The 56158-nt window shown below is 70.4% G+C and carries 57 protein-coding genes (2 of these 57 only partly in view); 35 read left to right on the forward strand and 22 right to left on the reverse strand.

Translation table 11 applies throughout. The features are described 5' to 3' along the window. The 6 genes in view from COA17_RS10005 to COA17_RS10030 are tightly spaced (at most 57 nt apart) and all read left to right on the forward strand, a layout consistent with a single transcriptional unit that may run on beyond the window. Window positions 1–588 carry the 3' portion of a winged helix-turn-helix transcriptional regulator gene (locus tag COA17_RS10005; RefSeq protein ID WP_096612076.1) on the forward strand. 96 nt of this gene lie to the left of the window's left edge, so only the last 588 of its 684 coding nucleotides appear in the window; its start codon lies off the left edge, out of view; its stop codon occupies window positions 586–588. Between the two features lie 57 nt (window positions 589–645). After that, on the forward strand, window positions 646–1650 hold the full coding sequence (cobS, locus tag COA17_RS10010; protein WP_096612077.1) for a cobaltochelatase subunit CobS: 1005 nt from the start codon (window positions 646–648) through the stop codon (window positions 1648–1650). Continuing rightward, window positions 1651–3474, forward strand: a complete 1824-nt coding sequence (gene cobT, locus COA17_RS10015; protein ID WP_096612078.1) for a cobaltochelatase subunit CobT — start codon at window positions 1651–1653, stop codon at window positions 3472–3474. It begins immediately after the preceding gene. Window positions 3475–3481: 7 nt separating this feature from the next. After that, window positions 3482–3754 (forward strand): ribbon-helix-helix domain-containing protein, encoded by a 273-nt coding sequence (locus COA17_RS10020; protein ID WP_096612079.1) that lies wholly within the window; start codon window positions 3482–3484, stop codon window positions 3752–3754. 57 nt (window positions 3755–3811) lie between these two features. Beyond that, entirely contained in the window at window positions 3812–6265 is a 2454-nt protein-coding gene (locus tag COA17_RS10025) for a TonB-dependent receptor (RefSeq protein ID WP_096612080.1), read from the forward strand. Between the two features lie 19 nt (window positions 6266–6284). After that, window positions 6285–6968, forward strand: coding sequence for a Fe2+-dependent dioxygenase (locus COA17_RS10030; protein WP_066487682.1), 684 nt, complete (start codon window positions 6285–6287; stop codon window positions 6966–6968). Window positions 6969–7129: 161 nt separating this feature from the next. Here the strand turns inward: COA17_RS10030 and murA are convergent, their stop codons facing one another. Genes murA through COA17_RS10050 form a run of 4 tightly spaced genes read right to left on the reverse strand, consistent with a single transcriptional unit; the run spans window position 7130 to window position 10902 of the window. Then, window positions 7130–8413, reverse strand: a complete 1284-nt coding sequence (gene murA / locus COA17_RS10035; protein ID WP_066487679.1) for a UDP-N-acetylglucosamine 1-carboxyvinyltransferase — start codon at window positions 8411–8413, stop codon at window positions 7130–7132. Window positions 8414–8460: 47 nt separating this feature from the next. After that, window positions 8461–9825 (reverse strand): phosphoglucomutase/phosphomannomutase PgmG, encoded by a 1365-nt coding sequence (pgmG, locus tag COA17_RS10040; RefSeq protein ID WP_096612081.1) that lies wholly within the window; start codon window positions 9823–9825, stop codon window positions 8461–8463. Further along, window positions 9825–10088: a J domain-containing protein gene (locus COA17_RS10045; protein ID WP_066490182.1), complete on the reverse strand. Its 264-nt coding sequence runs from the start codon at window positions 10086–10088 to the stop codon at window positions 9825–9827. Before COA17_RS10045 ends, pgmG begins: the two co-directional genes overlap by 1 nt. Window positions 10089–10101: 13 nt before the next feature. Continuing rightward, complete coding sequence (locus tag COA17_RS10050; RefSeq protein WP_066490181.1) at window positions 10102–10902, reverse strand: division plane positioning ATPase MipZ; 801 nt, start codon at window positions 10900–10902, stop codon at window positions 10102–10104. Between the two features lie 83 nt (window positions 10903–10985). Here COA17_RS10050 and panC point away from each other — a divergent pair, with 83 nt between their 5' ends. From panC to COA17_RS10095, 9 genes are all read left to right on the forward strand, one after another. Then, window positions 10986–11828: a pantoate--beta-alanine ligase gene (gene panC / locus COA17_RS10055; RefSeq protein WP_096612082.1), complete on the forward strand. Its 843-nt coding sequence runs from the start codon at window positions 10986–10988 to the stop codon at window positions 11826–11828. A 104-nt stretch (window positions 11829–11932) separates the two neighbouring features. Beyond that, window positions 11933–12217, forward strand: a complete 285-nt coding sequence (locus COA17_RS10060) for a hypothetical protein (protein ID WP_066490185.1) — start codon at window positions 11933–11935, stop codon at window positions 12215–12217. 107 nt (window positions 12218–12324) lie between these two features. Beyond that, window positions 12325–13104 (forward strand): GntR family transcriptional regulator, encoded by a 780-nt coding sequence (locus COA17_RS10065; RefSeq protein WP_066490183.1) that lies wholly within the window; start codon window positions 12325–12327, stop codon window positions 13102–13104. 93 nt (window positions 13105–13197) lie between these two features. Then, on the forward strand, window positions 13198–14232 hold the full coding sequence (locus COA17_RS10070) for an SIS domain-containing protein (RefSeq protein WP_096612084.1): 1035 nt from the start codon (window positions 13198–13200) through the stop codon (window positions 14230–14232). Next, the gene (gene nagA, locus COA17_RS10075; RefSeq protein WP_096612086.1) at window positions 14229–15386 is read left to right on the forward strand and encodes an N-acetylglucosamine-6-phosphate deacetylase; all 1158 of its coding nucleotides are present in this window, start codon (window positions 14229–14231) and stop codon (window positions 15384–15386) included. Before COA17_RS10070 ends, nagA begins: the two co-directional genes overlap by 4 nt. A 31-nt stretch (window positions 15387–15417) precedes the next feature. Continuing rightward, the gene (ptsP, locus tag COA17_RS10080) at window positions 15418–17928 is read left to right on the forward strand and encodes a phosphoenolpyruvate--protein phosphotransferase (protein WP_096612088.1); all 2511 of its coding nucleotides are present in this window, start codon (window positions 15418–15420) and stop codon (window positions 17926–17928) included. Further along, window positions 17925–19589, forward strand: a complete 1665-nt coding sequence (gene nagE / locus COA17_RS10085) for an N-acetylglucosamine-specific PTS transporter subunit IIBC (protein ID WP_176484855.1) — start codon at window positions 17925–17927, stop codon at window positions 19587–19589. The genes ptsP and nagE overlap by 4 nt, the downstream gene beginning before the upstream one ends. Window positions 19590–19638: 49 nt before the next feature. Next, the gene (locus COA17_RS10090) at window positions 19639–21681 is read left to right on the forward strand and encodes a M3 family metallopeptidase (protein ID WP_096612090.1); all 2043 of its coding nucleotides are present in this window, start codon (window positions 19639–19641) and stop codon (window positions 21679–21681) included. Then, the gene (locus COA17_RS10095; protein WP_066486217.1) at window positions 21678–22166 is read left to right on the forward strand and encodes an asparaginase domain-containing protein; all 489 of its coding nucleotides are present in this window, start codon (window positions 21678–21680) and stop codon (window positions 22164–22166) included. The genes COA17_RS10090 and COA17_RS10095 overlap by 4 nt, the downstream gene beginning before the upstream one ends. An 83-nt stretch (window positions 22167–22249) precedes the next feature. Here the strand turns inward: COA17_RS10095 and COA17_RS10100 are convergent, their stop codons facing one another. Next, a complete protein-coding gene (locus tag COA17_RS10100; RefSeq protein ID WP_096612092.1) occupies window positions 22250–23881 on the reverse strand; it encodes an alkaline phosphatase D family protein in 1632 nt (543 codons plus the stop codon). Between the two features lie 142 nt (window positions 23882–24023). On the opposite strand from COA17_RS10100, the gene COA17_RS10105 reads away from it, so the two are divergent. After that, entirely contained in the window at window positions 24024–24779 is a 756-nt protein-coding gene (locus COA17_RS10105; protein ID WP_096612094.1) for a polysaccharide deacetylase family protein, read from the forward strand. On the opposite strand, the gene COA17_RS10110 is transcribed toward COA17_RS10105, so the two are convergent. The 8 genes from COA17_RS10110 to pyrE all read right to left on the reverse strand — a co-directional run bounded on the left by COA17_RS10110 (window position 24722) and on the right by pyrE (window position 31323). Further along, window positions 24722–25915 (reverse strand): glycosyltransferase, encoded by a 1194-nt coding sequence (locus COA17_RS10110; RefSeq protein WP_096612096.1) that lies wholly within the window; start codon window positions 25913–25915, stop codon window positions 24722–24724. The genes COA17_RS10105 and COA17_RS10110 overlap by 58 nt on opposite strands. Before the next feature lie 11 nt (window positions 25916–25926). Next, on the reverse strand, window positions 25927–26448 hold the full coding sequence (locus tag COA17_RS10115; protein ID WP_066490299.1) for a DUF2141 domain-containing protein: 522 nt from the start codon (window positions 26446–26448) through the stop codon (window positions 25927–25929). Continuing rightward, window positions 26430–27395 carry a hypothetical protein gene (locus COA17_RS10120; RefSeq protein ID WP_245857626.1) on the reverse strand — a complete coding sequence of 322 codons (966 nt, stop codon included), beginning with the start codon at window positions 27393–27395 and terminating at the stop codon, window positions 26430–26432. The genes COA17_RS10115 and COA17_RS10120 overlap by 19 nt, the downstream gene beginning before the upstream one ends. 121 nt (window positions 27396–27516) lie before the next feature. Further along, window positions 27517–28584 carry an AI-2E family transporter gene (locus tag COA17_RS10125; protein ID WP_425442704.1) on the reverse strand — a complete coding sequence of 356 codons (1068 nt, stop codon included), beginning with the start codon at window positions 28582–28584 and terminating at the stop codon, window positions 27517–27519. 41 nt (window positions 28585–28625) lie between these two features. Next, window positions 28626–29582 (reverse strand): signal peptidase I, encoded by a 957-nt coding sequence (gene lepB / locus COA17_RS10130; RefSeq protein ID WP_096612098.1) that lies wholly within the window; start codon window positions 29580–29582, stop codon window positions 28626–28628. A gap of 3 nt (window positions 29583–29585) precedes the next feature. Beyond that, window positions 29586–30005 (reverse strand): holo-ACP synthase, encoded by a 420-nt coding sequence (gene acpS, locus COA17_RS10135; protein WP_066487407.1) that lies wholly within the window; start codon window positions 30003–30005, stop codon window positions 29586–29588. Then, on the reverse strand, window positions 30005–30742 hold the full coding sequence (locus tag COA17_RS10140; protein ID WP_096612100.1) for a pyridoxine 5'-phosphate synthase: 738 nt from the start codon (window positions 30740–30742) through the stop codon (window positions 30005–30007). The genes acpS and COA17_RS10140 overlap by 1 nt, the downstream gene beginning before the upstream one ends. After that, the gene (pyrE, locus tag COA17_RS10145) at window positions 30742–31323 is read right to left on the reverse strand and encodes an orotate phosphoribosyltransferase (protein WP_096612280.1); all 582 of its coding nucleotides are present in this window, start codon (window positions 31321–31323) and stop codon (window positions 30742–30744) included. The genes COA17_RS10140 and pyrE overlap by 1 nt, the downstream gene beginning before the upstream one ends. A gap of 188 nt (window positions 31324–31511) precedes the next feature. On the opposite strand from pyrE, the gene coxB reads away from it, so the two are divergent. The 13 genes from coxB to COA17_RS10205 all read left to right on the forward strand — a co-directional run bounded on the left by coxB (window position 31512) and on the right by COA17_RS10205 (window position 43970). After that, a complete protein-coding gene (coxB, locus tag COA17_RS10150; protein ID WP_096612102.1) occupies window positions 31512–32729 on the forward strand; it encodes a cytochrome c oxidase subunit II in 1218 nt (405 codons plus the stop codon). Window positions 32730–32733: 4 nt separating this feature from the next. Beyond that, complete coding sequence (ctaD, locus tag COA17_RS10155) at window positions 32734–34401, forward strand: cytochrome c oxidase subunit I (protein WP_066487421.1); 1668 nt, start codon at window positions 32734–32736, stop codon at window positions 34399–34401. Between the two features lie 360 nt (window positions 34402–34761). After that, window positions 34762–35298, forward strand: a complete 537-nt coding sequence (locus COA17_RS10160) for a L,D-transpeptidase family protein (RefSeq protein WP_082740716.1) — start codon at window positions 34762–34764, stop codon at window positions 35296–35298. 38 nt (window positions 35299–35336) lie between these two features. Then, window positions 35337–36098, forward strand: a complete 762-nt coding sequence (locus COA17_RS10165) for a GNAT family N-acetyltransferase (protein WP_096612104.1) — start codon at window positions 35337–35339, stop codon at window positions 36096–36098. Further along, complete coding sequence (locus tag COA17_RS10170) at window positions 36098–37066, forward strand: alpha/beta fold hydrolase (RefSeq protein ID WP_066487415.1); 969 nt, start codon at window positions 36098–36100, stop codon at window positions 37064–37066. Before COA17_RS10165 ends, COA17_RS10170 begins: the two co-directional genes overlap by 1 nt. Window positions 37067–37208: 142 nt before the next feature. After that, window positions 37209–38948 carry a DUF1800 domain-containing protein gene (locus COA17_RS10175; protein WP_096612108.1) on the forward strand — a complete coding sequence of 580 codons (1740 nt, stop codon included), beginning with the start codon at window positions 37209–37211 and terminating at the stop codon, window positions 38946–38948. A gap of 13 nt (window positions 38949–38961) precedes the next feature. After that, window positions 38962–40341 carry a DUF1501 domain-containing protein gene (locus tag COA17_RS10180; protein ID WP_096612110.1) on the forward strand — a complete coding sequence of 460 codons (1380 nt, stop codon included), beginning with the start codon at window positions 38962–38964 and terminating at the stop codon, window positions 40339–40341. 47 nt (window positions 40342–40388) lie between these two features. Next, window positions 40389–41288 carry a heme o synthase gene (locus COA17_RS10185; protein ID WP_066487409.1) on the forward strand — a complete coding sequence of 300 codons (900 nt, stop codon included), beginning with the start codon at window positions 40389–40391 and terminating at the stop codon, window positions 41286–41288. Beyond that, window positions 41285–41422, forward strand: a complete 138-nt coding sequence (locus COA17_RS19380; RefSeq protein ID WP_169803565.1) for a hypothetical protein — start codon at window positions 41285–41287, stop codon at window positions 41420–41422. The genes COA17_RS10185 and COA17_RS19380 overlap by 4 nt, the downstream gene beginning before the upstream one ends. Beyond that, a complete protein-coding gene (locus COA17_RS10190; protein WP_066487398.1) occupies window positions 41422–41982 on the forward strand; it encodes a cytochrome c oxidase assembly protein in 561 nt (186 codons plus the stop codon). The genes COA17_RS19380 and COA17_RS10190 overlap by 1 nt, the downstream gene beginning before the upstream one ends. Before the next feature lie 38 nt (window positions 41983–42020). After that, the gene (locus COA17_RS10195; RefSeq protein WP_096612112.1) at window positions 42021–42932 is read left to right on the forward strand and encodes a cytochrome c oxidase subunit 3; all 912 of its coding nucleotides are present in this window, start codon (window positions 42021–42023) and stop codon (window positions 42930–42932) included. A gap of 4 nt (window positions 42933–42936) precedes the next feature. Further along, a complete protein-coding gene (locus COA17_RS10200; RefSeq protein ID WP_096612114.1) occupies window positions 42937–43374 on the forward strand; it encodes a DUF983 domain-containing protein in 438 nt (145 codons plus the stop codon). Further along, window positions 43371–43970 (forward strand): SURF1 family cytochrome oxidase biogenesis protein, encoded by a 600-nt coding sequence (locus COA17_RS10205; RefSeq protein WP_066487042.1) that lies wholly within the window; start codon window positions 43371–43373, stop codon window positions 43968–43970. Before COA17_RS10200 ends, COA17_RS10205 begins: the two co-directional genes overlap by 4 nt. A gap of 161 nt (window positions 43971–44131) precedes the next feature. Here the strand turns inward: COA17_RS10205 and COA17_RS10210 are convergent, their stop codons facing one another. Continuing rightward, window positions 44132–44887 carry a molybdopterin-dependent oxidoreductase gene (locus tag COA17_RS10210; protein ID WP_096612116.1) on the reverse strand — a complete coding sequence of 252 codons (756 nt, stop codon included), beginning with the start codon at window positions 44885–44887 and terminating at the stop codon, window positions 44132–44134. Next, window positions 44884–45576 (reverse strand): cytochrome b/b6 domain-containing protein, encoded by a 693-nt coding sequence (locus COA17_RS10215; RefSeq protein WP_066487029.1) that lies wholly within the window; start codon window positions 45574–45576, stop codon window positions 44884–44886. Before COA17_RS10215 ends, COA17_RS10210 begins: the two co-directional genes overlap by 4 nt. Before the next feature lie 26 nt (window positions 45577–45602). Here COA17_RS10215 and COA17_RS10220 point away from each other — a divergent pair, with 26 nt between their 5' ends. After that, on the forward strand, window positions 45603–46220 hold the full coding sequence (locus tag COA17_RS10220; RefSeq protein ID WP_096612118.1) for a flavin reductase family protein: 618 nt from the start codon (window positions 45603–45605) through the stop codon (window positions 46218–46220). Between the two features lie 6 nt (window positions 46221–46226). Here COA17_RS10220 and COA17_RS10225 read toward each other — a convergent pair whose 3' ends face one another. Then, window positions 46227–46985: a sulfite exporter TauE/SafE family protein gene (locus COA17_RS10225; protein WP_245857632.1), complete on the reverse strand. Its 759-nt coding sequence runs from the start codon at window positions 46983–46985 to the stop codon at window positions 46227–46229. A gap of 292 nt (window positions 46986–47277) precedes the next feature. Between COA17_RS10225 and COA17_RS10230 the strand changes: the two genes are divergently transcribed. Continuing rightward, the gene (locus COA17_RS10230; RefSeq protein ID WP_096612122.1) at window positions 47278–48531 is read left to right on the forward strand and encodes a PAS-domain containing protein; all 1254 of its coding nucleotides are present in this window, start codon (window positions 47278–47280) and stop codon (window positions 48529–48531) included. A 30-nt stretch (window positions 48532–48561) separates the two neighbouring features. On the opposite strand, the gene rlmN is transcribed toward COA17_RS10230, so the two are convergent. The 3 genes from rlmN to COA17_RS10245 all read right to left on the reverse strand — a co-directional run bounded on the left by rlmN (window position 48562) and on the right by COA17_RS10245 (window position 50932). Continuing rightward, window positions 48562–49746 carry a dual-specificity RNA methyltransferase RlmN gene (gene rlmN, locus COA17_RS10235; protein WP_483881752.1) on the reverse strand — a complete coding sequence of 395 codons (1185 nt, stop codon included), beginning with the start codon at window positions 49744–49746 and terminating at the stop codon, window positions 48562–48564. A gap of 66 nt (window positions 49747–49812) precedes the next feature. After that, window positions 49813–50292, reverse strand: a complete 480-nt coding sequence (locus COA17_RS10240; protein WP_096612126.1) for a hypothetical protein — start codon at window positions 50290–50292, stop codon at window positions 49813–49815. A 7-nt stretch (window positions 50293–50299) separates the two neighbouring features. After that, entirely contained in the window at window positions 50300–50932 is a 633-nt protein-coding gene (locus COA17_RS10245) for a histidine phosphatase family protein (protein ID WP_096612128.1), read from the reverse strand. 132 nt (window positions 50933–51064) lie between these two features. On the opposite strand from COA17_RS10245, the gene COA17_RS10250 reads away from it, so the two are divergent. From COA17_RS10250 to COA17_RS10265, 4 genes are all read left to right on the forward strand, one after another. Next, window positions 51065–51679: an outer membrane protein gene (locus COA17_RS10250; RefSeq protein ID WP_066484225.1), complete on the forward strand. Its 615-nt coding sequence runs from the start codon at window positions 51065–51067 to the stop codon at window positions 51677–51679. A 165-nt stretch (window positions 51680–51844) separates the two neighbouring features. After that, a complete protein-coding gene (gene dnaN, locus COA17_RS10255) occupies window positions 51845–52948 on the forward strand; it encodes a DNA polymerase III subunit beta (RefSeq protein WP_096612130.1) in 1104 nt (367 codons plus the stop codon). A 102-nt stretch (window positions 52949–53050) separates the two neighbouring features. After that, window positions 53051–53761, forward strand: a complete 711-nt coding sequence (gene gntA / locus COA17_RS10260) for a guanitoxin biosynthesis heme-dependent pre-guanitoxin N-hydroxylase GntA (protein ID WP_066484222.1) — start codon at window positions 53051–53053, stop codon at window positions 53759–53761. Continuing rightward, a complete protein-coding gene (locus COA17_RS10265; protein ID WP_066484220.1) occupies window positions 53758–54360 on the forward strand; it encodes a DUF1989 domain-containing protein in 603 nt (200 codons plus the stop codon). Before gntA ends, COA17_RS10265 begins: the two co-directional genes overlap by 4 nt. A 10-nt stretch (window positions 54361–54370) precedes the next feature. Here the strand turns inward: COA17_RS10265 and COA17_RS10270 are convergent, their stop codons facing one another. The 3 genes from COA17_RS10270 to COA17_RS10280 all read right to left on the reverse strand — a co-directional run. Then, entirely contained in the window at window positions 54371–54550 is a 180-nt protein-coding gene (locus COA17_RS10270; RefSeq protein ID WP_066484218.1) for a hypothetical protein, read from the reverse strand. 143 nt (window positions 54551–54693) lie between these two features. Beyond that, a complete protein-coding gene (locus COA17_RS10275; protein ID WP_096612132.1) occupies window positions 54694–55452 on the reverse strand; it encodes an SDR family NAD(P)-dependent oxidoreductase in 759 nt (252 codons plus the stop codon). Continuing rightward, a protein-coding gene (locus COA17_RS10280; protein ID WP_425442696.1) for an enoyl-CoA hydratase/isomerase family protein crosses the window boundary here: on the reverse strand, window positions 55449–56158 show its 3' portion. Its footprint extends 94 nt past the window's final position; the window shows 710 of its 804 coding nt (coding positions 95–804); its start codon lies beyond the right edge, outside the window — the gene reads right to left on this strand; its stop codon occupies window positions 55449–55451. The genes COA17_RS10275 and COA17_RS10280 overlap by 4 nt, the downstream gene beginning before the upstream one ends.

The raw sequence follows: 56158 nt of genomic DNA on the forward strand, positions 1-56158 counted from the left end.
ATGCTGGTGGTGCGCGAGTTGATGTTCGGCCCGCGGCGCTTCTCCGAATTGCGCGCGGGCCTGCCGGGGATCAGCGCCAACGTGCTCACGCAGCGGCTCGACGGGCTGGCGCGCGCGGGCGTGCTGGTGCGGCACGACGCGCCGTCGCGATGCTACGAGCTGACGCCGTGGGGCTATGAGGCGGAGGAGACGATCCAGGCGCTGGGGCGCTGGGCGGCGCGCTCGCCGGATCACGATCCGGCGCTGCCCCTGTCCGCCGCGTCGATGATGCTGTCGCTGCGCACCATGCTGGACCGCGGCCGGGCGGTGGGGCTGTCGCTGACGATCGGGTTCCGCTTTCCGCGCGATTCGTTCGTCGCGCGGCTGGCGGACGGGGCGTTGCCGGTGGTGCGCGCGCCCGCCGCGGGCGATGCCGTGTTCGCGACGACGCCCGAGGTGATGGCCGCGGTGATCTACGCCAAGCGCCCGATCGCCGAGGCGGAGGCGGCGGGCGATCTCGCGTTCGCCGGCAACCGCGCGGCCGCCGCCGCGTTCATCGATCTCTTCCACCTGCCCGCGAAGGCCGTATCGCCGATTGCGGCGGGTTGACGCGAACGCGATCCCTTCTCACTGGTACACACCCCTCCAGCGGACGGCTTATTCCTGATGACCGATATCCCGAACACGCAGCCCGACAGTCGCGACACGACGATCCTCGACGCGCCGGACAGGATGGTGAGCGTGCGCGAGCTGTTCGGGATCGACAGCGACATGGAATGCCCCGCGTTCAGCGAGGCGGACGAACGGGTGCCCGATCTCGACCCGGCCTATGTCTTCGATCCCGATACCACGCTGGCGATCGTCGCGGGCTTCGCGCACAACCGCCGCGTGATGGTGCAGGGCTATCACGGCACCGGCAAGTCGAGCCATATCGAACAGGTCGCCGCGCGGCTGAAATGGCCGTGCATCCGCATCAACCTGGACGCGCATATCAGCCGCATCGACCTGGTCGGGCGCGACGCGATCGTGCTGAAGGACGGGCAGCAGGTCACCGAATTCCGCGAAGGCCTGCTCCCCTGGGCGCTGCAGACGCCGACCGCCTTGGTGTTCGACGAATATGACGCCGGGCGCCCCGACGTGATGTTCGTGATCCAGCGCGTGCTGGAGACGGAGGGCAAGCTGACGCTGCTCGACCAGAACCGCGTGATTCGCCCCAACCCCTATTTCCGGCTGTTCGCGACCGCCAATACGATCGGGCTGGGCGATACCAGCGGGCTGTACCACGGCACGCAGCAGATCAACCAGGGGCAGATGGACCGCTGGAACGTGGTGGTCACGCTCAACTACCTACCCGCGATCACGGAGGCGCAGATCGTGCTCGCCAAGTCGGGCGAATATGACCAGCCCGATGGCAAGAAGGTGGTGGAGAACATGGTCCGCGTTGCCGACCTGACGCGCAAGGGGTTCATCAACGGCGACATCTCCACCGTGATGAGCCCGCGCACGGTCATCACCTGGGCGCAGAACAGCCTGATCTTCGGCGACGTCGGCTTCGCGTTCCGCCTGTCCTTCCTCAACAAGTGCGACGAGGCGGAACGCGCGCTGGTCGCCGAATATTACCAGCGCGTGTTCGGCAAGGACCTGCCCGAAAGCGTGGTGGGCAAGGCCTGAGTGGCACAGGACACCCCCCTCGACCGGTTCAAGGCCGTATTGGGCGGCACCGCGCGTGCGCTGTCGGACGAGGCGGAGGTGGAGCTGGCGTTCACCGCCGATGCGCCCGCGCAGTCGGGCAAGCATCTGAAGGTGCCGATGCCCGCGCGCACGCTGCCCGCCGATCAGGTGGCGGAGGCGCGCGGCTTCGCCGACAGCTTCGCGCTGCGGCTGCGGCTCCACGACGCCGGGCTGCACGCGCGCGGCGCGCCGGTCGATACGGTGGCGCGCGCGGTGTTCGACGCGGTGGAAACCGCGCGAATCGAGGCGCTGGGCAGCCTCGGCTATCAGGGGATCACCGACAATCTGGCGACCGCGCTTGACGTGAAGCTGCGCGCCGACCCGATAACCCGCGCGCGCAACCGTTCCGAAGTGCCGCTGTCGACCGCGCTGCAACTGCTGGTGCGCGAGGCGCTGACCGGCGCGCCCTCCCCGGTCGCGGCGGAGCCGGGGCTGGCGCTGGTGCGCGAATGGATCGGCGAGAAGACCGACCTGAGCGCGCTGGCGCTCGCGCTCGACGACCAGCGGTCCTTCCAGCAACTGGCCACCAAATTGCTGCAGGACCTCGAGCTGGTCGAGGGCGACCAGGTGCCCGAGGAAAGCGACGAGGGCGGCGAGGAGGACGAGGGCCAGGAGGGCCAGGACACCGACGAAGCGGACGAGGGCGACGCCGAACAGTCCGAGGGCGACGCGCAGATGGAACAGCGCGGCCAGCAGCGCGAGGACCAGTCCGAAGAGGGCGAGAGCGAGCAGCTGGAGGGCGACGACCTCGACGATGCCGAGGGCGAGCCGGGGGACGAGGGCGAGGAGGGGATGCAGCCGGTGCGCCCCAACCGTCCGCCCGCCGACATGTCGCAGGCGTTCGACTATCGCATCTGGACCAGCGATTTCGACGAGGTGGTCGCCGCCACCGAACTGTGCGACGCCGACGAGCTGGCGCGGCTGCGCGGCTATCTCGACCAGCAGCTGGTGCATCTGCAATCGGCGGTGTCGAAACTCGCCAACCGGCTCCAGCGGCGGTTGATGGCGCAGCAGTCGCGCTCCTGGGACTTCGACCAGGACGAAGGGTTGCTGGACGCCGCGCGGCTGGCGCGCGTGGTCGTCAACCCGATGCAGTCGCTCAGCTACAAGATCGAGCGCGATACCGAATTCCGCGACACGGTGGTGACGCTGCTGATCGACAATTCCGGATCGATGCGCGGGCGGCCGATCTCGATCGCGGCGATCAGCGCCGACATCCTCGCGCGGACGCTGGAGCGGTGCGGGGTGAAGACCGAGATCCTCGGCTTCACCACCCGCGCGTGGAAGGGCGGGCAGAGCCGCGAGACATGGCTGGCCGCCGGCCGCCCGCCACAGCCGGGCCGGCTCAACGACGTGCGCCACATCGTTTACAAGATGGCGGACGAGCCGTGGCGGCGCGCGCGCAACGCGCTGGGGCTGATGATGCGCGAAGGGCTGCTGAAGGAGAATATCGATGGCGAGGCGCTGATGTGGGCGCATGCGCGGTTGATGGCGCGGCCCGAGGACCGGCGCATCCTGATGGTCATTTCCGACGGCGCGCCGGTCGACGATTCGACGCTCAGCGTCAATTCCGGCTCCTATCTGGAACGCCATTTGCGGCAGGTGATTGGCTGGATCGAGAAGAAGTCGCCGGTGCAGCTGGTCGCGATCGGCATCGGGCATGACGTGACGCGCTATTACAGCCGCGCGGTGACGATCATGGATGCCGAACAGCTGGGCGGCACGATCATCGAGCAGCTGGCGTCGCTGTTCGACGCCGAGTGACGCGCGGATGAGCGATGGCCGCAGGCCGGTCGCCGCGCCCGCCGGGGGCTTCGCCGGGCCGGTAAAACGGTCGATCACGATCGCCGGGCACGCCACGTCGATCAGCCTGGAACCGGCGTTCTGGCGCGCGCTGGAGGCGGCGGCGGCGGCGCGCGGGCTGCCGCTGTCGGCGCTGGTCGCCGCGATCGATGCGCTGCGCATTCGTGCCGACGATCCGCCCAATCTGGCCAGTGCGCTGCGATCATGGCTGTTCGCCGAATATGCGATCGGCTCGCAATAACGTTGACAGTGCGAACGAGTAGCAATAGCTGACCCCGATCAATTCAGGGGGAAAGTCATGTCGTCGTCCGTTCCGTTCCTGGCGCTGTCATGCGTCGGCCTGATCGCATCGGCGCCCGCGCTCGCCGCGCCGGCCGATTCGGCGCCGCGCAGCGATGCGGGGGCGCCATCGGATCAGGACGCGCGCACACGCATCCAGCGTGACGATATCGTCGTCACGGGCATTAACGACCGCAAGCCCGCCGAACTGGAGAGCCCCAAGGCGACCGCCCCGCTGCTCGACACGCCGCAGACGGTGACGGTCATTTCCGACCAGGTGCTGCGCAAGCAGAACCTGCTGACGCTGCGCGATGCGTTGCAGACGATCCCGGGCATCACCTTCGGCGCGGGCGAGGGCGGTGGCGGCTATGGCGATTCGATCAACCTGCGCGGCTTTTCAGCGAACAACGACATCACCATCGACGGCATCCGCGACAGCGCGCAATACAGCCGCACCGATCCGTTCAACCTGCAACAGATCGAGGTCTATAACGGCGCCAATTCGGTCTTCAACGGATCGGGCAGCGTCGGCGGCACGATCAACCTGGTGTCGAAGGAGCCGCGGACCGAGGCGCTGACGATCGCGCAGGCGGCGGTCGGCACCGACAATTACTACCGCGCCGCGATCGACGCCAACGAACCGCTGTCGGACAATGTCGCCGCGCGGCTGAACGCGGTCTATCACCACAATGACGTGCCGGGGCGCGACGTGGAGAAGTTCGAGCGCTGGGGCGTCGCACCGGCGGTGACGATCGGCGCGGGCGGTCCGACCAGCCTGACGCTCGCCTATGTCCATCAGGAGGACCGCAACACGCCGATCTACGGCGTGCCCTATGTCAACAATGCGCTGTCGGGCGGGGTCCTGCCGGGCATCGATCGCAGCGACTATTACGGCTACCGCAACCTCGACCGGCAGGACGTCACCGTCGACCGGCTGACCGCGACGTTCCGCCACGAGGTCGACGATCACATCGCGGTGCGCAACCTGACCCGCTGGCAGCGCGTCGGCCAGTATAGCGTCACCAGCGCGCCGCAGGGCACCTTCTGCCTTTCCGCCACCAATCGCCAGCCGGTGGCGACCAGCGCCACCAATGCGCAAGGACTGCCGTGCACCGCCACGGTCAACGGCGCGACGATCACCATCCCGGCTGGGCAGTGGCTGCCGTCCGGTCCGCGCGGGCTGGTGCGCGATCAGGAGAACCAGCTACTGGTCAACCAGACCGACATCCGGCTGGAATACGGCACCGCCGGCGGCATCCGCAACGTGGCGAACATCGGCGTGTCGGCGCTGGTGGAGGAATATCGCATCACCTCCGGCTCGCTGCTGCGCAACGCCGACGGATCGGCCACCGCGCCGCTGCCGTTCCTGTCGATCAGCAACCCCGACACCGTCTATCGCGGGTCGATCAACTATGTGGAAACCGCGCGCCAGCGCGCGACCAGCGAGAATATCGCGGTCTATGCCTTCGACACGCTGGAGCTGGGGCGTGCGTTCGAGCTGAACGGCGGGGTCCGCTGGGAACAGCAGCGCACCGATTTCCGCAGCCTGCCGCTCGCCACGCTGGCGCCGGGCGTCAGCCAGCCGCTGCCCGCGCAGCTCGCGCCCGCGATCAACCGCGAGCGGCTGTTTTCGTGGCGGGTCGGCGCGGTCTATCACCCGGTGCAGGACGTCAGCCTGTACGCCGGCTACGGCAATGCGCTGACCCCGTCGTCGGCGTCGGTGCGCGCCAGCTGCGTCAGCGTGTCGAACGCGATCGTCACCAACACCTGCGGCGTGGCGCCCGAAAAGGCGCGCAATTACGAGGTCGGGGCCAAGGCCGGGCTGTTCGGGCGCCGGCTGGAGCTGACCGCGGCGCTGTTCCGCAACGAACGCACCAACTATCGCGTACCGTCGAACGACCCGGCGCTGCCGACGGTGCAGGTGCTGGGCGGGCGCAGCCGCGTCGACGGGATCGCGCTGGGCGCGTCGGGCAACCTGACGCGCGCCTGGACGATCTTCGCCAATTACACCTATCTCGACAGCGAGGTGCGCCAGTCGGTATCCGATTACTGCCTGCGCACGCCGGGCGCGAACGGCTGCGGCAATTCGGCGGCCAACCCCGATCCGCAGCGCGGCCGCCCGCTGGTGCAGACCCCGCCGCATTCGGGCAGCCTGTTCACCACCTACCGCCTGCCGTTCGGGTTGGAGCTGGGCTATGGCCTGACCTATCAGGGGGCGTTCACCACCTATGTCCCGGTGCTGGCGAACAACGTCACGCTGGAGACGGACGATTACCTGATCCACCGTGCCTATCTGGGCTATACGTTCGGCAAGGGGCTGACGCTGCAGCTCAACGTCCAGAACCTGACCGATGAGAAATATCTCACCAACGTGCGCAACAACATCAATGCCACGACCGGCGTGGTCACCGGCGGCTGGGCGATGCCGGGCGACCGGCGGCAGGCGGTGCTGAGCCTGTTCTACAGCTTCTGATCGTGGCACGGTCGCGCGCATGCTGATCGCGATCCCCGACGTCCTGGATGCCGCCGCGGTCGCGCGGGTTCGCGCGATCGTCGATGCGGGCGAGTGGGTGGACGGCAACGCCACCTCCGGCCCGCAGGCGGCGCTCGCCAAGCGCAACGCCCAACTGGCCGAGGGCGGCGCGGCGGCGCGCGAGGCGGGGGCGATCATCCTCGACGCGCTGGGCCGCACCCCGCTGTTCGTCGCCGCCGCGCTGCCGGCGAAGGTGTGGCCGCCGATGTTCAACCGCTATGCCGGCGGGCAGGCGTTCGGCGTCCATATCGACAATGCGGTGCGCGTGCGCCGCGACAGCGACTTCCGCCTGCGCAGCGACCTGTCGGCGACCTTGTTCCTGGAGGATCCCGCCGCCTATGACGGCGGCGAGCTGGTGATCGAGGACCGGTTCGGCGAACAGCACGTCAGGCTGCCCGCCGGGCATATGGTACTCTATCCCGCGTCCAGCCTGCACCGCGTCGAGCCGGTGACGCGCGGCGCGCGGGTCGCCAGTTTCTTCTGGATCCAGTCGATGGTGCGCGACGACGGCGCGCGGCGCATCCTGTTCGATCTCGACCAAGGGGTGCAGGCTGTGGCGGCGGCGCAGGGGCAGGACGCGCGCGCCACGGTGGCGCTGACCGGCGTTTACCACAATCTTCTGCGCCGCTGGGTCGAGGCGTAGCGGCGGGGGGCGCGTCACGTACCCTCGCCATATGTGGTCGAGACGTTCGGCACTCATTCGTCATCCCGGCGAAGGCCGGGATCTCACGGTGACAGCGGGCGGCCAGAGCCGCTAGATGCCCCAGCCTTCGCCGGGGCGACGTTTCCGCGCCGCGCCCCGCCTCAGCCGCCGCCGTCGCGCTCGATATCGGCGCCGACCGCCGACAGCTTCTCCTCCAGCCGCTCGTACCCGCGATCGAGGTGATAGACGCGCGCGACGCTCGTCTCGCCCTCGGCGACCAGCCCGGCGATGATGAGGCTCATCGACGCGCGCAGGTCGGTCGCCATCACCGGCGCGCCGACCAGCCGGTCGACGCCCTTCACCACCGCAGTGCGCCCGCGCACCTGGATGTCGGCGCCCATCCGCGCCAGTTCGGGCACGTGCATGTAGCGGTTCTCGAAGATCGTCTCGGTCAGCACGCTGGCGCCCGCCGCCTTGCACAGCATCGCCATGAACTGCGCCTGCATATCGGTGGCGAAGCCGGGGTAGGGGGCGGTGGTCAGCGTCAGCGGCTTGAGCTGGCCGTCGCTGCTGACGACGATGGAATCGCGACGTTCCTCGATCCCGACGCCCGCCTCGCGCAGCGCGGTCAACGTCGCGCCCATCGACGCGACGTCGACGTTGGTCAGCTCCACTTCGCCCCCGGCGACCGCCGCGGCGCAGGCGTAGCTGCCCGCCTCGATCCGGTCGGGCATCACCGCATAGGTGGCGCCATGCAGCTCGGCGACGCCCTCGATCTCCAGCGTCTCGCTGCCGATGCCGTCGATCCGCGCGCCCATCGCCACCAGGCAGCGGCACAGGTCGACGATCTCCGGCTCGCGCGCGGCATTTTCGATCCGGCTCGCGCCCTTCGCGGTCACCGCCGCCATCACGACATTCTCGGTCGCGCCGACCGACACCACCGGGAAGCGATACCGCCCGCCCGACAGCCGCCCGCCGGGAGCGGTGGCGGTGACGTAGCCCGCGCTCATCTCCAGTTCGGCGCCGATCGCCTCCAGCGCCTTCAGGTGCAGGTCGATCGGGCGGTTGCCGATCGCGCAGCCGCCCGGCAGCGACACGCGCGCCTGCCCGGCACGCGCCAGGATCGGGCCGAGCACCAGGATCGACGCGCGCATCTTGCGCACGATGTCATAGGGCGCCTCGGTCGAGGTCAGCTGCCCGGCGCGGATCGTCATGACGCGGCCGAAATCCTCTGGCCGGCTGCCCTCGATCGTGGTCGATGCGCCCAATTGGTTGAGCAGGTGGCCGAAGCCGTCGACATCGGCCAGCCGCGGCAGGTTGCGCAGCGTCAGCGGCTCGTCGGTGAGCAGCCCGCAGGGCATCAGCGTGAGCGCGGCGTTCTTCGCGCCGGAAATGGGGAGCTTGCCGTTCAGGCGGCGGCCGCCGCGGATAAGGATACGGTCCATCCCGATGCTCTAGCCAGTCCGCTTCGCCGCGCCAAGCGAGCGATGGATCAGCGCGCCACGCCCACCGCCGCCAGATGCGTGTCGATCGCCGCCAGCAACCGTGCCAGTCCCCCGGCGTCGCGCGCCTCCGCGCGCAGCGTCAGCGCCGCCTGCGTGTTCGATGCGCGCAGCAGCCACCAGCCGTCGGGGGTGGACACGCGGATGCCGTCGGTGGTGTCGACGCGCGCGCCCTCGGCCGCCACGCGCGCGGCCACCGCCGCGACGATCGCCGTCTTGTCCGCCTCCGCGACGCGCACGCGAATCTCCGGCGTGGCGCGGCGCGGCGGCGCGGCATCGCGCAGCGCGGCCAGCGACATGCCCGACAGATGGACCGCGTGGATCAGCCGAATCGCGGCGTACAGCGCATCGTCGAACCCGAAATAATCGTCGGCGAAGAAGATATGGCCCGACAATTCGCCGGCCAGCGGCGCGCCGGTCTCCTTCATCCGGCGCTTCATCTGGCTGTGCCCCGTCCGGCCCATTACCGGCCGGCCGCCCAGGGTGGCGATCCGGTCGAACAGCGTGTCGCTGGACTTCACGTCGGCGACGATCGTCGCGCCGGGCATCCGCGCCAGCAGCGGCGGCACCAGAATGGACAGGATATCGTCGCCCCACAGCACGCGCCCCGCGCCGTCCACCGCGCCGATCCGGTCGCCGTCGCCGTCGAAAGCCAGTCCGAAATCGAGCTTCTTGTCCGCGACCAACGCCTTGAGATGCACCAGATTGTCCTCGACCGTGGGATCGGGGTGGTGATGCGGGAAGGTGCCGTCGACGTCGCAGAACAGCAGGTGATGCTCGCCGGGCAGCCGGCGCGTCAGCCGTTCGATCGCCGGTCCGGCGGCGCCGCTGCCCGCGTCCCACCCGATGCGGAACGCGCCCCCGGCATAGCCGGCGAGCAGCCGCGCGACATAGGTGTCGGCGACGTCGGCGTCAGTGACGGTCCCGGCGCCGCTTTCCCAGTCGCCGGCGGCGGCGATCCGGGCGAGATCGCGGATCTCCTCCCCGAAAAAGCTGTCGTGTCGAAGTACCAGCTTGAAGCCATTGTCCTCGGCGGGATTATGGCTGCCCGTTACCTGTATGCCGCCATCCACTTCTAGCGTGGCTTCCGCGAAATAGAGCATCGGCGACGGCCCCAGGCCGATGCGCACCACGTCCACCCCGCCCGCGGTCAGCCCGTCGACCAGCGCGGCTTCCAGCAGCGGCGAATGCGTGCGCCCGTCGCGTCCCACCGCCACCCGCCGCCCGCCCGCGCGCCGCACCCGCGTGGCGAAGCTGCGTCCCACCGCGACCGCATCGCCCGCGTCCAGCGTGACGCCGACGGTGCCGCGGATATCGTAGTCGCGCAGGATATCGGGATGAAAGGCGTGCGCCATCACTGCTGCGGCCGGCGCAGTCGCTCCAGCAGCAGGTCGCGCGCCGCGTTGGCGCGGCGCGTCGCCTCGTCCGAACCGCCGCGATCGGGGTGGACGTCCGCCACCAGCCGGCGGTGCGCGGCGCGGATCGCGCCGGCATCGGCCCCCGCCGGCACGCCCAGCAGCGCACGCGCGTCGCGCACCGCCGACGGGCGCCGCGCCGCAGGCTTCTTCAGCAGCCACCACACGCCCCAGATCAGCAGCGCCGCGACGATCCACTTCATATCGGGATCCCCGTCATGCGAACAGCGGCAGCGCCGCCTCGGGCAGCGCCAGCCCGGCCATCATCTCGCGCAGCTCCTGCCGCGCGGCGACATGGCTGATGCCCATGCCGCCGAACGTCTTGGCGTCCAGCAGCGTCAGCCCCTTGGGAAATAACTCGCGATAGATCACCCGCTCGCCAAGCCCGGGAATGATGCGGAAGCCGACGCGGCGCGCCAGCTGGTCCAGTGCCTCCGACACGCGGCGCATGTTGCGCGCCTCCAGATATTGCAGGCGGTTGCGCAGCACGACCCAGTCGATCGTCGTCCCGTCCTCACGCGCGCGGGCCTTGCGCGCGTCCCAGATCAGCTCCGAATAGAAGCTGGGGCGCGTCACCTTGAAGGTTTCGGGGTCGACATGGCCGATCAGGTCGAAATCGACGAAACTGTCGTTCATCGGCGTCACCAGCGTATCGGCCAGCGCCGCCGCGATCCGCGCCGCCGGATCGTCGCGCCCCGGCGTGTCGATCACCAGGAAATCATAGCCGTCGGTGAAGCCGCGGTAGAGTTCGCCGAAATTGCCGTCGGCGCGCCCGTCGCCGGTGGCATGGTGGGGCACGGGCAGGTCGATGCCGGTGCGCGTCACCGTCGCCTCGCGGTTGTCGAGGTAGCGGCCCAGCGTGCGCTGGCGGTGGTCGAGGTCGATGCAGGCGACGCGCGCGCCCTTCGCGGCGAGCGCGATGGCGACATGGACCGCGGTGGTCGACTTGCCGGTGCCGCCCTTTTCATTGGCGAACACAATGACATGCGTTCGCTGCGGCGGCGTCTCGGTCACCATCTCGGACAATTCGTCGCATCCCTCATTGATTGCGCTTCGTCGCGACCATAGAACCCGCCGCCGCGAGTTTCGAGGGGTAAGACGTGGAAGTATATCGCGATCTGGCGGGCCTGCGGGCCGCGCTGGCGGAAGCGCGTGCGGCCGGGCGCGAGGTGGCGCTGGTGCCGACGATGGGGGCGCTCCACGCCGGGCACGTCGCGCTGGTGGAGGCCGCGCGGCGTCCCGGCGCGTGCGTCGTCGCGTCGATCTTCGTCAATCCGAAGCAGTTCGGCGCGAACGAGGATCTGTCGCGCTACCCGCGCAAGGAGATCAGCGACATCGCGATGCTGACCGATGCGGGCTGCGACATCCTGTGGCTGCCGCCGGTCGAGGCGATGTATCCCGACGGCTTTGCCACCAACGTCTCCGTCACCGGGGTCAGCGACGGGTGGGACGGCGCGGCGCGGCCCGGCCATTTCGATGGCGTCGCCACCGTCGTTGCCAAGCTGTTCAACCAGGTCCGCCCGGCGCGCGCCTATTTCGGGGAAAAGGATTTCCAGCAGCTGGCGGTGATCCGCCGGATGGTGACCGACCTGGATTTCGAGATCGAGATCACCGGCGTGCCGACCCAGCGCGAGGATGACGGTTTGGCGCTGTCGTCGCGCAACGTCTACCTGCTGCCGGAGGAGCGCGCGAAGGCGGTGGCGCTGCCCCGCGCGCTGGGGGTGGCGGCGCGCACGATCCTGGGCGGGGGCGAGGTGGCGCGCGCGCTGGAGGATGCCACCGCGACGCTGGTCGGCGCGGGCTTCACGGTCGATTATGTCGCGCTGGTCGATGCCGAGACGCTGGTCGCCGATCCCGCGCCGGGGCGCCGCCGCCAGCTGCTGGCCGCCGCGCGGATCGGCAACACCCGGCTGATCGACAATCTGGCGGTCGACCCTGCTTAGACCAAAGTTGTAAGAAAGCCGGTTAATGCGTTAACCATTTGGTGACGCCGGTTGAGGCACACCCCAAGTCCATCGCAATGGATCGCAAGGGGCATCCGGTGGTAATGAATTTTCAACAGGCGCTGCTGGAGCGCCGGATTGCAGATGCCGGTCGCGGCGATGCGGATGCGGCCTATGACCTGGGCGTCGCCTTCTCGACGGGCACGTCGGGGGCGGTGATCGACCTGGTCGAGGCGCACAAGTGGTTTAACCTGGCGGCCGCATGCGGCAACGCGGATGCCGGCGCGGCGCGCGCCGACGTGGCCGAGGACATGACCGCGCGCGAGATCGCCACCGCGCAGCGTGCGGCACGCGATCTGCTCGCCAGCATCCGGCGACACGCGGCCTGACGTTGCTTTCCCGCTGCGGGCGATTGTGAACGTCCCGGCGGCGATGATATGCGCGCTCCTTTGGGGGCGTGGACACCGCGGCCCCGGACAAGGGGGCGACGGCGGACATGGCATTTGCGGACCGTATCGGCGCGCTGCCCCCTGACGGCACGGGGCCGCTGTACCTGCAATTCGGCGCCATCCTGCGCGGAGCGATCGAGCGCGGCGCGCTGGCGCCCGGCGATGCGCTGCCCGCCGAACGCGAACTGTGCCAGGAATATGGCATCTCCCGCATCACCGTCCGCCGCGCGATCGCGGCGCTGAGCGATGCCGGCCTGTTGGTGGCGCGGCGCGGTGCGGGCACCTTCGTCGCGGGCACAGCCGTGGCGCATGCCGCCCCCGGTCCCGCTGCCGCCCCGGCGCGGGTGGAGAAGAGCTTCGCGCATCTGTCATCCTTCACGCAGGACATGCTGGCGCGCGGGCGCCGCCCCGAAAGCCGCTGGCTGGCGCGCAACGACGGGCTGGTCACTCCCGACGAGGCGCTGTCGCTGGCGCTGTCGCCGGGCACGCCGGTCTATCGTTTCCAGCGGCTGCGGCTGGCGGACGGGCAGCCGCTCGCGATCGAGCATTCGACCATCCCGGCCTATTGCCTGCCGTCGATCGAGGCGGTCGGCGAATCGCTCTATGCCGCGCTGGAGGCGGCCGGCTATCGCCCGACGCGCGCGCTGCAGCGGCTGCGCGCAATCCCGTTCCTGGATGCGCAGGCCGCGCTGCTCGACGTCCCCTCCGGTCATGCCGGGCTGCTGATCGAGCGGCGCGCCTTTCTGGCGGACGGGCGTCCCGCAGAGGTCACGCAATCCTATTATCGCGGCGACGCCTATGATTTCGTCGCCGAACTGGGCGAATGAAATACCAATAACGATCCACTGCAATATCTATTGAAGGCCTATCATGGGCTGTGTAGGGTTGTTGGCGCAGGAGGAACGGCCATTTCTACCGACATGATCGCAGCGCAGCGGGCGACGTTGATGTTCGCCGAGGCCGGGGAGGCGGGGGACGCGGTGGCGCGGTTCCTGGCGGCGAACGGTGCGGCGATCGCGGCGCTGGCGCAGCGGTTGCGCGCGGCGCCGCCGGCGGTGATCGTGACGTGCGCGCGCGGGTCGTCGGACCACGCCGCCACCTATGGCAAATATCTGTTCGAGACGCTGCTGGGCGTGCCCGTCGCGTCTGCCGCGCCGTCGGTGGCGTCGGTCTATGCCGCGCCGGTGGCGCGTGGCGAGGGCGAGCGGCTGGTGATCGCGATCTCGCAATCGGGGCGGAGCCCGGACCTGATCGCGACGGTGGAGGCGCACCGGCGCGCCGGCGCGCATGTCGTGGCGCTGGTCAACGATGCGGAATCGACGCTGGCGACGATGGCCGATACGCTGCTGCCGCTGCACGCGGGGCCGGAAACGTCGGTCGCGGCGACCAAATCCTGCCTGGTGGCGATGGCGGGACTGGCGGCGATCGCGGCGGACTGGGCGGGCGACGATGCACTGAAAGCGGCGGTGGGGACGCTGCCGACGCACCTTCCGACGGCGTTCGCGCAGGACTGGAGCGCGGCGCAAGACGCGTTGGTGCAGGCGAACAACCTGTTCGTCCTGGGGCGCGGATACGGCTTCGGCATCGCGCAGGAAGCGGCATTGAAGCTGAAGGAGACGTGCGCGCTGCATGCCGAGGCGTTCAGCGCCGCCGAAGTGCGCCACGGCCCGATGACGATCGTCGGCGAAGGCTTCCCGATCCTGGCGTTCGCGACGTCGGACGTGGCGGGCGATGCCGTCCGCGCGGTCGCCGCGGAGTTCGCGGATCGCGGCGCGATCGTGCGGATGGCCGATGCGCGCGGCGGCGGGGCGTTGCGGGCGGCGGCCAGCCACCCGGCGATCGAGCCGCTGTTGATGCTGCAAAGCTTCTACCGGCTGGCGAATGCGGTATCGCTGGCGCGCGGGCTGGACCCCGACCAGCCGCCGCATCTGGCGAAGGTGACCCGGACGCTATGACCGATACGATCATCCGGTATGCCAATGGTCATATCGTCACCCCCCGCGGCACCTGGCCCGGCGCGACGATCACGGTCGATGCGGACGGGCGGATCGCGGGGATCGCCCCGCTGCCGCGCGACGCGGGAGGCGGCGCGATCGACCTGGCGGGCGGGTGGATCATGCCCGGTTTCATCGACACGCAGGTGAACGGCGGCGGCGGGGTGCTGTTCAACGACGCGGTCGATGTCGACGGCATCGCCGCGATCGCCGCCGCGCACCGGCCGTACGGCACGACCGCGCTGCTGCCGACCCTCATCAGCGACACGCTGGAGAAGGTCGCCGCCGCGCTGGACGCGGTGGAGGCGGCGATCGCGGCGGGCATAGCCGGCATCGTCGGCACGCATATCGAGGGGCCGTTCCTGAACCCCGCGAAGAAGGGTATCCACAATCCGGCGATGTTCCGCCGGCTGGACGCCGCCACGATCGCGCTGCTGACGCGCCCGCGGCGCGGCCGCGTGCTGCTGACGCTGGCGCCCGAATTGTGCGATCCGCGCGATATCGCGACGCTGGCGGCGGCGGGCGTGCGCGTCGCCGCCGGGCACAGCGACAGCGACTATGACACCGCGATGGCCGCCTTCGCCGCGGGGGCGAGCGGGGTGACCCACCTGTACAATGCGATGACGCCGCTGGGGCACCGCGCGCCGGGGCTGACCGGCGCGGCGCTCGACTGGGGACGCGCGTGGTGCGGGCTGATCGCGGATGGCGTCCACGTCCATCCCGCCGCATTGCGGCTCGCCACCCGGTTGCTGCCCGCCGACCGCGCGATGCTGGTCACCGATGCGATGCCCAGCGTCGGTGCCGCGCAGAAGGATTTCACGCTCTACGGCCAGCCGATCCATGTCGCGGACGGCGTGTGCCGCGGGGCCGACGGGACGCTGGCGGGATCCGACCTCGACATGGCGCAGGCGGTGGCGAACATGGTGCAGCTGATCGGCACCGCGCCGCAGGCGGCGGCCGCGATGGCGGCGACCAATCCCGCGGCGTTCCTGGGCCTGTCGCACGAACGCGGCATGCTGGCACCGGGCTTGCGCGCCGACTGGGTATGGCTGGATGCCGGTTTCCGCGCCCGCGGCACGTGGATCGGCGGCGAGCAGGTGGCGGGCGGCGAATGACGCGCGCCGCCGCAACGGGAGAGACGATCGCGTGACACGCCTGACCCTGCTGTCGCCGCTGCCCGGATGGGTATCCCCGCTGGACGAGGTGCCCGATGCGGTGTTCGCCGGCGGCATGATAGGGGACGGCGTCGCGATCGATCCTACCGGCGCGCAACTGGTCGCGCCCTGCGCCGCGACGGTGCTGTCCGTCCATGCCGGGCGCCATGCGGTGACGCTGCGCACCGATGACGGCGCCGATGTGCTGATCCATCTGGGGATCGACACCGTGGCGCTGGGCGGCGCGGGCTTCACGGTGCGCGTCGCCGCGGGGCAGCGGGTGGCGGCCGGCGATCCGCTGGTCGACCTCGACCTCGACCCGTTGCTGGCGGCGGCGACGAGCATGGTGACTCCGGTACTGGTGACCGACACCGACGCCTTCGAGGTGGTGGAGCGCCACCCCGGCGGGGCGGTGGCGATCGGCGAGCCGTTGCTGGTGATCGCGCGGCGCGGCGCGGCGGATGCCGCCGATGACGCGGCACAGGAGGCGGGGATCGCACGCGACGTCGTCGTCCCGCTGGCGCATGGCCTCCACGCGCGCCCGGCGGCGCGGATCGCGGAGGCGGTGCGCGGGCTGGACGCGCGCGTGACGATCGCAAAGGGCGCGGCGCAGGCGTCGGCGACCGGGGTGACCGCGCTGCTGGCGCTCGACGTGCGGCATGGCGACACGGTCACGCTGCGCGCATCCGGCCCGGATGCCGCCGACGCGATCGAGCGGCTGGCGACCCTGATCGAGGGCGGTATGGGGGAGGCGGCACCCGCCGCCCCCGTCGCTGCCGCGCCCGTCGCCGAACCGCTCCCGCCGCTTCCCGACGGCACGCTGCGCGGCGTCGCGGCGGCGCCGGGGCTGGCGATCGGTACCGCACGCTGGCTGGCGGCGCGCGATCGTGCGGTCGAACGCGACGGCGCCGGTGCGGATGCGGAGCGTGCGCGGCTTGACGCGGCGCTGGCGCAGGCGCGCGGCGCGTTGGACGCGGCGACCGGACCGGCGGCAGCGATCATGGCGGCGCATCGCGGGCTGCTCGACGATCCCGATCTGATCGAGGCGGCGCAGCGGCAGATCGCGGCCGGGCGCAGCGCGGGTCATGCGTGGCGCCACGCACTGCGCGCACAGGCCAAGGCGTTGCGCGCGACCGGCAATCCGCGGCTGGCCGAGCGGGCCGACGACCTGCTGGACGTCGAACGCCGCGTGCTGGCGGTGCTGGCGGGGGAGAGCGACGCCCCGGCCGCGCCGGCCTATCCGGCGGGGACGATCCTGCTGGCCGACGATCTGCTGCCGTCCGATGTCGCCGGGCTGGGCGACGGCGCGGTGGTGGGGCTCTGTTCGACGCGCGGCGGGCCGACGTCGCATGTCGCGATCCTGGCGGCGGGGCTGGGCATTCCCGCGCTGGTCGCGATCGGCGGGCCGCTGGCGGAGGTGGCGGAGGGCGCGACGCTGATCCTCGACGCCGATGCCGCGACGCTGGCGGTCGATCCCGCGCCCGCGGCGCTGGCGGCGACGCGGGCGCGGGCGGATGCCGTGGCGCAGCGCCGCGCCGCGGTGCGCGCGGCGGCGGCCGAGGCGGCGCATACCCGCGACGGCGTGCGGATCGAGGCGTTCGCCAATCTCGGCTCGGTCGCCGATGCGCAGGCGGCGGTGGCGGCGGGCGCGGAGGGGTGCGGGCTGCTGCGCACCGAATTCCTGTTCCTCGACCGCGCGACGCCCCCCGATGCCGACGAACAGGCCGCGCTGTACCGCGCCGTCGCCGACACGCTGGACGGGCGACCGGTGATCGTCCGGCTGCTGGATATCGGCGGTGACAAGCCCGCGCCGTGGCTGCCGCTGCCGGCGGAGGAGAATCCCGCATTGGGCGTGCGCGGCATCCGCGTCGGGCTGCGCCATCGCGACGTGCTGGACACGCAATTGCGCGCGATCCTGTCGGCGGGGGCGGCGTGCCGCATCATGCTGCCGATGGTGGCAAGCGTCGCGGAACTGACCGAGGTGCGCGGCGCGGTGGAGCGGCTGCGCGCCGACATGGGCGTCGCGCATGCGGTGCAGGTGGGGGTGATGGTGGAGACCCCGGCGGCGGCGATCACCGCCGACCTGCTGGCGCGTCACGCCGATTTCCTGTCGATCGGCACCAACGACCTGACGCAATATACGCTGGCGATGGACCGCGGGAACGACGGCGTCGCGGGCGGCGTCGACGGGCTGCACCCGGCGGTGCTGCGGCTGATCGGCGAGACGTGCCGCGGCGCGGCGCGCCACGCGCGCTGGACCGGGGTGTGCGGCGGGCTGGCGTCCGATCCGCTGGCGGTGCCGATCCTGATCGGGCTGGGGGTGACCGAACTGTCCGCCACCCCGGCGCTGGTGCCGGAAGTGAAGGCGGCGATTCGCGCGGCGACGCTGGCCGATTGCCGCGATCTGGCGGCAAGGGCGGTCGCGGCGGACAGCGCGGGCGCGGTGCGCGATCTGGCGCGCGCCTTCGCGCGCGAGATGGTGGCGGGGGAGACGGCGGCATGAAGGCGGTGATGCAGGGGCTGCAATCGCTCGGCCGGGCGTTGATGCTGCCGATCGCGGTGCTACCCGCGGCGGGGCTGCTGCTGCGGCTGGGGCAGCCGGATCTGCTGGACGTCGCGTTCGTCGCGGCGGCGGGGGATGCGATCTTCGCCAATCTGGGGCTGCTGTTCGCGATCGGCGTGGCGACGCAGCTGGCGCGCGACGGCAATGGCGCGGCCAGCCTGGCGGCGGTGGTCTGTTACCTGGTGGCGCGCAACGGCGCGCAGCCGCTGATGATCGTGCCCGGCGATATCACCGGCGACCTGGCGATCGCGGCGTGGAAGGCCAAGGCGATCGGGCGGCTGGACGTGCCGATCGGCATCCTGTCCGGCGTCGCCGGCGGGCTGCTGTACAATCGCTTTGCGACGATCAGGCTGCCCGATTACCTGGCCTTCTTCGGCGGGCGGCGGTTCGTGCCGATCGTCAGCGGCGTGGTGGGGATCGTCATCGCGGCGGGGCTGGGCACCGGTTACGGCGCGATCGCGGCGGGGATCGACCGGCTGAGCTGGGGGATCGCGGCGGCGGGGCCGGCCGGGCTGTTCCTGTACGGCGTGGTCAACCGGCTGCTGCTGGTGACCGGACTGCACCATATCCTCAACAACATCGTCTGGTTCGTGCTGGGCGACTATCACGGCGTCAGCGGCGACCTGCGCCGGTTCTTCGCGGGCGATCCGGCGGCGGGCGCGTTCATGACCGGCTTCTTCCCGGTGATGATGTTCGGTCTGCCCGCCGCGTGCCTGGCGATGTATCACGAGGCGCGGCCCGAACGGCGCCGCGCGGTCGGCGGGATGCTGCTCAGCCTCGCGCTCACCTCGCTGCTGACCGGGGTGACCGAGCCGATCGAATTCTCGTTCATGTTCCTGGCCCCCGCGCTCTACGTGCTGCACGCGGTGCTGACGGGCGTGTCGATGGCGGTCACCTATGCGCTGGGGATGCGGCTGGGGTTCGGCTTTTCGGCGGGGCTGCTCGATTACGTGCTGAACGCGGGCAAGGCGACGCGCCCGCTGCTGCTGCTGCCGATCGGGCTGGCCTATGCGGCGATCTATTACGGCGCGTTCCGGCTGGCGATCCGCCGCTGGAACCTGGCGACGCCGGGCCGCGAGGCGGACGCCGGCGGCGACGCCGCGGCGATGGTGGCCGATGGCGATCGCGGCGCGGCGTTCGTCGCGGCGCTGGGCGGGGCGGCGAATCTGTTGACGGTGGGCGCGTGCACCACCCGGTTGCGGCTGGTGCTGGCGGATACCGCGGCGGTGGACGAGGCGCGGCTGAAGGCGCTGGGCGCACGCGGGGTGTTGCGCCCGTCGCCGACGACGCTGCAGGTGGTGCTAGGCCCGGTCGCCGATCAGGTCGCGGACGCGATCCGCGTGGCCGCCGGGGCTGCGGGTGCGCCCGCGCCGGTGGTCGCCGCGGTGGAACCGCGCGCGCAGGATCTGCCCGTTGCGGTGCTGGCGGCGCTGGGCGGGGAGGCGAACGTGGGCGAGCATCATCGCTATCGCGGGCGGATCGTCGTCACGCTCCACGACGATGCGCGGATCGACCGTGCCGCGCTGGCGGGGGCGGGGGTGCGGATGGTCGCGCCGGTCGGCGGGCGCTGGCACCTGCTGACCGATCCGCGCACCGCTTAACCCGGCGGCACCGGTTCCCATCGGGCGGGCGGCGGGCTAACAGGCGGGGATGACCACCGACACCCTGCTCGATCCGCTGGCGCTGCCCGATTTCGCGGCGCTGACCCCCGATGCGATCGCCGCCGCGCTGGACGCCGCGATCGCGCGCCACGCCGATGCGGTCGCCACCGTCATGCGCGACCGCCCGACCACGTTCGAGGGCGCGTGGCTGCCGCTGGAGCGCGCCGAGGCGGGGATCGACGCGCTGTGGTCGGCGGTGTCGCACCTCCACGGCGTCGCCGACACGCCCGAACTGCGCGCCGCACATGCCGCGGGGCAGGAAAAGCTGGTCGAACATGCGATGGCGGTCGCGCAGAACCGCGACCTGTACGACGTGCTGACCGCGCTGGAGGCATCGCCCGGCTTCGCCGCACTGCCGCAGGCGGACCGCGTCGCGGTGGAACATGCGATCCGCGACTTCCGGCTGGCGGGCGTCGCGCTGGACGACGTCGGGCGCGCGCGCTTCGCCGCGATCTCGGTCGAGCTGTCGGCGCTGTCCACCGCCTTCGGCAGCGCGGTGCTCGACGCGACGCAAGCGTGGGGCGAGCATGTCACCGACGAGGCGCGGCTGGCCGGGATCGCCGCGCCCGACAAGGCGATGTTCGCCGCCGCCGCCGCGGCCAAGGGGCTGGACGGCTGGTGGGTGTCGCTGCAGCAGCCCAGCGTCAATGCGGTGCTGACCTTCGCCGAGGACCGGGCCTTGCGCGCCGCGGTCTACCGCGCGTTCGGCACACGCGCGTCGGATCAGGGGCCGAACGCGGGCGAATTCGACAACGGCCCGCGCATCGCGCGCATCCTGGAACTGCGCCACGAAGCCGCGCGGCTGCTGGGGTTCGCCGATCCCGTTGACTGGTCGCTGGCGACCAAGATGGCGCCCAATGCGGGCGAGGTGCTGGCGTTCCTGCGCGATCTGGGCACGCGCGCGCGCCCGGCGGCGGAGCGCGACCTGGCGGCACTGCGCGCCTTCGCGGCGGAGGAACTGGGGATCGACGATCTCCAGCCGTGGGACACCGGCTTCGTCGCCGACCGGCTACGCCGCGCGCGGTTCGCGGTCGATGAGCAGGAAGTGCGCGGCTATTTCCCGGTAGAGCGGGTGATGGACGGGTGGCAGGCACTGCTGCACCGCCTGTTCGGCATCCGGCTGGTCGAACGCGCCGACGCGCCGCTCTACCACCCCGACGCGCGCTACTTCGACGTGGTCGACGACAGCGGGGAGGTGTTCTCCGGCCTCTACCTCGATCTGCACGCGCGTGACGGCAAGCGCGGCGGCGCGTGGATGGCGCAGGCGCGCCCGCGGCTGCGCGATGGCAACCAGATGCGCGTGCCGGTCGCCTATCTGGTGTGCAATTTCGCGCCGAAGGGCGCCGACCGGCCGTCGCTGCTGAGCCACAATGACGTCGTCACGCTGCTCCACGAAACCGGCCATTGCCTCCACCATCTGTTCACGCGCGTCGATCGCCCGTCGATCGCCGGGACCAGCGGGTTCGAATGGGATGCGGTCGAACTGCCGAGCCAGCTGATGGAGGATTTCGCCTGGGACCGCGCGATCCTGACCGGCATGTCGGGGCATCACGATACCGGCGCGCCGCTGCCGCCCGAACTGTTCGACCGGATGGTCGCGGCGCGGCGGTTCAATTCCGGGCTGTTCGTCGTGCGCCAGCTGGAATTCGCGCTGTTCGACCTGATCCTGCACCTGGGCACCGCGGGATCGGACCCGATGGAGGTGATCGAGGCGGTGCGCGACGAGGTGTCCGTGATGCGCCCGCCCGCATGGCACCGGTTCCCGCACGCCTTCAGCCATATCTTCGCGGGCGGCTATGCCTCGGGCTATTACAGCTATCTGTGGGCCGAGGTGCTGGCCGCCGACGGATTCCAGCGGTTCGCGGAAAACGGCCTGGTCGACCGCGCCACCGGCACCGCGCTGCGCGAGGAAGTGCTGGCCCGCGGTGCGACCCGCCCCGCCGCCGACAGTTTCCGCGCGTTCCGCGGGCGCGATGCCGATCCCACCGCGATGCTGATCCGCCACGGCCTGACCGAGGCGGCGGTGCGATGAGCCTGCTGTTCCTCACCACCGGCGGCACGATCGACAAGCTGTATTTCGATGCGCTGAGCGAATATCAGATCGGCGACAGCATCGTCGAACGCATCCTGCGCACCGCGCGCGTCGCGCTGCCGTTCCGCGTCGCCGAGCTGATGCGCAAGGACAGCCTGGAGCTGACCGACGCCGATCGCGCGACGATCCGCACCGCGGTGGAGGGGGCGCCCGAAACCCGCATCGTCATTACCCACGGCACCGATACGATGACCGATACCGCCCGCGCGCTGGCGGGGGTGGCGGCCACCGGCAAGACGGTGGTGCTGGTGGGCGCGCTGGCGCCCGCGCGCTTCGCGGAGAGCGACGCGACGTTCAACCTGGGGCTGGCCGTGGCCACCGCGCAGGTCGCCGCGCCGGGCGTGTGGATCGCGATGAACGGCACCGTGTTCGACGGCGCGAAGGTGCGCAAGGATCGGTCGATCAACAGCTTCGTCGCTGCCTGAGGGGCGCGACGGAACGACGTCCGGGGGGCGACGAGGGTGAGTGAAAGGGGCGGCGGCGGATCGACGTCCGCCGCCCCCTCCGCCTACGCCGCGCTCATCACCCGGCGGTTGCGCAGCACCTGCGTGCTGTGCCCGATGGACGCGGCGGCGCGGCGTTCCTTGATCGTGTCGACGAACAGCCAGTCGTTGCTGACCCGTTCCGGGGTGATCGTCATCGCCATATAGCCGCGGCGCGACGTGTCGCACCATTTCAGCTCGGGATTGGCGGCGACCATCGCGCGCGCGACATCGGCCGGATCGCGCTTCACCGCCGATTCGTAGCCGGGCGAGGTGACCGCATGGCCCGCGAACTCGACGCCCGCTGGGCGCCCGTCCTGCGCCAGGTCGAACGCCCAGGCATTGTGGCTGTCGCCGCAGATCACGACCAGATTGGCGTCGACCGCCTGCGCGCCCTTCAGGAAGCGCGCGCGGGCGGCGGGGTAGCCGCCCCACGAATCGAGGTTCCCCGGCAGGCCGACGCGCGACGCGGCGATCGCGTCCGATACCCAGGCGGCGGCGCGCGCATTGCCCGGATCGACCCACGCTTGCGCCGCTTCCGGCGTCGACAGATTGCCCATGATCGTGCCGAAGCCGACCACCTGCCACTTTTGCCCCTGCTTCACCGAGCGGGCCAGATCGTGCGCCAGCCAGCTTTCCTGCTGCGACCCCATCATCGTGATCGCGGGATCGACCCAGGCGCCGTCGCGGAACGCCTTGAGCGCGGCCAGCTTGTCGCCGCTGGCCATCACCTGCTCGATCTCGCGCTGGCGCGAGCGGGCGAACAGCCGCGTCTCCGTCCGCCACAGCGTGGCGAGCGTGCCGATGTCATAGGCCTTCCACGGTTCGTCCGACACCGGCATCCATTCGCGATACGCCTGCACCGACGCGGCGCGGCGCTGGTTCCAGTCGCCCTCGGTCGCCGGATCGTGATTCTCCGCGCCGCCTTCCCACGAGTCGTTGGCGCTTTCGTGATCGTCCCACTGGACGATCCACGGCACCTTGGCGTGCAGCGCCTGAAGATCGGGGTCGGCGCGATAGCTGGCGAAGCGCAGGCGGTAGTCGGCGAGGTGGATCGTCTCCGCCAGCGGCTGCGGAATGCGACCGGCGACCTGCGCGGCGGCCGGCGGATACTTGCCCGGCGAATATTCGTAGAAATAGTCGCCCAGGTGGATCGCCGCGTCCAGATCGTCGCGGGCGGCGGCATGGCCATAGGCGTTGAACCAGCCGAATCCGAAGTTGGAGCAGGAGAATACCGCCGCGCGCCACGTCGCCGCCGCATCGTCGGGCAGCGTCTTCGTCCGCCCGACCGGCGAGCGCGTGCCGTCCGCCGCGACGAAGCGGTAGAAATAGCGGCGCCCCGGCGCGAGGCCGTCGAGCGTCACCTTCGCCGTCCAGTCGCGCCACGGCCCGGTGATGATCGCGCCCGATGCGACGATGCGCGCGAAATCCTCGCTCTCGCTGATTTCCGCCACCAGCCGCGCCGAATCGCCGGTCGCGGGGACGTAGCGCGTCCACAGCAGCATCGAATCGGCGCCCGGCTCCCCGCTGGTCACCGAATGGGTGAAGCCGCGCGCGGCGAGCATCGTCTGCGCGATCGAGAAGCCGGGCAGCGCGAACGCGCCCAGGCCCAGCGTGCCGGTGGCGAGCAAGGCGCGGCGGGTGACGGTAACGGTCATGATACGGCTCCTGATCCTCTTAGACGGGGCGTGCACCTGCCCTGCGCCGCGTTCGGTGACGCGGTGATGACAAAGGCGCGCGACGCTACCCGATCCGCGCGCGGGGTTGCGCCGCACGCGCCGCCATGCTGTTGACCGGGGGATGAAGCGCCTGCTTGCCTCGATCCACGACGTCTCGCCCCGGTTCGAGCGCGAGGTGGAACAGTTGCTCGACCGGCTGCGCGGGCATGTCGGCGACCGGCTGGCGATGCTGGTGGTGCCCGACCACTGGAACGGCGCGCCGATGACCCCGGCGTTCGCCGCGAAGCTGCGCGGCTGGGCCGATGCGGGAATCGAGATGTTCGTCCACGGCTGGTCGCATCTCGACGATTCGGCGCATCGCGGCGCGGCGGCGCTGAAGGCGAAGCACATGACCGCCGGGGAGGGCGAGTTCCTGGGGCTGAACCATGGCGAGGCGCTGGCGCGAATGCGGCGCGGCAAGGCGCTGGTGGAGGACGTCACGGGACGCGCGGCGGCGGGGTTCATCGCGCCGGCGTGGCTGTATTCCGGCGCGGCGCGCGCGGCGCTGGGCGATGCGGGCTTCGCGCTGGCGGAGGATCATGCACACGTCTGGGCGCCGGTCGGCGGGCGGGTGCTGGCGCGCGGGCCGGTCATCACCTGGGCCAGCAGGTCGCGGCCGCGGCAGCTGAGCTCGCTGGCCGCCGCCGCTGTGTTGCGCCGCGTGCTGCAACCCAGCGATACGGTGCGCATCGCGGTCCACCCCGGCGACACGCGGGTGCCGCAGCTGCTGGACAGTATCGACCGGACGTTCGCCGCCTTCCCGCGGCACCGGCCGGCCGCCTATGCCGACCTGCTGCGCGCCGTGCCCGTGTCGCGCGCGGCAATCCGCGCCTCGTAATGCGCGACCAGTGCGGCGGCGTGCTGGCGATCGCTCAGCACGCTGTTCGCGCCGATCTCCGCCGCGCGGCGTAGAAGCGCGCGGTCGCGCGACACCAGCCGCACGATCGCGTCCGCCGCGTCATACGGGTCGCCGGCGCGATACGTTTCGGCATAGGCGGGGCGCGCCACCATCGCCGCGCCGCCCGCATCGGGGACGATCAGCGGCAAGCCCGATACCAGCGCCTCCGACGCGACCATCCCGAACGTTTCGGTGTCGCTGCCGTGGATGAAGGCATCCGCGCTGGCCATCACCGTGGCCAACTGCGTCCGGTCGTAGATCGGCTCGAACAGGCGGACGTGCGGGCTTTGCGCGATCTGCCGTTCCAGCGTGCGCGTGTCGGGGCCAAGCCCCAGCAGCATCAGCCCGACCGGGATGCGCGTGCCCGCGCGGCGCACCGCGTTAATGACCATCGGCCATTGCTTTTCCGGGTGGTGCCGCCCGACGCCGATCAGCAGGTGCGCGTCGGCGGGCAGGCCGCATTGCGCCAGCATCGCGGCGCGCAGCGTCTCGCTGCGCAGCCGGGGGGAGAAATGCTGCCGCTCGATCCCCAGCGTCATCACCGCGTCGATCGGGATGCCGCGCGCACCCAGCGTCTTCGCCAGCATCGGGCCGTTCGTGACGATCGTGTCGAACGGCGCCATCGCGCGGATCATCTGGCGATCGTACCAGCCGAACGCCCGTTCGATCGTCGCGGGCGAGGCGACGCGCGCGAACCACCTTTTGGGATAGGTGGCCATATTGTCGTTGTGGAGGATCCACGATTTCAGCGCGGGGCCCTGCCATTCGCCGACGATCCGCGCCGAGCGCCACGGCATGCAATTCTCGACCACGTCGGGCTGCAGTTCGTCGAGCAGCCGGTGGACCGGCGCCATGTCCCGGAACAGGCCGTAGTTCGAATCGAACGGCAGCGCGGGCGATTTGACGTAGATGATGCGCGCGCCGCCGGGCCGCTCCTCGACGCGGTCCTCGCGGCCGGGGGCGATGACGATCTGTTCGTGGCCCAGCGTCGGCATGACCGCCATCTTGCGATCCACGTACGTGCGCACGCCCCCGCCGGTGGGCGAATATAGTTCGTTGACGTCGACGATCCGCATCGGGGATCCCCTTACTTCAGCGGGCCGAAGCCACCAAGCCCGCGCAGATACTGCTCCACGATCTGGGTATTGGTGACGCCGTTGCCAACGTCGATGATCGCATCGGCCAGCTTCGGGCGCGCGCGGCCGATGCGGCGGTTGCTGGGGAAACCGGCGCCGTCGCTCCAGAAATTGAACTTGCGCTTCCCGTCGCGGTCATGCCCCAGGAACAGCGCCCAGCGGCCGGGATTCGGCACGCGGATGCAGATCACCGCGCTGCCGCTGGCGGGCGCGGGAACGGTGATGCGGCGGAACGGGCGGCCGCGCGCCGCCAGTTCGTCGTCGCCGGCCAGGAAATCTTCCTCGGTCGCCGGATACAGCTCCAGCTTCAGCGTGCCCTGCGCATCCTTCAGCCCGGTGATCGTCGCGCGGATCGCCGGGCCTTCGCCGCCGTTGCACGCCGCCGCGTCCGGCCCCAGCACCTGCGCGCCCGCCGGCACCGCCACCGTGGCGAGCGCCGCCGCACATGCGATCGTCAACCCTCGTGCCGCCATGCCTGCGTCCTTTCCACCAGATATTCGATCCCGACGACCGCGATGATGAGCAGATGCACGACCAAGGTTGACGCAGCCGTGAACGCCATCAGATCCGACAATGCCTGATCCTGCCCGATGAACAGGATCGCGAAATTGGCGAAAAGCAGGTCTTTGTTGGGCACCAGCGGCAATCGCGACACCAGTTGCCGCCCTGCGATCAGGAACAGCCACAGCCCGACCGACACCGTCGGCATCGCGAACGACCAGGCGATCGCGATCGTCACGCAATTGACGACGATGCGCAGCATGTCGACGCCGAAGATGAACCACAATTGCCGCCGCGGCAGCGAGAACACCCGCGAGGAGAACAGCAGGAACGCCAGCGTCAGCCCGGTCGCCAGCCCCATTGACCACAGGATCGTGCGCAGCGTCGCCGGCTCGATCAGTTCATAGCCCAGCGGCAGCGCTACCGCGCCCAGCACGATCGCGGAGACGTTGCCCGCGATCCCCGACACGATCGTCACGTCCTTCACCGCGCCGAACGGCGCCGCGACCATTTCCGTGCGTGCGCGCGCCCAGGCGTAGAAATAGGCGTCGCCCGAATAACCGACCAGCACGTCGTTGGCGATCCGCTTGCGGTTCAGCGCGCCGAACGCGCTGGCGGGGACGTGCCACAGCCGGCGGAAGATCACGAAATCGGCGACCGGCAGCGCGAAATAGGAGATGAGGAAGAACAGGTAGAAACCCGCCGCCGTCGGCACCGCGCGGCGCAGCCCCGCCAGCCCCTGTCCCAGCAGTTCGCCCGCCAGCCCGCCCAGCATCGCGGCGGTGACCACCGCGCCCAGCAGCGCGGGCCAGCGCCGCTGGAGCGTCTGCACCGGCTTCAGCGCCGCCAGCGGCGCGACCACCGCCGCCGGGGACGGCGCGGGATCGGCAGCGGGCGGGGCGGGCGGTTCGGCGGCCAATCACGTCATCCAGCAGCGCGCGCCGCGGGCGGGCGGCGCGAGGTTTCGGCGCGAAGTGCCGCGCCATCGCTGCCCTGACAAGCGGATGTGGCAAAAGTGGGACGCGCGCGTCCCGGTGCCGCTACGACGCGGATTGCCCGTCCTCGTTCGCGTCGCCGGTGTCGCCGTCCAGCCGTTCCGAGCGGCGCTCCATCGCGGTCTTGAGCATCGCGGTCATCGGATCGGCGAGCGCCAGGCCCAGGATGCCGAACAGCGCGCTGGCCAGGATCTGCGTCCCCAGCGTCAGCGCGGGCGGCAGGTCGACGGTGCGCTTGGCCACCATCGGTATCACGACATAGCCGTCGAACGTCTGCACCACGACATAGACGACGATCGCGATCACCCCGGTATGGACTCCGGCGGAAAAGCCCACTGCGACCATCAGCGCGCCGGAGATGAACGCGCCGATATTGGGGATGAACGCCAGCAGCCCGGTCAGGATGCCCAGAATCAGTGCCATCGGCACCCCCGCGATCCACAAGGCGATCGCGGTCAGCACGCCTTCCAGCGCCATGCCCAGCAACCGCCCCGCCAGCAGCCGGCGCAGCGTGTCGGCCATCCGCCGCACGGTCAGCGCGAATTCGGCGCGCTGGTCCAGCGGGATCATCCATTGCAGCCCGCGTTCGTAGACGCGCGGGTCGATCGCGACGAACAGCCCGATGACGATCATCATGAACAGGCTGGTGATCGCGCCCGCGGCGGTGCCCAGCCACGACGTCAGCCGCCCGACCGACGACAGCGCCTGCCGCGCCATCCCCGACAGGTCGGACGTGCCCGGCATCAGCCCCTGCGCGGACAGCCATCCGGCGAGGCGCGTCGCCTGCGTCTCCATCGTGGAGCGCAGCTGCATCACCTGTTCGGTGATCTGCACGCCAGCCAGATAGAAGGTGCCGACCAGGAACGCGACCGTCAGCAGGCAGACGATCAGCAACCGCCAGCCGCGCCCGATCGGCAGCGCCCGGCCCAGCAGCCGCACGCCCCCGTCGAGCAGCGCGGCGAACACCAGCCCGCCCAGGATGATGAGCAGCGGCTGGACCAGCAGCACGACCAGCGCGATCGCGCTCGCCATGCCCAGCCATACCGCCGCGCGGCGGATTTCGTCGCGGGTCGCGTCGCTGCGCACCTCGTGCGGGCTGGCGCCGCCGACCACGGGGACGCGGGCGTCGCGACCGCGCTGTCCGTCCGGGGGCGTCACTGGCCGGTCGCCGGGTGGAGCGAGGTGCCTGCGCGCCCGCCGCGCAGCGAACCCGGCCAGGTCAGCGGGTTCCACGTCGCGTCGCCGTCGAGCGAGAAGGTGATGAATTCGGCGCGCCCGCCCAGGTTTTCCCACGGCACCGGCCCGCCCAGCCCGCGTTCGAACCCGCCCAGCGCGAAGCGGCTGTCGGCGGACCGGTCACGGTTGTCGCCCATCAGGAACACATGGTCGGCCGGGATCGTCACCGGACCGTAATTGTCGCCGGGGCTGTTGGGTTCCAGATCTACCGTGTCGTAGCGGCGCCCGCCGGGCAGCGTCTCGGTCACGATCGGCAGGCGGCAGACGAGCCTGCCGTCGGGAAGCACGGTGCGCGCCGGGCCGTATTGCAGCGGGTCGCACGTGGCATTGGCGTCCACCGGCAGCTCGCGATAGTGCATCGGCCCGCGCGCGATCGCGCGCCCGTTGATGTAGACGGTGCCGCCGCGCACCGCGAGCGTTTCGCCCGGCAGGCCAATCACCCGCTTGATATAGTCGCTGGTCTGCCCCGGCGGGGTGACGATCACCACGTCGCCGCGATCGGGCATCCGCCCCCACAGCCGGCCGTGGATGAAGGGCAGCTGCACCGACCAGCCGTCGACCGGGCGGTGGAACACCACGTCCTCCACGATCGCGACCGGATTGGGGATGGTCGGCGACACGAACGACCAGCCATAGGCGAACTTCGACACCACCAGCCGGTCGCCGACCATCAGCCCCGGCAGCATCGATTCGCTGGGGATGTAGAACGGCTTGGCGATGAAGCTGTGGAAGCCCAGCACGGCCACGATCAGCCAGAACAGCCCCTTGACCTCCGCCCACCAGTCGAACCGGGGGGCGGGCGCGCGGTCTACCGGGGTGTTGTCAACCGGCGGGGCGGCGGGCGGTTCGCCGGTCAACGCGATCTCCTCGGCCATAAACTACTCGGCTCCTGCGGGGGGAAGCGGAATCGCCTCGATGATGACGAACGCCTGCGCCCAGGGGTGGTCGTCGGTCAACGTCAGATGGATGCGCGCCGCGTGCCCGGCGGGGATCATCGCGTCCAGCCGCGCCTTCGCCCCGCCGGTCAGCGCCAGCGTCGGCGCCCCCGACGGCGCGTTGACGACGCCGATGTCCTTCATGAACACGCCGCGCTTGAAGCCGGTGCCGACCGCCTTGGAGAACGCCTCCTTCGCGGCGAACCGCTTGGCGTAGGTGCCGGCGCGGGTATAGGGTCGCCGGCCTGCCTTGGCGCGTTCCACGTCGGTGAACACCCGCGCCTCGAACCGCGCGCCGAACCGGTCGAGCGAGGCCTGGATGCGCTCGATGTTGCACAGGTCGGAACCCAGCCCGACGATCATTACCGCGCGCTGTCCATCAGCGTCTTCATCCGCGCGACGCTCGCCTCCAGCCCGACGAAGATCGCCTCGCCGATCAGGAAATGGCCGATGTTCAGCTCGCGCACCTGCGGGATCGCGGCGACGGGGACGACATTGTCGAACGTCAGGCCGTGGCCGGCGTGCACCTCGATCCCGTTCTTCGCCGCCAGCGCCGCGGCGTCCGCCAGCCGGCGCAGCTCGGCCACCTGTTCCTCGCCCGCCAGTTCGGCGTAGCGGCCGGTGTGCAGCTCGACCACCGGCGCGCCCAGCGACACCGCCGCCGCGATCTGCCGCGGGTCGGGTTCGATGAACAGCGACACGCGGATGCCCGCATCGGCCAGTTCGCGCACCATCGGCGCCAACCGACTGTGCTGGCCTGCGGCGTCGATCCCGCCCTCGGTGGTGCGCTCCTCACGCTTTTCGGGGACGATGCAGGCGGCATGCGGGCGGTGGCGCAGCGCGATCGCCAGCATCTCTTCGGTTGCCGCCATCTCCAGGTTGAGCGGGATGGCGAGGCCGGTCGACAGCCGCTCGATATCCGCATCGGTGATGTGGCGGCGATCCTCGCGCAGGTGCGCGGTGATGCCGTCCGCCCCCGCCGCGGCCGCCAGCAGCGCGGCGCGCACCGGATCGGGCAGGCCGCCGCCGCGTGCGTTGCGCACCGTGGCGACATGGTCGATGTTGACCCCCAGCCGCAGCGGGGCGGTATCCCCCGCCATCACGCCGCCCGGCTGCCCGGCTTGATCGCCGGGATCGCCGCCAGCTCCGGCGGCACCGCGTCCGCCTCGTAGGTCGGCACGTCCAGCCGGATCAGCGGGAAGAACGGCACCCCGATGTCCGCCGTCCCGTTCGACCGGTCGACCAGCGCGGCGCCCGCGATCACGCGCCCGCCCGCCGCCTCGATCGCCTTGATCGCCTCCCGGCTGGACAGCCCGGTGGTGACGACGTCCTCCATCATCAGCACGTCCTGGCCCTGCTCCAGCCGGAAGCCGCGGCGCAGCTCGAACGTGCCGGTGGGGCGTTCGACGAACATTGCCTCCACCCCCAGCGCGCGCGCCATTTCGTGCCCGGCGATCACCCCGCCCATTGCGGGGGAGACGACCGCGCTGATCCGCGCGCGCAACTCGGCGGGGATGCGCGCGGCCAGCGCCTCGCACAGCCGCGCGCCGCGGCGCGGGTCCATCAGCACGCGCGCGCATTGCAGGTAGCGCGGGCTGCGCAGTCCCGACGACAGGATGAAATGCCCCTCCAGCAGCGCATCGGCGGCACGGAATTCGGCGAGGACGTCTTGTTCGGTCATCGGGTCGGCAACCTCCTTGCCGCGCTCCATTAGGGATCGGCCGACGGGGGTGCAACGCGCAACGCGCGGCGGTGGATGCGCGCGCCCTCTTGAGGGAGGGGGGTGGTCTGCGTATAGGCCGGTCAGGAGGGGCGTCCTACGCCCGGCGCGCGGACGCGCGTGCCACGAGCAGGGGTGACGATAACACAATGCTGAAAACCGGGATCAAGGGATGGATGCTCGCGGCGAGCCTGGCGATTGCCGGGCTGGCGGGCGCCGCCACCGCGCAGGCGCCAGCGGCCCCCGCTGCGACGACCCCCACCGCAACGACCGGCGCTTCGCCGGCCACCGCCGCCACCGCCGCGCCGACCGGGCTGCGCCCCGCCGATGCGAATCAGGGCACGTCGGGCGGTTCGGTGCAAAAGGCCGATGCCGCCTCGGCCTCTCCGGTGCTGGCGATGGACGGCGCCCCGGCGATGACGGTCAAGCCGATGCTGGGCCAGCCCACCGACGGGCTGATGGGCATCCAGCCGCAGGTCACCAAGAACGGGCTGCGCGCGCACTGGTTTCACGATCGCGTGCTGCTGCCGCTCATCACGATCATCTCGATCTTCGTCCTGATCCTGCTCGTCGTTGTCGTCATCCGCTTCCGCGCCGGCGCGAACCCCAATCCGTCGAAGACCAGCCACAACACCGCGATCGAGATCGTGTGGACGCTGGCCCCGGTGCTGATCCTGGTCGCCATCGCGGTGCCCTCGATCGGGCTGCTCCAGGCGCAGTTCAAGCCCGCGCCGGCCAATGCCGTGACGCTCAAGGCGATCGGCAACCAGTGGTTCTGGAGCTATCAATATCCCGACCATGGCGGGATCGAGATCACCGCCAACATGCTGAAGGAAGCCAATCAGGTCGCGCCCGGCGAGCGCGCGCGCACCGCGGCCGACGGCCCGCGGCTGATGGCGACCGACAACCGCATCGTCCTGCCGGTGGGTGTCCCGATCCGGCTGATCACCACCGCCAATGACGTGATCCACAGCTGGGCGGTCCCCGCCTTCTGGATCAAGCTGGACGCGATCCCCGGCCGCCTGAACGAGACCAGCTTCACGATCGAGAAGCCGGGCCTCTACTTCGGCCAGTGTTCGGAGCTGTGCGGCGCGCGCCATGCGTTCATGCCGATCGCGGTCGAGGCGGTGTCGCCCGCCGAATTCGCCGCCTGGATCCGTGCCAAGGGCGGCAAGATGCCCGCGCCGGGCAAGCCGTCGGACGCGGTGATCCCGCAGCCGGGCGCCGACAATTCGGCGGCGGTGATGACCGAGGCGGCCGACGCCGGCAACATGGCCGGCCCGACCGTCAACGGCACCGATACTCCCCCCACTTCCACGCAGGGCGCGACCGGTAACCCCGGTGGCGTCGGCGAAGCCGGACGCTGAGACCATGACCGACACCGCGCTCCACCCGTCCGCCTTCCAGGCGCACGACCATGGCCACCATGACGCCGATGCCGACCACAAGCCCGGCTTCTTCGCGCGCTGGTTCATGTCCACCAACCACAAGGACATCGGCACGCTGTACCTGATCTTCGCGATCGTCGCGGGGATCATCGGCGGTGCGATCTCCGGCCTGATGCGCGCCGAGCTGATGCATCCGGGCATCCAGTATCTGCCGCAATGGGCCGCGATGCTGCACGGCGGGACCGAACAGTCGTTCGACCAGGCGCTGCACCTGTGGAACGTGCTGGTCACCGCGCACGGCCTGATCATGGTGTTCTTCATGGTGATGCCGGCGATGATCGGCGGGTTCGGCAACTGGTTCGTGCCGATCATGATCGGCGCGCCGGACATGGCGTTCCCGCGGATGAACAACATCAGCTTCTGGCTGCTGATCCCCGCCTTCACGCTGCTACTGGCCTCGCCGTTCTTCGGCGGCGCGGGCACCGGCTGGACCGTCTATGCGCCGCTGTCCACCTATGGCGAGCCGGGGCCGTCGGTCGACATGGCGATCCTGTCGCTGCACCTGGCGGGCGTCAGCTCGATCCTGGGCGCGATCAACTTCATCACCACCATCTTCAACATGCGCGCGCCGGGCATGACGCTGCACAAGATGCCGCTGTTCGCCTGGGCCGTGCTGGTCACCGCGTTCCTGCTGCTGCTGGCGCTGCCGGTGCTGGCCGCGGCGATCACGATGCTGCTGACCGACCGCAATTTCGGCACCACCTTCTACGATCCCGCCGGCGGCGGCGATCCGGTGCTGTACCAGCATCTGTTCTGGTTCTTCGGCCACCCCGAAGTGTACATCATGATCCTGCCGGGCTTCGGCATCATCAGCCACATCGTGGCGACGTTCAGCCGCAAGCCGGTGTTCGGCTATCTCGGCATGGCCTATGCCATGGTCGCGATCGGCGTGGTCGGCTTCGTCGTGTGGGCGCACCACATGTTCACGACCGGCATGAGCGTGAACGTGAAGATGTACTTCACCGCCGCGACGATGGTGATCGCGGTGCCGACCGGCATCAAGATCTTCTCGTGGATCGCGACGATGTGGGGCGGCAGCCTGCGCTTCCCGACCCCGATGGTCTGGGCGATCGGCTTCATCTTCATGTTCACCGTCGGCGGCGTGACCGGCGTCGTCCTCGCCAACGGCGGCGTCGACGACTACATGCAGGACACGTACTACGTGGTGGCGCACTTCCACTACGTGCTGTCGCTGGGCGCGGTGTTCTCGCTGTTCGCTGGCTTCTATTACTGGTTCCCGAAGATGTCCGGGCGGATGTATTCGGAGCTGCTGGGCCAGCTGCACTTCTGGGTGTTCTTCGTCGGCGTGAACCTGTTGTTCTTCCCGATGCACTTCCTGGGCCTGCAGGGCATGCCGCGCCGCTACCCGGACTATCCGGACGCCTTCGCGCACTGGAACAACGTCGCCACGATCGGCTACATGATCATGGCCGCGGGCATGGCGATCTTCTTCGTCAACATCATCTGGTCGCTGATCGCGGGCAAGAAGGCCCCCGACAACCCCTGGGGCGACGGTGCGACGACGCTGGAATGGACGCTGTCCAGCCCGCCACCGTTCCACCAGTTCGAGACGCTGCCGAAGATCGACTGATCGGAAGACCAAGGCCCGGAAGCATCCGCCTCCGGGCCTTTTTCGTTACGGGTCTGGCAGACCGGCCGGCGCATCATTTCACGGCGCCAGAAGGAAGTGCGACTCGCGCAGAGACGCGGAGACGCAGAGAGGGTTCGCCTGACCCGAAGGGTCACCTTGCCTCAGCACCATCGGGGGCGGGCCGCTTCGCGGGGTCATCGAAACATCTCTGCGTCTCCGCGTTCCTGCGCGAACCACCCCCTCTTTTTACCGTCGGGTCTTCGCGTCTTCGCGTGACCCACCGCGCCGCCCCCGTCCCGTAACGGGACGTCCCGAATCGGGCGCTGGAAACCGCGCCGACGCGGGGCCAGCATCGACGCCATGTCCCGCGCGCTCCGCTGCCTGTTCGCCGTCTTCCTGCTGCTCGCCCCCGCCGCGGGGCTGGCGGCGCCGCGGCGGGGGGAGCCGGCGCCCGATGTCCACACCGTGCTGGACGTCGGCCAGCCGCTAGGCCCCGGCGACTATGTGTGGGACACCGACGAAGTGCCCGCCGGCCCGACGCGGATCGTCGTCGATCTCGCCAAGCGGCGGCTCTACGTCTATCGCGCCGGGGTGGAGATCGGCCGGTCCTACATCGTCATCGGCCCGCCGGAACAGCCGACGCCGACCGGTCGCTTCCCGATCCTGCAGAAACATGCCGATCATTATTCCAGCACCTATGGCGGCGCGCCGATGCCGTACATGTTGCGACTGACCTGGGGCGGGGTGGCGATCCACGGCAGCGCGGTGGAGGAGGATTGGGTGACACACGGCTGCATCGGCGTGCCGACCCCGTTCGCCCGCATCCTGTACGCCCATGCGAAGGTCGGCGATCAGGTGATCGTGACGCGCAACTGGCTGCCGGCCGCTTACCCCTGACGCTTGCCGATCGCGCCGGCGCGCGCCACGATCGCGCGATGGACAACCATGCGACGCTGTGCTGGCGGGTCGAGCGTGCCTGCGCCGCGGCCTGGCCCGCGCGCACGACGGACGTGCTCCACGGCTGGGCGGTGGCGCGATCGGGGGGCGGGACGCGGCGGATCAATTCCGCCTCGCCGCTGTCGCCCGGGGCGACGCTGGACCCGCCCGGGCTGGCGGCGATCGTCGCCGCCTATCGCGATGCCGGGCTGCCGGCGATCGTCCGGCTGCCGACGCTGATCGATCCGCCGACGCGCGCGCTGGACGATGCGGGCTTGGCGGCGGCGGAGGGCGCCTCGACCACGCTCGCGCTGGTGCCCGGCGCCATGCCCGCCCCGCCTGCCATGCCCGCCACGCGGATCGCGATCGACCCGGCACCCACCCCGGCATGGCGCGCGGCGCGCCGGCGCCTGTCGCTGGTGGCGGGGGCGGGCGCCGAGGATCACCTGGAACCGCTCGCCCGGCTCCGAGCGCCCGCGTGGTTCGCGTCCGCCGCGATCGATGGCGCGACCCGCGCGGTCGCCTTCGCCGCGCTGACCGACGGCATCGCGATCATCGAGGCGGTGGCGACCGACCCCGACTGGCGCGGACGCGGGCTGGCGGGCGCGTGCGTCGCCGCGCTGGTCGATCGCGCGACCGTCGCCGGCGCGGTGCGGATCGCGCTGCAGGTGGCGCGCGACAATGCCGCGGCGCTTGCGCTCTACCGGCGGCTGGGCTTCACCTGTCAGCTCTACGATTACAGCTACCGAAGGAGAGGATGATGCCCGCATTGCGGATGGTCGACACCGGCACCTTGCGCCTGCGCGTCGCGGTGGAGGGCGAAGGGCCGCTGGTCATCATGGTCCACGGTTTTCCCGAAAGCTGGTATTCCTGGCGGCACCAGATCGGTCCGGTGGCGCAGGCCGGCTTCACCGCCGCGGCGATCGACGTGCGCGGCTATGGCGGGTCGGACAAGCCCCCGGCGGTCGAGGATTACACGCTGGAGGCGATCACCGCCGACGTCGCCGGGGTGGCCGATGCGCTGCAACCCGGCGCGCCCGCGATCCTTCTGGGGCATGACTGGGGGGCGCCGATCGTGTGGAACAGCGCGCTGTCTCGGCCCGATCGTTTCTCGGCGGTCGCGGCGCTGTCGGTGCCGTTCGTCGGTGTGCCGTCGCGCCCGTTCACCGAATCGTTCCGCGCCGCCTTCACCGACAAGGGCCGCTTCTTCTACCAGGAATGGTTCCAGCAACCCGGCCCGGCAGAGGCGGAGGCGGAGGCCGACGTGCGCCGCTTCCTGCGCAGTTTCTATTACGCCATTTCCGGCGATGCCCCGCCGGGCACCTGGCCGGAGAAGCCCGCAGGCGCGACCCTGCTGGAGGGGATGGTCGACCCGGCGGTGTTCCCGGCGTGGCTGGACGATGCCGATCTCGATTATTACGTCGCGGAGTTCGAGGCGTCCGGGCTGCGCGGCCCGCTCAACCGCTATCGCAACCACGAACGCGACTGGGCCTGGGCGCAGCCGTTCAAGGACCGGCGGATCGAGCAGCCCGCGCTGTTCATCGGCGGCACGAAGGATCCGGCGACCAATTTGTTCGGCGCGCTGGCCGATCCGATCGCGGCGATGCGCCCGCACGTCCCGAACGTGGAGGGGCATCTGCTGGAGGGATGCGGCCACTGGACGCAGCAGGAACGCCCGGAGGAGGTCAATCGCCTGCTGCTCGACTGGCTGGCGCGGGTGCGCCCGTGACGGCTAAAATGCGGTAAAACCATTGGTAATCAAGCCGGATTACCCGGGTTGAGGAACGCGCTTTCCGATTCGTAAAGGAAGCGCGCGGTACATGTCGTCCCGGCGCGGCACCCAGGGGGGTGGCCTGCGCGCGGGGTAGGGCATGATGATCGACGGGGAAGGCGCGGCGCCGGCATCGGCGCTGGCGGACGCACACGACGTCCCGACGCGCGACGGGACGGGCGACGCGGCGTGGGGCCGGAACGGGGCGCTGGCATCGGCGCTGTTCCTGGCCGCCTGCGGCTCGGAACAGGCCGGCACATCCGCCACCCCGGCCGGCTCGTCCACGCCTGCGCCGACGCCCGTCACGGTCGCCCCGCCCGCGCCGCCGACCGCCGCGGAGGCCAGCCGGTTTCTGGCGCAGGCGTCGATGGGCGCGACCCGTGCGGAAATCGACAAGGTCGTGTCGCGCGGATATGCCGGCTGGATCGACGATCAGATCGCGATGGCGCGCCCGACCAGCTATTGGGGCTGGCTGGTCGCGGGCGGCTATAACGTCGCGGCCAACAGCAACAGCTATGCCGGCTTCGACGCGATGGTGTGGAGCCAGTTGATCGGCGCCCCCGACCAGCTGCGCCAGCGCGTGACGACCGCGCTGCTCGACATCCTGGTCGTCGGGATCGACGGGCTGAACGCGCAATGGCGCCCGTTCCTGATGGCGGCCTATATGGACGTGCTGGCCGACAATGCGTTCGGCAATTACCGCACGCTGCTGGGGGCGGTGACGACCAGCGCGGCGATGGCCTATTACCTCACCTATCTGAACAACCGGAAGGCGGACGCGCGCACGGGCGCGATGCCGGACGAGAATTACGCCCGCGAACTGATGCAGCTGTTCACGCTGGGCCTATACCGGCTGAACAATGACGGCACGCAGCAGACGTCGAACGGCGCGCCGATCGACACCTATACCCAGGGCGACGTAACGCAGCTGGCGCGCGTGTTTACCGGGCTGCAACTGGCGAACAACGACAATTCCAGCCCCGACCGGATGCGCCTGCCGCTGGTGATGACGGCCTCGCTGCATGAAAGCGGCACCTCGACCGTGCTGGGCGCGTCGATCAACGGCGCGGACGGCATGGGGGCGGTCAATGCCGCGCTCGACACGATCTTCGCGCATCCCAACGTGCCGCCATTCATCGGCAAGCTGCTGATCCAGCGGCTGGTGACCAGCAATCCCAGCCCCGCCTATGTCGCGCGCGTCGCGGCGGTGTTCGCCGACAATGGCAAGCAGGTGCGCGGCGATCTGGCGGCGGTGGTGCGCGCGGTGCTGCTCGACAGCGAGGCGCGCGGCAGCGCGGCGCTGACCAGGGCGCAGGCCGGGCGGCTGCGCACCCCGGTGGAGCGGCTGACCGGATGGGCGCGCGCGTTCGGCGCCACCTCGCCGTCGAACGCCTGGGCGATCGGCGACACGACGTCGGGCACGTCGCGGCTGGGGCAGGGGATCGGGCGCGCGCCGTCGGTCTTCAACTTCTACCGCCCCGGCTACATCCCGCCCGCCACCGCGCTGGCCAGCGCCGGGCTGGTCGCGCCGGAGTTCCAGATCACCAACGAGCAGAGCGTCGTCGGCTACGTCAACTTCATGTATTCGCTGGTCGCCAACGGCATCGGCGACGTGAAGGCCGATTACACCGCGATCCTGACCAAGGCGGGCGACAGCGCCGCGCTGGTGGACGAGGTGAATGTGCTGCTCGCCGCGGGCCAGCTGTCCAGCGCGACGGTCGCGTCGATCCGCGCCGCGGTCGACAGCGTCGCCACCACTGCCACCAACGCCGCGATCAACCGCGTCGGCATCGCGATCATGCTGACGCTGGCATCCCCCGACTATCTGACGCTTCGCTAAAAGGGCCGCGACGATGCACATCCATCACGACGAATCGCGCCGCGCCTTCCTGCGCCGCGCCGCGCTATTGGGAATGGCGGGCACCGCCGCCCCGTTCGTCAACACGCTGGGCGCGATCGGCGAGGCCGCGGCCGCGACCGGATCGGGATACAAGGCGCTGGTCTGCGTCTTCCTGCACGGCGGCAACGATTACGGCAACACGCTGATCCCCTATGACCAGGGCAGCTACGCGGCCTATGCGCAGGCACGCGCCGCGCTGGCGCTGTCGCGCGATGCGCTGTCGCCGCTGGTGCCCGATGTCGCGCTGGCCGGCGGGCGGCAATATGCGATGGCGCCGTCGCTGGCGCCGCTGGCCGATCTGTTCGCGAAGGGCGTGGTCGCGCCGGTGATGAACGTCGGCACGCTGGTGCAGCCGATCACCAAGGCGCAGTATAACGCCCGTAGCGCGCCGGTGCCGCCCAAGCTGTTCAGCCACAACGACCAGAGCAGCTATTTCCAGGCGTCCAGCCCCGAAGGCGCGCAGAGCGGCTGGGGCGGGCGGATCGGCGACCTGATGCAGGCCGGCAACGGCGGGTCGGCGCTGACGTGCATCAACACCGGCGGCAATGCGGTGTACCTGACCGGGCGCCAGGCGGTGCAATATGCGGTCGGTACCGGCGGCCCGGTCGCGCTGCTGAGCAACAGCAAGACGATGTACGGGTCGACCACCGCGGCGACGACGCTGCGCGAGTTGATGACGAAGAGCAACGGCGCGCTGCTCGCCGACGAACATGCCCGCGTCAGCAAGCGCGCGCTGGATACCTATGCGCAGGTCTCGGCCGCGCTCGGCGGCGCGCCGGCGGGCAATTTCCCGTTGTTTCCCAGTGGCAATTCGCTGGCCGATCAGCTGCGGATGGTGGCGCGGATGATCTCCGTCTCCAGCGAACTGGGGCTGTCGCGGCAGGTGTTCTTCGTCGGGATGGGCGGGTTCGACCTGCACGACAACCTGCTGACGCAGCATCCGGTCCTGATGGGGCGCGTCGCCGCGGCGATGCGCGCCTTTTACGACACCACCGTGGCGATGGGCGTCGCCGACAAGGTAACCAGCTTCACCGCCTCCGACTTCGGCCGCACGCTGACCAGCAACGGCGACGGATCCGACCATGGCTGGGGCGGGATGCATTTCGTGATGGGCGGCGCGGTGAAGGGCCGGCGGCTGTACGGCCGCGCGCCCGATGTCGGCGCCAACACCAACGACGACGTCGGGCAGGGGCGGCTGATCCCGACCACCTCGGTCGATCAATATGCCGCGACGATGGCGACCTGGTTCGGCGTGTCCGCGTCGGACCTGCGCACCGTCCTGCCGAACATCGGCAATTACGACGCCTCGACCTGGAATCTCGGCTTCCTGTAAGGCTTTCCTCGCGCCCCGCCGCACGGTAGGGGGTGGTGGTGACCGTCATGAGCACCGCTGCCCCCCTCCTGCCGCCGGCCGACTGGCGCGATTTCCTGGCGCTGACCAAGCCGCGGGTGATGACGCTGGTCGTCTTCACCGGGCTGTGCGGCATGCTGGCCGCGCCGGTCGCGGTCGATCCGGTGCTGGGCTTCACCGCGATCCTGTGCATCGCGCTGGGCGCGGGCGCGGCGGGCGCGCTCAACCAATGGTATGAAGCCGATCTGGACGCGGTGATGAAGCGCACCGCGCAGCGCCCGTTGCCCGCCGGGCGGATGGAGCGGCAGTCGGCGCTGCATTTCGGTGTCGGGCTGGGCGCCTTTTCGGTGATCCTGATGGGGCTGGCGGTCAATCTGGCGGCCGCGGCGATCCTGACCGTGTCGATCCTGTTCTACGTCCTCATCTACACCGTCTGGCTGAAGCGGCGGACGCCGCAGAACATCGTCATCGGCGGCGCGGCCGGGGCGTTCCCGCCGCTGATCGGCTGGGCGGCGGCGACGGGGCAGGTCGCGTTGCTGCCGTTCCTGCTGTTCGCGCTCGTCTTTCTGTGGACGCCGCCGCATTTCTGGGCGCTCGCGCTGTTCGTGAAGACCGACTACGCCAATGCCGGCGTGCCGATGCTGCCCGTCGTGGCGGGGGAGGCGGCGACGCGGCGGCAGATCGGCCTGTATACGATCCCGATGGCGGCGGTGGCGATCGCGCCCTGGCCGCTGGGGCTGACCGGCGCGGTGTACGGCGTCGTCGCGGTCGCGATGACCGCCGCGTTCGGCGTGCTGGCGGCGCTGGTCGCGGCGGGGGCGACTCGCGCGGGGCGGCCGATGGCGTGGGAAAAGCGGCTGTTCGCTTTCTCGATCCTGTATCTGTTCGTGATCTTCGGCGCGCTGGTCGCCGACCGGTGGGTGGCATGATTCCTGACGACGACGATCTGATCCGCCGCCGGCAGAAGGGACGCGCGATCGTGCTGGCATTGTTGCTCGGCGCGTTCGTGGTGCTGATCTTCTTCATCACCATCGCCAAGATCCGCCAGGGAATGGCGCACTGATGCGCGGCGACGGCGCCCGGGGCGCGAAGGCGCGCACCACGCGCACCGTCGTGCTCGCGGTACTGGGCGTCTGCTTCATGACCGGGCTCGCCTTCGCCAGCGTGCCGCTCTACCGGCTGTTCTGCCAGGCGACCGGGCTGAACGGCACCACCAACCGCGGGCTGGCCGCGCCGGGCAGCGTCCATCGCCCGATCACGATCGCGTTCGACGCCAACACCAGCCCCAAGCTGCCGTGGCGCTTCGTGCCCGAGCAGGAGCAGGAAACGGTCGAGATCGGTGCGCGCGACATGGCGTTCTTCACCGCCACCAACCGCGGCGCGCAAGCCGTGACCGGCACCGCCACCTACAACGTCACCCCCGCAATCGCGGGCAAATATTTCACCAAGATCCAGTGTTTCTGCTTCACGCAGCAGACGCTGAAACCGGGCGAGACGCAGCGGATGCCGGTGATCTTCTTCGTCGATCCGAAGATCCTGACCGATCCCGACACCCGCGATGTCGAGACGATCACGCTCAGCTACACCTTTTACCCGGTGGATTCTGCCAAAACGGCAAGCTAGAGCGGGTCCAACAGGCGTATAAACGGGGAGAGCCACGCATGGCTGGCGCGAAGAACCACGACTACCACATCCTGCCACCCAGCCCGTGGCCGCTGCTCAGCTCGCTGGCCGCGCTGGTGCTGGCGACGGGCGGCATCATGTACATGCATTCCGCGGTCGGCGGCGGCTGGGTCTTCCTGATCGGCCTCGCCTTCGTGCTGTTCTGCATGTACGGCTGGTGGCACCAGGTGATCCGCGAGGCGCATGCCGGCGATCATACCCCGGTGGTCCAGCTGCATTTCCGCTACGGCATGATCCTGTTCATCGCCTCCGAAGTGATGTTCTTCGTCGGCTGGTTCTGGGCGTTCTTCGATTTCGCGCTGTTCCCCACCGCGATGCAGTTCGTCGACGGGCAGGTGGAACGCGCCGCCGAGGGGGCCGCCGCGATCGCCGCGCAATGGCCGCCCAAGGGGCTGACCGTCATCAATGCGTTCGAGCTGCCGCTGCTCAACACGCTGATCCTGCTGACGTCGGGCACCACCATCACCTGGGCGCACCATGCGCTGATCCACAACCAGCGCGGCGGCGAGAAGCGCGGCTTCTGGAGCCTGCTGGGCGTGGGCGACCGCGACGGCGTGCTCAAGGGGCTGTGGCTGACGGTGGCGCTGGGCCTGATCTTCAGCTCGATCCAAGCCTATGAATACATGCACGCGCCGTTCCCGTTCAAGGGCATCAACTATGGCGCGGCGTTCTTCATGGCGACGGGCTTCCACGGGTTCCACGTGCTGGTCGGCACGATCTTCCTGATCGTCAACCTGATCCGCGCCTATCAGGGCGAATTCACCCCGAAGCAGCATTTCGGGTTCGAGGCCGCCGCCTGGTACTGGCATTTCGTCGACGTGGTGTGGCTGTTCCTGTTCGTCACCATCTACGTCTGGGGCGGCTGGGGCGCGCCGGTCCACGGCGGCTGACGCGATGACGGGCGGCCCATCGGCCGGGGGCGGCGATTCGGCGGCCCCCGCCCCCGCCGCCGCTTCCCCGGCGGCCCCTGCCGCGGCGGTGCCGACCCCGTTGGAATGCGGACTGAAGGGCCTGTGCCCGCGCTGCGGCGCCGCGACATTGTTCGCCGGCGCCGTTCGCTTTTCCCCGACCTGCGGCGCGTGCGGACTGCGCATCGGCGATTCCAACGTCGGTGACGGGCCCGCGGCGTTCCTGACGCTGATCTGGGGCGCGATCGTCACCGCGCTGGCGATCTGGCTCGAACTGGCATTGGGGCCGCCGTGGTGGGTCCATGCGCTGCTGTGGGTGCCGGTAACCGCCGCCGGGGTGGTCGGGTCGCTGCGCGTCGCCAAGGGCTGGCTGCTCGCGGCGGAGTTCCGCAATGCCGCGCGCGAGGGAAAGATCACCCCGTGAGGCGTATCCCGCTGATCCCGACGCTGGTCGTCGGGATGGCCGTGGCGGCGATGATCGCGCTGGGGCTGTGGCAATTGCTCGATCGGCTGCCGGCCAAGGAAGCGCATATCGCGCGGCTGGCGAGGAATCCGGCGCTGCCCGCGGTCGCCTTCCCGCGCTTTCCCGACGATACGCTGCTTTTCCGGCGCACCAGCGCCTTCTGCCTGGAACCCGTCGGCATCCGCCGCGCCGGGGCGGGATCGGCGGGATACCGGCTGATCGCGACCTGCCGGACGGGCGCCGAGGGGCCGGGGTTCCAAGTGCAGCTGGGCACGACGCGCGATCCGCTGGGCAAGGTGGACTGGCGCGGCGGGAAGGTGTCCGGCTGGATCAGCCATGCCCCCGATTCGCGTCCGCTGATCGCGACCTTGTTCGATCGCCGTCCGCAGGAGATGCTGCTGATCGCCGACACCCCCGCCGCCGGGCTGACCGCGAACACCGCGCCCGACGTGTCGGCGGTGCCCAACAACCACCTTGCCTATGCGGTGCAGTGGTTCCTGTTCGCCGGCATCGCGGCGATCATCTACGCCATCGCGCTGCGCCGCCGGGGGCGGTAGCGCGCTGGGAGGGGTTCACGCGGAGACTCGGAGGGCTAGCGCCGACGCGAGGCGTCCCTCTCCGCCGGTTAACGAAGCAGCCGTCACGCCTGTTGCAAGCGGTACATCGTCGCGTCTTCGCGGCTTTGCGTAAACCAGTTCTTCGTCGCCGCGCAGGCGCGTCAGATCCCCGCCCACCAGTCGTAATCGACGTTATCTTCCCAATAGCCGCCGTGCCCCTTGCCGATTCCGTCGAGCGAAGCGGTCGCGGTGACGCGCATCAGGTATTTGGCGTGCTTGTACCCCAATTGCCGTTCGACCCGCAGCCGCAGCGGCGCGCCGTGGCCGACGTCCAGGAACCGGTCGTTCATCGCCCAGGCCAGGATCGTCTGCGGATGGAAGGCATCGATCAGGTCGATCGATTCGTAATAGGGCGCGCCGCCGTACAGATCGGCGCAGCGGAACACGATATAGCGCGCGCCGTCGCGCAGCCCCGCCGCGCGCAGCACCGCGCCCAGTTGCGGCCCCTGCCACTTGCCGATCGCGCTCCACCCCTCCACGCAATCGTGGCGGGTGATCTGCGCGCGCTGCGGAAAGGCGCCGATGTCCGCCAGCGACAGCGACAGCGGGCGCGCCACCAGCCCGTCGACCGTCAGCCGCCAGTCGGCGAACCGCCCGGCGCGCAGCGCGGCATAATCGGCGGTGCCCGGGTCGCGGGTGCCGTTGGTGCGGAATCGCGGCGACATCTGGTCGGGGCGGAACTCGGGCGCCAGCGCATCGCGGTTCGACAGCGCGCGCTGCAGGCCGCGGTGCATGTCCTCGCCGCGGAACACGATCTCGCGCACCGCCGGCTGGCGGATCACGCGGTCGCACCCCGCCAGCGCGAGCCCGGCGCCCCCGGCGATCAGCGTGCGGCGGCGGATGAACGGCGCGGTCATTCGGGCACCCGCCAGCGACCGGTGACGATCGAACGCAGCTCGTTGCCCACGCCGGCCAGGATCACCAGCACCAGATGCACCACCAGGAACCCCGCGATCGCGGCCATCGCGATGAAGTGCAGCGACCGCGCCGACTGTCGCCCGCCCAGTACGTCCAGCAGCCACGGCCATATGGCGTTCATCCCCGGCGACAGCGCGAGGCCGGTCGCGATCACCAGCGGCAACAGGATGAAGATCACCGCCACATAGCTCAGCTTCTGGAGGATGTTGTAGGCGCCCGGCGCCTCCGGGTCGTGGAACCGCAACGCCAGATGCGCGCGCACGTCCGCCGCCAGATGCGCGCGCGACAGCTCCGCGCGGCGGATGCGCAGGTCGCGCTGGATATGCCGGTTGACCAGGCTGACGATCATGTACGCCAGCAGCGAGAAGGCGAAGATCAGCGCCATGAACAGGTGCCAGCGGCGCGAGATCGCCAGATTGTAGTTCGCCGGTATCGTCAGCCACGCCGGAAAGCGCGGCAATTGCGCCCAGGCATGGTCGAAATTCGCGCCATAGGCGCCCCAGTAGAGCCGCGGATGCGCGTTCGAAATGCCCAGCCCCGACCCGATCAGGACGATGATGCACACCGCATTCACCGCATGCCAGATCCGGGTGACGAGTCGGTGGCGACGGATGACGGTTGCGGCCATGCACCCGTTCTAGCAGAAGGCGCGCGATGACCGAATGGCATTTCTACGAGCCGGCGGCGGGGCACGGGCTGGCGCACGATCCGCTCAACGCGATCGTCGCGCCGCGCCCGATCGGGTGGATCAGCACGCTGTCGGACACCGGCGTGCGCAATCTGGCGCCGTACAGCTTCTTCAACCTGTTCGCCTATCGCCCGCCGATCGTCGGTTTCTGTTCGGCCGGCGCGAAGGATTCGCTCGCCAACGCGCGCGCCACGGGCGAGTTCGTGTGGAACCTGGCGACGCGCGACCAGGCGGAGGCGATGAACGCCACCAGCGCGACGGTGCCGCCGGGCGAGGACGAATTCGCGCTGGCGGGGCTGGAGGCGCTGCCAGCGCGCCGCGTCGCCGTGCCGCGCGTCGCGGGCAGCCCGGTGCAGTTCGAATGCGCGGTGACGCAGATCGTGCAACTGACCGCGCGCGACGGCAGCGATATGCCGTACTGGATGGTGTTTGGGGAGGCGATCGCGATCCACATCGACCGCGCGCTGATCGCGGACGGCGTCTACCAGACCGCGCGCGCCCGCCCGATCCTGCGCGGCGGTGGCCCGGCGGATTATTTCGAGGCGCTGGAGGCCGGGCTGTTCCGGATGCACCGGCCGGGCTGAGCCACCTCAGCCATAGGCGCGGGCGAAGAACACCGCGGTGGTGGCGCCCGTCACCGCCAGCGTCCACCACCGCACCAGCAGCGGCGGCAGCGCGCGGCCGATCAGCGCGCCGCCCCACCCGCCCAGGATCGCGCCCGCGATCATCGGCAGCGCCGCGGGCCAGCGCACCATGCCGGTCGCGACGAACACCAATGCGGCGGCGCTGTTGGCGACCGCCAGCATCATCGTGCGCGGCGCGAACATCGCGCGCACCCCGATCCCGGCGAGCAGGCCGTAGAGCGCGGTCATCATCAGCCCCACGCCGCCCCCGAAATAGCCGCCATAGACGCCCAGCAGCGCCTGCACCGCCAGCAGCGAGCGCGGCCCGATGGTGACGCGCGCCGCCAGCCAGTCCGCCGCGCGCTTTCCCCCCAGCATCGCGATCAGCGCGATCAGCAGCAGCCACGGGATGATGAGGTCGAAGGCGCGCGTCGGGGTCAGCACCAGCAGGATGCTGCCCGCCAGCCCCGCGACGAAGGTGATCGCCGCCAGCACGCGCCAGTCGACCCCGCCCAGTGGCGCCAGTTCGTCGCGATAGCCGTGCGCGCTCGCCGCCGCGCCGGGCAGCAGCGCGACGTTTGACGTCGCATTGGCGATATTGGCGGGCAGGCCGATCGCGATCAGCGCGGGCAGCGTCGCGAACGTGCCGCCCCCCGCCAGCGCGTTCATCGCCCCGCCCAGCGTACCCGCGGCGAAGACCAGCAGCATCGCGCCCGCGTCGATCACGCGCCGCGGCCCCATCGCGTTGTGCGTATCATCGTCCGGCCCCGATGGTCAGGACCGGCGGGCCGCGCCGCCGGCCCCTGTCGCCGGCCGCCACGACCGGCGGGCGGATGGGCGCACGATAACGGTCACGGCCATTCCTTTCGTCGTTCCAGCGGATGGGACAGGCGTCGTCGGGGCGGGGACCGTGGGCGCTGGCGCGTGCTGCGTCAATGCGTTGCGCGGTCGTCGTTGTCACGGCGGCGTGCGGTTCGTAAGGCCCGGTGCTTGGCCGCGGCCGACAGGGGAAACATCAGTGGGCGACCGGACCGACGTGGGGCGCGACCTGTTGTCCGTCGCACTCGATCACATGACCAACGGCATCGTCGTGCTGGATGAGAACGAGACGGTGCTGCTGGTCAACGAGCGGATGCACCGGCTGTTCGCGCTCCCGCCCGGCGCGATCGTGCCCGGGACGACGCTGGCGCAGCTGCTGGAGCATGTCGGGCGCAGCGTGGGCTGGGATACGGCGCGCGTCGCACGGGTGCTCGACAATCATCGCAGCTGGAAGCGCGCGGGGACCGACCGCCAGCTCGATCACCATTATGACGACGGCACGGTGCTGCGCATCGTCTATCGCCCCTATCCGGGCCGCGGCGGGGTGCTGACCTATGACGACATCACGCAGGAGGCGCAGCGGGCGACGCTGGCACGGGCGCGGACCGATGCCGCGCGCCAGTTCCGCGGTGACGTGGGCGAGACGGTGGGCGGCGTCGCGCGCGTCGCCGCCGCGATCCGCGCGCGCGGTGACGATGCCGCGGCGGCGACCGACATCGTCGCCGCACGGGTCGGCGACATCGCCGGCCTGTCGGCGCAGGCATCGACCGGCATGGCCGCGGCGGCGGATGCCGCGGGGCGGCTGAACGACACGATCGGTGAGGCGGCCGACGCGATCGACGATGCCGCGGGCGTCGCGGGCCAGGCGCGCGAGGCCGCGGAGCGCAGCAACGCCGCGGTGGCGAAGCTGGCCGACCACGCGCGCGCGATCGGCCCGGTCCTCGACCAGATCGGCGCGCTGGCGGCGCAGAGCCGGCTGCTGGCGATCAACGCGACGATCGAGGCGGCGCGCGCCGGTGAGGCGGGGCAGGGCTTTCGCGTTGTGGCGCAGGAGGCCAGGCTGCTGACCGACCAGATCAGCCGCGCGGCGGGCGGCATTTCCGACCATGTCGACGCCATCCGTGACGGCGTGGGCGAAGTGGCCGGCGCCCATGCGGTGATCCGCGGCCGCCTGAACGACGTCCATGCGCGCGCCGCCGCGGTGCGCACGATGATGCAGGCGGAGCGGGTGGAGGTCGCCGCGGTGGCGCGGGCCGCGCGCGAGATCGCGGGGAACGGCGACCTGGCGGTCCGCCATGCCCACGCGCTGGAGGACGCGCACCGGCGGCTCGACGCGGCGTTCCGCGACGTCACCGCGCAGGTCGATGCCGCCGAACGGCAGGTGTCGCAGCTGGTCGACGGCGCCGACCGTTTCTGGTCGATGCACCTGGCCGCGCACCACGACGCCGGCTGACGCCGTCCCGGCCGGCGCCGCCGGCGGGGATCAGCCGAGCGCGGCCTGCTTTTCCGCGGCGAGCCGGTCCAGTTCGGCGCGGCTCTTCTTTTCCGCCGCGGTCTTCAGCTGGCCGCACGCCGCGTCGATGTCGCGCCCGCGCGGCGTGCGCACGGGGGCGGAGATGCCGCCCTCGAACACGATCTCGCTGAACCGCCGCACCCGTTCGGGGGTGGAGGTTTCGTACGGCGCGCCCGGCCACGGGTTGAACGGGATCAGGTTGACCTTGGCGGGCAATTTGTACTGGCGCAGCAACCGGACCAGTTCGTGCGCCTCGGCGTCCGAATCGTTCCTGTCCTTCAGCATCACATATTCGAACGTGATGCGCCGGGCGTTGTTGGCGCCGGGATAGTCGGCGCACGCCTGCAACAGTTCCTCGATGCCGTATTTGCGGTTCAGCGGGACGATCTCGTCGCGCACCTCCTTCGTCACGGCATGGAGCGACACCGCCAGGTTGACGCCGATCTCCGCCCCCGCGCGCGCCATCATCGGCACGACGCCCGACGTCGACAACGTGATCCGCCGCTTCGACAGCGCCAGCCCGTCACCGTCCATCACCAGCTTCAGCGCGTCGCGCACCGCGTCGAAATTGTACAGCGGCTCGCCCATCCCCATCATCACGATGTTGGTCAGCATCCGCCCTTCGGGCTGGCTGGGCCATTCGCCCAGCGAATCGCGCGCCAGCATCACCTGCCCGACGATCTCTCCCGCGGTCAGGTTGCGGACCAGCCGCATCGTCCCGGTGTGGCAGAAGCGGCAGTTGAGCGTGCAGCCGACCTGGCTCGACACGCACAACGTCCCCCGATCGGCGTCGGGGATGAACACCATCTCGTAATCCTGCCCGTCGGGGGAGCGCAGCAGCCACTTGCGCGTGCCGTCGGTCGACACCTGCGCCTCCACCACGTCCGGCCGGCCGATCACGAACCGCTCGGCCAGCCACGGGTGCTGCGCCTTGGCGATATCGGTCATCGCGGCGAAATCGGTCGCGCCGCGGTTGTAGATCCAGTGCCAGATCTGCTTGGCGCGCAGCTTGGCCTGGCGCGCGTCCATCCCGGCCGTGGCCAGCGTCTCGCGCAGCTGTTCCTTGGACAGCCCGATCAGGTCGGTGCGGCCATCCTCGCGCAGCTTCGGCGCGCGCGGGACGGGCACGGGATCGATGTGCCCCGGGATGGGCATGGCGGCGGCCGGCTCTGTCAGCATCGCGGCGATATAGCCGGATCGCGCGGGTTTTTCCAGTATCCGCTACCGGCAGCCCAGCTGCGCCGCGTCGATCGCGGTGGCGGCGCCCGCCAGCGGATAGGTGTCCGCGATCGTCCGCCCCGCGGCATCCAGCGTCACCAGCGTCATCGCGCGCGCGCTGCGCATCGCGTTCAGGATCGCGCGGTCGGTCGCCGCGTCGGGCGCGCGCGCGGTTGCTTGGTCGCCGACCAGCGCGAACCGCCGTTCGCCCACGACCAGCGTGATCGCCGCGCCGGCCCCGCGCGCGTACGACAGGCGGAAGAAGACCGCCGGCGCGCGCGCCGCGCCCTGCCGCGCGGCGACGCTGCCGAAGGCGCCGCGCCGGTCGCTGTCGCCGCCGGGCAGCACCGGCCGCGCGATCGCGAAGCAGCGCCGCGGCCCGGCCCCGCCCACGCCGCCGGCCTCGCGAATCGCCGCCCAGCGGTGCCATACGCCCAGCGCGACGCGCTCGCCCGCCAGCGCCAGCGCCAGCGCCCAGATCACCGGTGCGTCACGCCGGCGCGTGCCCCGTGCCCAGGTGCACCACCTGCTCGCGCCCGCGCTCGATCAGCGTCACGGTCCCCTGCGGATAGCCCGGCAGCACCGGCGCGCCGCACGGATCGGCCGGCGCGCCGGTCATCACCCCGCGCAGCACGCGGCTGGAAATGCCGTGCATGATGACCAGCCGGTCGCCCGGATCGTCGTTCGTATCGGCCAGCCAGCCGGACACGCGCGCCGCGATCGCATCGTACCGCTCGCCATCGGGGGCGCATTTCAAGAGGCCGCCGGGCAGGATCACCGGGCCGACCTCCTCCACCACATCGGCGTAATAACGCCCGCCCCATGATCCCATGCCGATCTCGGTCAGTCGTTCGTCGGTGCGCGCCTCGTGCCAGTCGAGCCCCAGATGCTCGGCGACGATCGCCAGCGTCTGCAACGCGCGGCCGGTGGGGCTGGCCCATAGCGTCAGCGCGGGCTTCTCGCCCAGCGCATCGCGCAGCGCTCGGCCCATCTCCTCGGCCTGGGCGAAGCCGGCGCGGGTCAGCGGGGTGTGCGGCGCGTCGCCCTGCAACCGGCGCGCGGCGTTGAAGACGGTTTCGCCGTGGCGGGCGATGAAGTCACGTCCGTGGCGGGTCGCGGTCATTCCCGTCCTGTCCCCCCGCTGTTGCCGAAAAGCAACGATTTTTCCTGTTTAGGCAGGGTTCATGCAACGCCGCCGCGATCCGTTATTTGAACGCCACGCCCCGCGTTCTGGGGTGGGTAACTGGAGTGAGACATGCGTAAGCTTGCAATGGCCACCGCCGCGGCCGCGTTCGGCGCGATGCTGGCGGCCCCCGCGATGGCGCAGGACGGCCCGTTCGCCGGTGGCCGCGTTGAGGCGCTGGCCGGCTATGACAACGTCCAGGACGGCGGCGACGGTTCGTCGGAGGGCACCAGCGGCTTCACCTACGGCGGCCTCGTCGGCTACGATTTCCAGCGCGGCAACACCGTGTTCGGCCTGGAAGGCGAACTGACCGACGCGACCACCAGCACGCGCACCTACAATGCGCTGGCCGCGGGCGACCGTTTCTCGGTCGAGGCGGGACGCGACATCTATCTGGGCGGGCGCATCGGCGCGGTGATCTCGCCGCAGGCGATGGTCTATGCCAAGGGCGGCTACACCAACGCACGGGTCGAAAGCCGCTACACCACCGGCGCCGCCGGCGCGACCGAGACGATCGACAAGGTGAACCTCGACGGGTTCCGCGTCGGAGCGGGGCTTGAGTACAAGCTGTCGCCGACGTCGTTCATCAAGGGCGAATATCGCTATTCGCACTATGGCAATGTCGACAACGTCGACATCGACCTCGACCGGCATCAGTTGATGGCGGGCATCGGCATCCGCTTCTGACGCGCATCGTGCGGCCGGTTTTCCACAGGAAATCGGCCGTGCCACCGGCTTGGGACCGTTATGGAGGGTCGGGGCGCTTGCTCCGGCCCTTCATCTTTGGCTAGGAAAAGTCGGCCAATTGCCCCTGGTGAGTTTGATGACCTGCGGGCCGGGGGAAGAGTTGAGATGAAGGCGACGATCGAACGCGCGACGCTGCTGAAGGGGTTGAGCCACGTCCAGTCGGTGGTGGAGCGGCGCAACACCATTCCGATCCTGTCGAACGTGCTGCTGGAGGCGACCGCCGAGGGGCAGTTGCGGCTGATGGCGACCGACCTCGACCTGCAGATCAACGAATCGGTCGCCGCCGCTGTCGACCAGCCGGGCGCGACCACCGTGTCGGCGCACACGCTGTTCGACATTGCGCGCAAGCTGCCGGAGGGCGCGCAGGTGTCGATCACCGCGGCCGACGGGCGGATGGCGATCGTCGCGGGCCGCGCGCGCTTCTCGCTAGGGACGCTGCCGCGCGACGATTTCCCGGTGATCGCCGAGGGTGAGCTGCCGCACCAGTTCGAGCTGCCGGTCGAGACGCTCCGGCAGATCATCGACAAGACGCGCTTCGCCATCTCCACCGAGGAGACGCGCTATTACCTCAACGGCATTTTCCTCCATACCGCGGAGGGCGTCCTGAAGGCGGCGGCGACCGACGGCCACCGGCTGGCGCGCGTCACCGTCGACCAGCCGCAGGGCGCCGAGGGCATGCCCGACGTGATCGTGCCGCGCAAATGCATCGCCGAACTGCGCAAGCTGCTCGACGAGGTCGACGGCTCGGTCGGCGTGTCGCTGTCGGGGACGAAGATCCGCTTCGACCTGGGGCAGGCGATCCTGACGTCGAAGCTGATCGACGGCACCTTCCCCGATTACAGCCGCGTCATCCCGACCGCCAACGACAAGATCCTGAAGCTCGATCCCAAGAGCTTCATGGAGGGCGTCGACCGCGTCTCGACGATCGCCACCGAGAAGACCCGCGCGGTCAAGATGGCGCTGGATCGCGACAAGATCACGCTGTCGGTGACCAGCCCGGAAAACGGCACCGCGGCGGAGGAAGTGCCCGGCGAATATGTGTCGCTGCCGTTCGAGATCGGCTTCAACAGCCGCTACCTGCTCGACATCCTGGGGCAGATCGACACCGACACGGTCGAGGTCCACCTGGCCGACGCCGCCGCGCCGACGCTGATCCGCGAGAACGACAAGAGCCCGGCGCTCTACGTGCTGATGCCGATGCGCGTGTGACGCCGCCGACCCGCCGCGCGCCCGCCCCGGCGGCGCGCGGTTGATCGGCATCAGCCTGATTGCGCGGAACGAATCGCCCGCGCGGGCCGTATCGTCGGCCCTATGACCATTCCTACCACTCCCATGTTTCCATGGGTTCACGATGCGCAATCCGCGCTGGAGACATTGCTCCAGCGCCACGTCGCGGCGCGCGATTTCCCCTGCGTCGGGGCCAAGGCGGCGCTGGCGCGCGGCACGTTGATGGTGTTGGCGTGCAGCCGTATCGACAGCGCCTGGGACGATCTGCGCATCCACGACGCGCTGATGCGCTTCGCCGCGGACTACCGCGCCGAACCCGGGCTGTTCCGCAGCTTCGCGGTGGTGTTCGACGGGCCGGACGCGCTCGACGAACCCGCGTTCGAGGCGGCGCTGTGGCAGCGGCTGCAGTCGCTGTCGGACAAGGACGTGTGGCGCGGCCAGTCGTATGACGCGCGCGTCAGCGCCGATCCGGACGATCCGCATTTCTCGCTCAGCTTCGGCGGGGAGGCGTTCTTCGTCGTCGGGTTGCACCCCGCCGCGTCGCGCCCGGCGCGGCGGTTCGAACGCCCGACGCTGGTGTTCAACCTCCACGACCAGTTCGAAACGCTGCGCGCCGACGGCCGCTACGAAACGATGCGCGAGGCGATCATGGTCCGCGACGAGGCGATTGCCGGATCGCGCAACCCGATGCTCGCCCGCCACGGCGAGATGAGCGAGGCGCGCCAGTACAGTGGCCGCGCGGTCGATCCGCAATGGCGCTGCCCGTTCCACTACGGCGGCGGGGACACGGCATGAGCGACGCGGGCACGCAGGTGATCGGGCCGCGCAGCGGGGCGGGGTTCCGGCTGGCGGCCGGGCAGCTGCTGACCGTGATCGATGCGGAGGGGCGGCAGGTCGCCGACCTGCTCGCCTATAATGCGGCGGACGTGCGCGAGGTGATCTCGTCGGGTCGCACGCTCGATTATGCCGAGACGATCCGGCTGACCACCGGACACCTGCTCTATTCCAACCGCTCGCGCCCGATGCTGGAGATCGTCGAGGACAGCGTCGGGCGGCACGATTTCCTGCTGACGCCATGTTCTTACGACACGTTCCACCATTTCTACCCCGATCTGCCGCCGCATCGCGGCTGCTTCGGCAATCTGGCGGAGGCGCTGGCGCCGTTCGGGGTGACGGAGGACGCGATCCCGGTCGCGTTCAACTGCTTCATGAACGTGCCGGTTGATGGCGCGACCGGACGGCTGGAGGTGCTGCCCCCCACCAGCGTCGCGGGCGACCGGATCGTGCTGCGCGCGCGGATGGATCTGGTGATCGGGCTGACCGCCTGTTCCGCGCCGGCATCGAACGGCGGCAGTTTCAAGCCGATTCACTATCGGATCGACGACCCGTCCTGACCGCGCGCCGCTACGATCGGGCGGACGTGTCCGCGCTTTTGCGCGCGACGACGTCGCGCAGCCGCTGCGTATAGCGTTCGGCGAGGTCGAGGTGTAGCCGGCGGATCGCCTTGACGTCCGATTCGCGGGCAAGGGCACGTTCCTGATCCGAACGGCGGCGGAAGAATTCGGCATCGTCGGTGGCTGACATGGCGCAACCTTTCTGATCGAGCGAAGGGGGCCGCCGGCACGCGGCGGCGCTGATGCATCATGCGCCGCCCGGCCGCGCGCGGCTATCAACTCGATCAAGATTTCGCCACAATGTCCGGCGCTTGGCCCTCGCGGGCGGTCGCGCTACCCGCCGCCGTGCAGGTTGATCTTCTGCCCCGTGACATAATCGGCATCGGCCGACACGAAGAAGGCGACCGCTGCCGCGACGTCCTCGGGCGTGGAAACGCGGCCGAACGGCGACTGCGCGTCCAGTTCGTGGATGTCGGCCACCCCGCGCGTCGCCATCGCCAGCCGCTTGCCCATGTCGGTGACGGTCAGCCCCGGCGCGACGATGTTGACGCGGATGCCGTGGACGCGCTCCTCCTTGGCCAGCGTCTGCGCCAGCGCCTCCACCGCCGCCTTGCCCATATTGTACGGCGCGCCATTGGCGGCGTGGTACAAGGTCGCCACCGACGAGATCATCACGATATCGCCGCGCGGGCGCTGGCGCATCCACGGGATGACCAGTTTCGACAGATAATGCGGCGCCAGCGCATGGGTGCGCACCACGCGTTCCAGCTCGCCCGGATCGGTATCGGCCACCGATTGCCCGCGGCTGGCGATGCCGGCGTTGTTGACCAATATGTCGATCGCCCCGAAATCCGCCGCCACCGCCTCGACCAGCGCGGCGCAGGCGTCGAACGAATCGACCGATGCGGGATAGGCGCGCGCGCGCCGCCCCATCGCCTCGATCGCGGCGACCACCTTCGCCGCGGCATCGGCATCGCGGCGGTAATTGACCGCCACGTCCGCGCCGTCCTGCGCCAGCCGCAGCGCGATCGCGCGCCCGATCCCGCGCCCTGCGCCCGTCACCAGCGCGACGCGCCCCGCCGGCGCGCTCATGCGCGCGCGACCTTGCTGTAATCGGGGCGGCGCTTCTCCAGGAAGGCGGCCAGCCCCTCGGCAAAGGCGTTGTCGCCGACGGTCAGCATCTGGTTGCGATCCTCCATCGCGATCGCCGCTTCCAGCGAGGGCGCGTCGATGCTCATCCGCAGACACTCCTTGGTCAGCCGCAGCCCCAGCGGCGAGGCATCCAGCATCCGTTCCACCAGCGGCACGGCCGCCGCCTCGAGTTCGGCATCGGGGACGATTCGGCTGACCAGCCCGCACGCCAGCGCGCGCTCGGCATGGATGAAATCGCCGGTCAGCATCAGTTCGGCGGCCAGCGACGCGCCGACCAGCCGCGGCAGGAAATAGCTGACGCCGATATCGCACGCCGACAGGCCGATGCGGATGAAGGCGGCGTTCATCCGCGCACTCTCCCCCGCGATCCGCACGTCCGACGCCAGCGCCATCGCGAAGCCGCCGCCGCATGCCGGGCCGTGGATCAGGCTGACGATCGGCTGCGGGGCGTAGCGCATCGCCATCACGATCTCCGCGATCGACCGCTGGTGGCGCAGCCGGTCGATCGTGTCGCGCTCGACCGGATCGGCCTTCAGGTCCAGCCCCGCGCAATAGGCGCCGCCCGCCCCGCGCAGCACGACGACGCGCACGTCGCGGTCGGTCGCCAGCCCGCGGAAATAAGCCGACAGTTCGCCGACCATCACGT

This window comes from Sphingomonas ginsenosidimutans, from assembly GCF_002374835.1.
Classification (GTDB): Bacteria; Pseudomonadota; Alphaproteobacteria; order Sphingomonadales; family Sphingomonadaceae; genus Sphingomonas; species Sphingomonas ginsenosidimutans.

Coding starts and splice junctions, on each gene's coding strand:
- cobS (WP_096612077.1), top strand. CDS start 646: ATGACCGATATCCCGAACACGCAGCCCGACAGTCGCGACACGACGATC.
- COA17_RS10020 (WP_096612079.1), top strand. CDS start 3,482: ATGAGCGATGGCCGCAGGCCGGTCGCCGCGCCCGCCGGGGGCTTCGCC.
- COA17_RS10025 (WP_096612080.1), top strand. CDS start 3,812: ATGTCGTCGTCCGTTCCGTTCCTGGCGCTGTCATGCGTCGGCCTGATC.
- COA17_RS10030 (WP_066487682.1), top strand. CDS start 6,285: ATGCTGATCGCGATCCCCGACGTCCTGGATGCCGCCGCGGTCGCGCGG.
- murA (WP_066487679.1), bottom strand. CDS start 8,413: ATGGACCGTATCCTTATCCGCGGCGGCCGCCGCCTGAACGGCAAGCTC.
- pgmG (WP_096612081.1), bottom strand. CDS start 9,825: ATGGCGCACGCCTTTCATCCCGATATCCTGCGCGACTACGATATCCGC.
- COA17_RS10045 (WP_066490182.1), bottom strand. CDS start 10,088: ATGAAGTGGATCGTCGCGGCGCTGCTGATCTGGGGCGTGTGGTGGCTG.
- COA17_RS10050 (WP_066490181.1), bottom strand. CDS start 10,902: ATGGTGACCGAGACGCCGCCGCAGCGAACGCATGTCATTGTGTTCGCC.
- COA17_RS10060 (WP_066490185.1), top strand. CDS start 11,933: ATGAATTTTCAACAGGCGCTGCTGGAGCGCCGGATTGCAGATGCCGGT.
- COA17_RS10065 (WP_066490183.1), top strand. CDS start 12,325: ATGGCATTTGCGGACCGTATCGGCGCGCTGCCCCCTGACGGCACGGGG.
- COA17_RS10070 (WP_096612084.1), top strand. CDS start 13,198: ATGATCGCAGCGCAGCGGGCGACGTTGATGTTCGCCGAGGCCGGGGAG.
- nagA (WP_096612086.1), top strand. CDS start 14,229: ATGACCGATACGATCATCCGGTATGCCAATGGTCATATCGTCACCCCC.
- nagE (WP_176484855.1), top strand. CDS start 17,925: ATGAAGGCGGTGATGCAGGGGCTGCAATCGCTCGGCCGGGCGTTGATG.
- COA17_RS10090 (WP_096612090.1), top strand. CDS start 19,639: ATGACCACCGACACCCTGCTCGATCCGCTGGCGCTGCCCGATTTCGCG.
- COA17_RS10095 (WP_066486217.1), top strand. CDS start 21,678: ATGAGCCTGCTGTTCCTCACCACCGGCGGCACGATCGACAAGCTGTAT.
- COA17_RS10100 (WP_096612092.1), bottom strand. CDS start 23,881: ATGACCGTTACCGTCACCCGCCGCGCCTTGCTCGCCACCGGCACGCTG.
- COA17_RS10105 (WP_096612094.1), top strand. CDS start 24,024: ATGAAGCGCCTGCTTGCCTCGATCCACGACGTCTCGCCCCGGTTCGAG.
- COA17_RS10110 (WP_096612096.1), bottom strand. CDS start 25,915: ATGCGGATCGTCGACGTCAACGAACTATATTCGCCCACCGGCGGGGGC.
- COA17_RS10115 (WP_066490299.1), bottom strand. CDS start 26,448: ATGGCGGCACGAGGGTTGACGATCGCATGTGCGGCGGCGCTCGCCACG.
- lepB (WP_096612098.1), bottom strand. CDS start 29,582: ATGGCCGAGGAGATCGCGTTGACCGGCGAACCGCCCGCCGCCCCGCCG.
- acpS (WP_066487407.1), bottom strand. CDS start 30,005: ATGATCGTCGGGCTGGGTTCCGACCTGTGCAACATCGAGCGCATCCAG.
- COA17_RS10140 (WP_096612100.1), bottom strand. CDS start 30,742: ATGGCGGGGGATACCGCCCCGCTGCGGCTGGGGGTCAACATCGACCAT.
- pyrE (WP_096612280.1), bottom strand. CDS start 31,323: ATGACCGAACAAGACGTCCTCGCCGAATTCCGTGCCGCCGATGCGCTG.
- coxB (WP_096612102.1), top strand. CDS start 31,512: ATGCTGAAAACCGGGATCAAGGGATGGATGCTCGCGGCGAGCCTGGCG.
- ctaD (WP_066487421.1), top strand. CDS start 32,734: ATGACCGACACCGCGCTCCACCCGTCCGCCTTCCAGGCGCACGACCAT.
- COA17_RS10160 (WP_082740716.1), top strand. CDS start 34,762: ATGTCCCGCGCGCTCCGCTGCCTGTTCGCCGTCTTCCTGCTGCTCGCC.
- COA17_RS10165 (WP_096612104.1), top strand. CDS start 35,337: ATGGACAACCATGCGACGCTGTGCTGGCGGGTCGAGCGTGCCTGCGCC.
- COA17_RS10170 (WP_066487415.1), top strand. CDS start 36,098: ATGCCCGCATTGCGGATGGTCGACACCGGCACCTTGCGCCTGCGCGTC.
- COA17_RS10175 (WP_096612108.1), top strand. CDS start 37,209: ATGATGATCGACGGGGAAGGCGCGGCGCCGGCATCGGCGCTGGCGGAC.
- COA17_RS10180 (WP_096612110.1), top strand. CDS start 38,962: ATGCACATCCATCACGACGAATCGCGCCGCGCCTTCCTGCGCCGCGCC.
- COA17_RS10185 (WP_066487409.1), top strand. CDS start 40,389: ATGAGCACCGCTGCCCCCCTCCTGCCGCCGGCCGACTGGCGCGATTTC.
- COA17_RS19380 (WP_169803565.1), top strand. CDS start 41,285: ATGATTCCTGACGACGACGATCTGATCCGCCGCCGGCAGAAGGGACGC.
- COA17_RS10190 (WP_066487398.1), top strand. CDS start 41,422: ATGCGCGGCGACGGCGCCCGGGGCGCGAAGGCGCGCACCACGCGCACC.
- COA17_RS10195 (WP_096612112.1), top strand. CDS start 42,021: ATGGCTGGCGCGAAGAACCACGACTACCACATCCTGCCACCCAGCCCG.
- COA17_RS10200 (WP_096612114.1), top strand. CDS start 42,937: ATGACGGGCGGCCCATCGGCCGGGGGCGGCGATTCGGCGGCCCCCGCC.
- COA17_RS10210 (WP_096612116.1), bottom strand. CDS start 44,887: ATGACCGCGCCGTTCATCCGCCGCCGCACGCTGATCGCCGGGGGCGCC.
- COA17_RS10215 (WP_066487029.1), bottom strand. CDS start 45,576: ATGGCCGCAACCGTCATCCGTCGCCACCGACTCGTCACCCGGATCTGG.
- COA17_RS10220 (WP_096612118.1), top strand. CDS start 45,603: ATGACCGAATGGCATTTCTACGAGCCGGCGGCGGGGCACGGGCTGGCG.
- rlmN (WP_483881752.1), bottom strand. CDS start 49,746: ATGCCCATCCCGGGGCACATCGATCCCGTGCCCGTCCCGCGCGCGCCG.
- COA17_RS10245 (WP_096612128.1), bottom strand. CDS start 50,932: ATGACCGCGACCCGCCACGGACGTGACTTCATCGCCCGCCACGGCGAA.
- COA17_RS10250 (WP_066484225.1), top strand. CDS start 51,065: ATGCGTAAGCTTGCAATGGCCACCGCCGCGGCCGCGTTCGGCGCGATG.
- dnaN (WP_096612130.1), top strand. CDS start 51,845: ATGAAGGCGACGATCGAACGCGCGACGCTGCTGAAGGGGTTGAGCCAC.
- gntA (WP_066484222.1), top strand. CDS start 53,051: ATGACCATTCCTACCACTCCCATGTTTCCATGGGTTCACGATGCGCAA.
- COA17_RS10265 (WP_066484220.1), top strand. CDS start 53,758: ATGAGCGACGCGGGCACGCAGGTGATCGGGCCGCGCAGCGGGGCGGGG.
- COA17_RS10270 (WP_066484218.1), bottom strand. CDS start 54,550: ATGTCAGCCACCGACGATGCCGAATTCTTCCGCCGCCGTTCGGATCAG.
- COA17_RS10275 (WP_096612132.1), bottom strand. CDS start 55,452: ATGAGCGCGCCGGCGGGGCGCGTCGCGCTGGTGACGGGCGCAGGGCGC.